The following is a 54,710-nucleotide window of genomic DNA, read 5'->3' on the forward strand; positions in this document are numbered from 1 at the left end:
CCCCGGGGTGATGGCGGGGCCCCGGTCGAGAGGAGCCCAGGTGACAGCGTCGGCCGAGCAGGAGGCCGGGTTCGAGCCGGATCCGCGCCGGTGGCGGGCCCTGTGGGTCACGCTGGTGGCCGGCTTCATGAGCCTGCTGGACGTCTCGATCGTGGTGGTCGCCCTGCCCTCCGTCCAGCGCGGCCTGCACGCCTCGCCGGCGCAGGTGCAGTGGGTGGTGTCCGGATACGCCCTCGCCTTCGCTCTCGCCCTCGTCACCGCGGGCCGCCTCGGCGACGCGCTGAATCGCCGCCGTATCTTCCTGCTCGCCCTCAGCGGCTTCGTGCTCTTCAGCGCGGCCTGCGGGGCGGCCTCCAGCATCACGCTGCTGATCGCGGCCCGGCTCGCCCAGGGCCTGGCCGCCGGGTTCATGGCGCCCCAGAACTCCGCGCTCATCCAGCAGATGTTCCGCGGTGCCGAACGCGGTCGCGCCTTCGGCTTCTTCGGCGCCACCGTCGGCATCTCCTCCGCCGTCGGCCCGCTCGTAGGCGGCATGATCCTCGCCCTGGCCGACGGCGCCCAGGGCTGGCGGTGGATCTTCTACGTCAATGTCCCCGTCGGCATCCTGGCCGTCCTGCTCGGCCGCCGTCTGCTGCCCCGCACCAGGCGCTCCGGCCGGGGACATGTGGACCTTCCCGGGGTCCTGCTCCTCGGCCTCGGTGTCCTCGCGCTCATGTTTCCACTGGTCCAGGCGGGCTCCGGCGGCATCGGCCGGCTGTGGTGGCTGTTCCCCGCCGGCGCCGCGCTCCTCGTCGTCTTCGCCCTGTGGCAGCGCCGCCTCGTGGCCCGCGGTACCCAGCCCCTGCTCGATCCGCGTCTGTTCACGACCGTCCGCGGCTACGCCGTCGGTGCCGGCGTCGGCACGCTCTACTTCGTCGGCTTCAGCGGCGTCTGGCTGGTCTTCGCGCTCTTCTACCAGGACGGCCTGGGCTTCTCCCCGCTCCGCTCCGGCCTCGCCGTGACGCCTTTCGCCCTCGGCTCGGCCTGCGCGGCCGCGATCGCCGGGCGGCTGGTGGACCGGCTCGGTCGCATCCTCACCGTGGGTGGCCTCGCGGCTGTGATCGTCGGCCTGGGCGGCACCGCGCTGCTGCTCCGCCTCGTGCCCCTCGGCATCGCGCCCTGGGCCGCCGCCCCGCTGCTGTTCCTCGGCGGTGCCGGAAGCGGCTGTGTGATCTCCCCGAACATCACCATGACCCTGCGCGACGTGCCCGTGCACATGGCGGGTGCGGCGGGCGGCGCCCTGCAGACCGGACAGCGGCTCGGCGCCGCCGTGGGCACCGCCGCCCTGCCCGGCCTCTTCTATCTGGTGCTCGGCGGGAGCGACGACTACCGGGGCGCCCTCGTCGTCGCGCTGGGCGCCGGACTCGTCGGCATGGCGGCGTCGCTGGCCCTGGCGACGTTCGACTGGCGGCGCGACCGGCGGGCCCGGCAGGCGCACGGGACCTGCCCGGAGGATGTCGCCAACTGCCCCGTGCACGCCCGGCAGACCTGAGGCGCACACGGCCGGGCCTCACGTGGTCTGTGGTTGCGCTTCCCGCGGCGCGTCGTCACCCAGTTCACCGCGCAGGGCGGCGATGGCGAAGGCCGTCATGGACGCCAGGACGATCAGCGCGAGCGGCCCCCAGATGGCGGGTATCGCCCACATCGGCCAGTCGTTCGCCGTCTGGGCCCAGAGCGTCAGGATCGCCGTGGCGCCCAGGCCGACCCCGTGCCACCGCACCACCATCGCCGCTCGCGCGTGCCGCCGGTCGCCTCGCCTGAGCAACGGCCACAGCGCTCCCACGAGGGCCGGCAGACCGAACGAGAGACAGGCCAGCGCGCCGCCCAGCCGGTCCTCGGGCCACCCCACGGGACCGTCGGACGTCTGCTGCCGCAGGCCGTCGCCGTTCCGTACCTCGACGACCTGTCCGTGCCAGATCAGACCGGTGACCTTGTCGCCCGGCTCCAGCTCGGACACCACGGGACCGGCGCGCAGGAACCCCACCCGCCACGCCTTGCCGGACGGCATCACCAGCTCGGCCTCCGGAGACTCGTTCCGCTCCCCGCGGTGGGTGTCGGCGCTGCGCACGGTGAACTCCTGCTCCCACACACACCCCGACGCCCGCACCGGAACAGCGGCGCACTCGGGCGCCGCACGGAACTCCCGCTCCCGCTCCAGCGCTCCCCGGACCTGCGAGGCCGAAGCCACTCCGAAGACGAGCGCCAGCAGAGCGAGCAGCAGCCAGAGAACGGACCGTATCGCTCCGTGTACCGACGACCCCACCGTTCCTCATCCCCTCCCGTATCGGAACCGGAGAGCATTGGAACACGCCTCAGGTGCCGGAGTGGACGCGCTTGCCTTCGACGAAGGTCTCCAGCACCCGGGTCGCGGCGATCTCCTCGGGCGGGCCCGCGAACGGGTCGCGGTCGAGGACCACGAGGTCGGCCGACTTCCCGGCGGTGATGCTGCCGGTGACGTCGTCGAGGTGGTTCACGTAGGCGCTGCCCGCCGTGTACGCGGCGATGGCCGTGCCCAGATCCAGGCGCTGCTCCGGCAGGAAGGCCGGGGTGCCCCCGGGTGCGTCGGGCGAGACCCGGTTGACGGCGACATGGATGGCCTGGAGCGGATCCGGGCTGCTGACCGGCCAGTCGCTGCCCGCGGCGAGGGTCGCGCCGGCGCGCAGCAGATCACCGAAGGGGTACTGCCACGCGCCGCGCTCCGCGCCCAGGAAGGGCAGCGTGAGTTCGTCCATCTGCGGTTCGTGCGCGGCCCACAGCATCTGCAGGTTGGCGCTCGCGCCCAGGGCGCGGAAACGCGACAGGTCGTCGGGATGGACGACCTGGAGGTGCGCCAGGTGGTGCCGCGTGTCGCGATGACCGCCCGCCGCCCGTGCGGCCTCCACCGCGTCGAGCGCCTCACGCACCGCGCGGTCGCCGAGCGCGTGGAAGTGGACCTGGAAGCCGAGCGCGTCCAGCTCCGTGACGTACTTCCGCAGTTCGTCCGGCTCCACGAAGCTGATCCCGCTGTTGTCCGAGGAGCAGCCGCAGCCGGTCAGATACGGGTCGAGCATCGCGGCGGTGTGGTTCTCGGCGATGCCGTCCTGCATGATCTTCACCGTGCCGGCGCGGAACCGGTCCCGGCTCAACTCGTCCCGCGACGCGGCCAGTTCGGCGATCTGCTCGGCGCCGCGCTCGCGGTCCCACCACAGCGCGCCGACGACCCGGGCGGTCAGCAGGCCACGGTCGAGGGCCGCCTGGTAGGCGGGCGCCGGGTCGGTCATGTTGGCGTACGTGCCGATGATGGCGTCCTGCCAGGCGGTGACGCCGTGGGAGTGCAGCACGGCCTGGGCGCGCAGCAGAGCGGCGAGCTTCTCCTCGGGCGTGGGGTCCGGCAGCAGCCGGCCCACCAGGTGGGTCGCGCCCTCCTGGAGCATCCCGGTGGGGTTGCCTCCGGCGTCGCGCTCGATGCGGCCGTCGGCGGGGTCGGGCGTACGGGCGTCGATGCCCGCGCGCTCCAGGGCCCGGCTGTTGGCCCAGGCGCCGTGGTGGTCGCGGTTGGGGAGGAAGACGGGGCGGTCCGGGACGATCGCGTCGAGGGCGGCGGCGGTCGGGGAACCGCCCGGGAACGCCTCCAGGGACCAGCCGCCACCGGTGATCCACTCGGCGTCCGGGTGCTCGTCCGCGTACGCCCTGATCCTGCGCAGGTACTCGGCCGGGTCGACCGTGTCACCGAGATGGCACTGGCCGAGCTCGATGCCCGCGCCCAGCGGATGGACGTGCGCGTCCTGGAAGCCCGGCAGCAGCAGCTTCCCGGCAAGGTCGACGACCTCGGTGCGCGGCCCGATCAGCTCGCGTACCTCGTCGTGGCCGACCGCGGCGAACCGCCCGCCGCGCACGGCCACGGTGGTGGCGCGGCTGCGGGCGGGATCGACGGTGTGCACGGGGCCGCCCGTGAAGACGAGGTCGGCCGGTCCCGTGGCGTGGGGGTGCGACATGAGGGTGAACTCCATGGGGGTGGGTTCAGACCGCCGTGCGGTCCATCGGGAGGGTGAGGGCATCGGCGTCGGTGCCGTGCCCCGTCGTGAAGTACGGCGAGCGCCGGACGTACTTGGCCACGGCCGCCATGCCCAGTCCGGCGAGCACGATCGCGGCGGGCAGCGAGAACATGAACCAGCCGTTGTCCGGGCTCAGTTCGAAGTGATCGCTCATGGTCAGGTACGAGTATCCGAGGTAGCCGCCGAGGCCCAGCAGTGCCAGCCCGGCCACGGCGGGCACACCGACGGCGAGCAGCGCCTCGCGCGGTCCCTCGTTCCTCGCGGAGCGGAAGCGCACGGCGCACGCGAGCGCGGTGAGGCCGTAGTAGAGGGCGACGATGAGGCCGATGGCGTTGACGGCGGCCAGCAGCATGTCGCTCAGCTTGGGGATCGCGAAGGCGGCCAGGGCGATCACGGCGGCGACGGACATCACGACGGCCGTACCGACGGCGGGGGTGCCGTACCGCGGGTGGATGCGGGTCCACAGCGGCCCCATCGTGCGGTCGCGGCCCATGGCGAGCAGTCCGCGTGCCGTGGGAATCAGGGTGGCCTGCACGGAGGCGACGGCGGAGAACATCAAAGCGACCAGGGGCAGGGTGGCCCAGGGCTCGGCGGCCAGCTTCGCCCCGAGGTAGGGCAGGGCCTGGGGGCCGTTGCGGACGAGTTCCGTCAGGCTCATCTCCCGCTGGAAGGCGACCGAGGCGAAGAGGAACAGGCCGAGCATGGCGAACAGGGCGATGAGACCGCCGCGGGCCGAGTCGCCCGGGCGCCTGGTCTCCTCGGTGACGCTGAAGGCCGCGTCCCAGCCCCAGAAGAAGAACACCGCGAGAACCATGCCCTGCGCGAAGCTGGTGCCGCTGGAGATCTCGAAGGGGTTGAACCAGGACAGCGAGAAGGCGTGGTCGCCGGTGACCAGGGCCCAGCCGCAGAAGCCCAGCAGCACCGCGTACTCGAAGACCAGCAGGGCGAACTGGAACCGGGTCGCGCCCCGGACGCCGGTGACGGCCAGGGCCGTGAGGGCGAGCAGGATCACCAGGCCGACCGCCGTACAGACACCGGTGGACGTCGGGTCGAGTGCGATGCCGGCGAGGCTGGTCAGGCCGGCCTTGTTGGCGAAGAGCAGGACGACCGAGCCCATGATCGCGCTGGTGTAGGCGCAGAAGATGACCGAGCCGACCAGCGTCACCCAGCCGGTCAGGAAGCCGGGCCAGGGGCCCAGGGATCTGCCGACCCACGTGTAGCCGTTGCCGCAGTTGGGTTCCGAGCGGTTGAGACGGGCGTAGGCGGTGGCGATGCCGAGCACCGGCAGGAACGCCAGGAGCAGCAGCGCCGGGGCCTGGAGGCCGACGACCGTGGCGATCGTGCCCATGCCGATGGCGATGCTGGTGGTGGCCGCGGTGCTGGACGCGGCGATGGCGACGCCGTCGACCACGCCGAGGGAACGGCGCAGCGCGGGGCGAGGGGGCGGAGGGGCGGACGACATGAAGGGCTCCTCGGGGGACAGGGTGGGAAGAGCCGCGCGGGACTGTGATGGAACAACCGGCGTCCACATTCGGTCAACCCTGTTGACGTAAGGCGGCCGAGGGCCGTTCACTGCGGTGCACAGTCGCGCGGCGAGAGGAGCCCCGGTCATGTCCACTCGTGTCCCGCAGGAGCGTCGGCGCCGGCGGCCGACCCGTTCGGGGGTCCTGCTGTCGGAGGACCTGATCGTGGAGACCGCCCTGCGCCTGATCGGGGAGCACGGCCCCGAGGCGCTGAGCGTGCGCCGGCTCGGCGCGGCACTGGGCTGCGACCCGAGCGCTCTGTACCGCTACTTCGACGGCACCGACGACCTGGTGCTCGCCATCGCCGACCGGATCATCGGCGACGCGATGGCCGGCTTCGTCCCCGGGGAGGACTGGGTGGCCTCGCTGCGCGAGATGGCGACGAGGGTCCGTGCGGGATACCTCGCCCATCCCCGGGCGGCCGCCATGGCCGCACACCGGGTGACCCGGCGCCGGAACGAGATCCACGCCGTGGACACGGGGATCGGTCTGCTGCTGGACGCGGGCTTCGCACCGGCCGACGCGGCCCGTCTCTATCTGGCCTTCATCGACACCGTGCTCAGCCACGCCGCCACCGAGGCCGCGTTCCACGCCCTCCCGCGACAGCAGCGAGACGCCGACCACCGGGCATGGCGGGACGTCTACCAGGACCTGGACCCGGGGACCTACCCGTCCCTCACCGCGGTCCGCACCGCGCTGCCCGGAATGGCGAACAGCTCCTTCGAACAGGCGGTGGACCTCCTCCTGGAGGCCCTGACGGCCCGGGCCCCTGCACGGCGGCCCTCCGGCCGCTGACCCGTCACGTCCGGCATCCCGTGCCGCGGCTCGGCCGGGACGTCTTCGCGGGGCTCACAGCTCCAGCGCGATGGAGCCCACGGCTTCCCGTGAGGCGAGACGTGCGTAGCCGGCCTCGAAGTCGGCGAGGGCGTACGTGCTGTCGATCACGGGTCGCAGGCGTCCCTCGGCTGCCAGACGGCCGATGCTGTCGAGACCCCTGGCGATCTCGTCGTCGGAGTCACCGTGCACGCCGTAACCGGTGACGACGCGTTCGCCGGCGAGGAGGTCCATGATCTCGACCGTGGCCTGCCTTCCGCCGGTGAAGCCGAGGGAGACGACCGTGCCGTGCCGGCGAACGGAGCGGATCAGTTCGCCGAGGCGCGGGCCGCCCACGGGGTCCAAGGCGATGTCGACGCCCCGGCCGTCGGTGAGTTCGGCGACGGCCTCGTCGAGATTCCCCGCGGAGTCGATGACCGCCGACGCACCGGCCTCGGCGGCCCGACGGGCCTTCCGCGCGGACGAGACCAGAGCGATGGGCCGCGCCCCGAGCGCACGGGCCGTCTGCATCACGGCGTGGCCCACCCCGCCGGTCGCCCCGGACACCAGAGCCGTCTGCCCGTTCCGCACCCTCGCGGCCTTGGTGAGGGCCAGGTAGGCGGTCAGGTAGTTGACCGTGAGGGCCGATCCCTCCGCCCAGTCGAGGGTGTCGGGCAGCGGGAGCAGACGATCGTCCCTGACCAGGGCCCACTCCTGGAAGAGCCCGTCCACGGTGATGCCGAGATCGGAATGGCCGTAGACGGCCACCCGGGTACCGGCGGGGAAACGATCACTCTCCTCGACGACTCCCGCGCCCTCGTTGCCCAGGACGAGCGGCGCCTTCGGGAAACCGAAGTCGCCTGTCCGGACCGTGTTGGAGAGCTGGTTGATCGTCGCGGCGCGCATCCTGACGAGCGTGAAACCCTCGCGTGGAACCGGTTTCGGGCGTTCTTCCACGCCCATCCGGGGCGGGTTGCCGAATCGTCGCGTCACGATCGCCTTCATGATGATCCTCCGGGGAGTCGGGTACGGATGTCCGGTGAGCGGCGGCCGCTCACCGGGCGGCGGTGGCGGACTCGACGGCGTCGGGGACCGGCGTCGTCGTGCCCTGGTCGCGGCGGGTGAGGAGCCGGTCCAGCAGCGTGCTCGCGACGGCCGTCAGGGCGAAGGCCGCCCCGACCCAGCCGATACCGGCCAGTCCGGGGCCCGCGTCGATGACCAGCCCGGACACCCAGGGCGCGACGGCGATGCCCACGTTGAACGCGGCGATGTTCACCGCGCCGCCCAGCGTCCTGGTCTCGCCCAGGATCCCGAACACCCTGGCGTTCACCGCCGGGTTGGTCACGAAGCCACCGGCGGCGAGGAGCATCGCGAGCGGGATCACCACCGAGGCGGTGTCCGCGCTCAGCGCGATGCCCGCGGCCACGACCGCGACGGTGCCCATACCGGTCAGCAGGACGCCGAACGGCGCCAGGTCGGCCCTGCGACCGCCCACGGTCAGACCTCCCAGCGCCCCCACCCCGTAGAGCCCCAGCACCACCGGCACGAGCCCCTCACAGACGCCCGTGACGTCCTGGAGGAGGGCCCCGAGGTAGGAGAAGACGGCGATGGTGGCGGAGACGGTCAGCGCGGTGGTGGCGTAGGCGACCCACAGCCGGGGCACGGCCAGGGAGCGCAGTTCGGTACGCAATGCCGGACGCGGTGTCCCGGGGTCGTGCCCGCCGGGCAGGCCGAGCAGCAGCGCGATCCCGGACAGCGCGGTCAGCAGGGCGACCGCCCAGAACGCGGCCTGCCAGCCGGTGTGCTGGGCCAGCAGCGTGCCGGCCGGGACACCGATGATCATGGACAGGCTCAGCCCGGACACGACCACCGACATCGCCCTGCCGCGCCGGTCCGCGGCGACGAGGGAGACCGCCGCGACCGAGGCCAGCGCCCAGAACCCGGCGTACGCCATGCCCGTGACCGCGCGCATGACCAGCTGGAACGCGAAGTGCGGCACGAGCGCGGCGGCCACGTGCCCGGCGACGAACACCGTCTGGAAACCGGCCAGAGCGGCACGACGGGGCAGCTTGAGGGTGGCCAGCGCCAGCAGCGGCGCTCCGACGACCATACCGACGGCGAACGCCGAGACCAGCAGCCCCGCCTCGGACAGCGAGACGTCCAGATCACCGGCGACGCAGGGCAGCAGCCCGGAGAGCATGAACTCCGAGGTGCCCTGCGCGAACGTGCCGAACCCGAGGACGTAGACGATGAAAGGCATGGTGGGGCGCGCTCCGTTGGGACCAGGTGGACAGTGCCGAGGCGAGGGTGTGCCCGGTCCGTCAGGACCGGCGTGCCTTTCCAGGCTCACGCCACCGCACGCCCGCCCGGACCGCACGGCTGGCCCAGCCGAGCCTGGGTCCGGCTGGGCCACCCTGGACGAGGCGAGCGGCCCACGCCGGGCGAATACTGGAGGGATGCAGCAGAACGCCGAACTGGGAGACTTCCTGCGCAGCAGCCGGGCGCGGCTGAGCCCGGACGACGCGGGCCTGCCCCCGGGCGCGGGCGTGCGCAGGGTTCCGGGGCTGCGCCGTGAGGAGGTCGCGCACCTGGCCGGTGTGAGCACGGACTACTACACCCGCCTCGAACAGGGCCGCCACCCCAATGTCTCCGAGGCCGTGCTGGACGCCGTCGCACGTGCCCTGCGACTGGACGACGACGAACGCGGCCACCTCTACGACCTCGCACGGCCCCCGGCGACCCGGGCCCGGCGCCGCCGCCCGGAGCGCGTGCAGCGCGTGCGCCCCGAGGTCCATCAGATGCTGGACCTCCTCAACGGCGTCTCACCGGCCTTCGTCGCCAACCACCGCCAGGACGTGCTGGCCGCCAACCAGCTGGCCCGCGCCCTGATCACGGACTGGGACGCGCTGCCGTACCGGGAACGCAACTTCGCCCGCTTCGTCCTCCTCGACCCGCGCGCCCGCGAGCTGTACATCAACTGGGACCAGGTCGCGGAGATCGTCGTGGCCGATCTGCGCCTGGAGGCTGGACGCCACCCCGACGACGCCCGGCTCAACGAACTCATTGGCGAAGCCGTCGTCAAGATGCCGGAGTTCAGCTCCTGGTGGGACAGCCACCGAGTGGCCCAGTGCGTCTACGGCACGCAGCACTTCCAGCACCCCGTGGTCGGCGAGTTCACCCTGCACCACGAGACCCTGGCCTTCCCCGCCGACCCGGGCCAGACCGTGTGCGTCTACACCGCCGAACCCGGCTCCGCCTCCGCTCAGGCCCTCGCGCTCCTCGCCAGCTGGAGCGCCCCCGACGCCCAGCGCAGCGACGGCACGTCAGCCACCTCCCGGACAGGAGACCCATGAGCCACGCCACCACCCCTGCCGACGCCTCACACCGCCGCACCGGCGATCACCTGCGTCTCGTCTGGCCCCAGTGGCAGGGCGCCGGTGCGGCCGTCGTCGGGGAACTCGCCCCCGAGTTCCCGCTCGGCACCGCCCGTCGCGGCTACGCGGTCGGCACCGCGGTCCTCGAAGCGGTCCTGCCCCCGCACGAGGGCCCCACCGCGGCCGCCCCGGTCACCATGACCGACGAAGGTCTCGCGGAACGCGACGGTGTCGAGGCCAAGTCGGCCGTCGTCGGGCAGCTCGCGAGTGCGCTGCAGGTCATCCGCCGCCACGACCCGGCGCGCATCACCACGCTCGGCGGTGAGTGCGCCGTGAGCGTGGCCCCGTTCTCCGCACTCGCCCGCCGCTATGGCGACGACCTGGCCGTCATCTGGATCGACTCGCACCCCGACATCGGCACACCGGACAGTGAGTACCACGGCTACCACGCGATGGCCGTCGCCGCCCTCACGGGCCACGGCGACCCCGACGTCCAGAAGCTGCTGCCGGCGACCGTCTCCCCGGACCGCGTCGCCCTCGTCGGACTGCACGAGTGGACCGACGACGACTTCCCCAACGTCGCCGAGTGGGGGATCCGGTCGTTCGGCCCGGACGAGCTCCGCGCCTCGACCCGGCCGGTCCTCGACTGGCTGGCGGCCACCGGCTGTTCACGCGTCGCCGTCCACTTCGACGTCGACACCGTCGACAGCGACGAGGTCGGACTGGGACTCGGGTTCGTACCCGGTGGGCTCAGCGGCGGCGAGGTGGGGCGCGTCGTCGCCGACATCGACCGGGCCACGGACGTCGTCGGGCTCACTATCGCCGAGTTCATCCCCCGTCAGGTCATGCACCTCCAGCGGATTTTGAACGACTTCCCCCTGCTGCACGGCAGGTGAGAAACGCCCCTGCCCTCACACCATCTCGGCCTGCCCCGGGTCGTCGTCCAGGAAGCCGCCCGACTGGTGCTGCCACAGCTTCGCATAGGCCCCGTCGGCCGCGAGCAGCTCCTGGTGGGTGCCCTGCTCGACGATCCTGCCCCGGTCGAGCACGACGAGCTGGTCCATGGTGGCGACCGTGCTCAGCCGGTGCGCCACCACGAGCGCCGTCCGACCCTCCATGAGCCGCCACAGCGCCTCCTGGACGAGCAGCTCGCTCTCGGAGTCCAGGGCGCTGGTCGCCTCGTCGAGCAGCAGGATCGGCGCGTCCCGCAGGATCGCCCGGGCGAGGGCGACACGCTGGCGCTGACCACCGGACAGCTTGATGCCGCGCTCGCCCACCATCGTGTCGAAGCCGTCGGGCAGGCCGTCGGCGAACTCGGTGACATGGGCCGCCTCCGCCGCCCGGCGGATCTCGGCGTCGGTGGCGTCCGGCCGGGCGAACGCGATGTTGTCGCGCAGGGTGCGGTGGAACATCGCCGGGTCCTGCGGCACATAGGCGATCCGGCTGCGCAGATCGGCCTGGCGCAGCCGGCTGATGTCCTGACCGCCGATCAGGATGCGGCCCGCGTCGATGTCGGTCATCCGCAGCAGCAGCCGGGTGAGGGAGGTCTTGCCGCCGCCGGACCGGCCGACCAGGCCGAGTTTCGTCCCGCTCGGCACGGCCAGGTCCAGCCCGTCGAACAAGGGTCGGCCGCCACGGTGTGCGAAAGTCACCTTCTCGAAGCGGACGTCGGCCGCCCGGGACCGCAGCGGCTCCGGCGTCGGCGGGTCGAGCACGGTCGGCGGCGTCAGCAGCAGCTCGGTGAACTGCGCCGCCTCCGTCATCGAGCTCTCCAGCCGACGGTAGATCTGGTTGAACTCGAACATGATCCGGGTCGCGTTGCCGTAGTACGCGAAGGCGACCACGATCGCCTCCACACCGTGCGCGCCCCCGGCGAGGGTGACCGCGAGCAGCAGGCCCATCGCGTTGGTGAGCACGGACATCGGCGCGACCAGCGTGTCGATGCGCAGGTTGCCGTAGTCCCACGACCGCACGGTGAGCCGGCGCGACACCGCGACCCGGGAACGGTGCTCGGCCGCCTCGCTCTCCTCCGCGGCGAACGCCCGTACGGTGTCCATGTTCATCAGGCTGTCGGCGACATGGCCCGACACCCGGGCGATCGCCTCCTCACGCTGGTCGACGATCCGCTGGCGGCGCCGGATGAGCGGCACGACCAGCACCGCCGTGAGCGCGATCGTCACCAGCAGACCGACGACGAGCAGCGGTTCGTAGCGCCACAGCACCACAGCGCCGAACGCCAGCGGCACGAAGCTTCCCACGACCTGGAACGTCACCGTGTCCACGAACTGCTCGAACCGCGAGGCGAAGCTCAGGACCCGCTTGGTCAGCGAACCGGCGAAGTTGTCGTGGAAGAACGCGGCGTCCTTGGCGAACAACTCGTCCATCCCGAGCACGTACAGATGCTCGATGCCGAGGCTTTCGAGGCGGAAGAGGCAGTGCAGGGCGACGCGCCACAGTGCCTCCGCGAGCAGCAGGACACCGGCGAAGCCGAGGACGTACGGCAGCGCCGAGTCGACCGTGACGTCCTTGTCACCGGCGAGGTCGCCGACGAGCTTGGCGACGATCAGCGGCGCCACGTAGTTGATTCCGATGTTGCCCAGCGCCATGAGCACCATCGCGGGCACCGTCAGCCGGCGCAGCCGGGCCAACTCCCGTCCGTAGTAGCGAAGTGCGAGTAGGACCGAGCGCTTGCCCGGCTGAACCCTGCGAGAATCAGGCGTTTCCATTCCACCCCTGTGTCGTCCTGTGGCCGCCCGGCACGCGCTGACGCGGGCAGGGGCCATCGCCGCAACGAATGTGTGGATTTCGGTCGAGTCCGGCAGTGTCCCGCGACGGCGACCGCGGCGTCCAAGCCTTTTCCGGCCGGGCGGTGGTGCGCGGGGGAGCGCCAAGGGGTGCGGCGCGGCAGGTCGCGCGGTTCCTACCCGCCCCTCAAGGCCGCTTCAGTGTCCGGCGGACGACGTACGGCAGGATGCCGCCGTGGCGGAGGTAGGTCAGCTCCTGGCGGGAGAAGATCCGCAGTCGCAGGACCGTCTGCTCCACGTCCTCGCCGTCACCGAGGTCGGGCCGGGCCAGCGCGCTCGCGTCCCGCGTGAGGAAGAAGCCGCGGTTGGGGACGCGGTCGAGGATGCCGACCTCGGTGAGGAAGAGCATCGCCTTGCGCACCGGAGTGCGCGAGACCTCCAGCGCGTCCGCCGCCCACTGCTCGGTGACGTGCGCGCCTTCGGCCAGGCCGCTGCGACGGAACAGATCCACCAGGCGGGTGGCCATGGCGGTGGTCAGGTTCGGCCGTGACATCAGCCCCTGCGCTTCGTGCGTGGTCGGACGGAACGCCTCATCCTATGAACCCGGTCGCAGGGGGCCGACCGTCGGAAGCTCAGAGGCCCGTACGGGTGAACGTCACATGCGTGACTCCGCCGGGCGAGGAGGTGGCCTCGACGTCGTAGTCCTTCTCGGCGTCCTCCAGCCCGTCCCAGAGGCGTACGCCGCGGCCGAGCAGGATCGGGACCACCGTGATGTGCAGGTGGTCGATGAGCCCGGCGGCGAGGAAGTCGCGGACCACGGTGGGGCCCCCGCCGATGCGTACGTCCTGACCGCCCGCTGCCTCGCGGGCCGTCTTGAGCGCCTCTGCGGGCGAGGTGTCGAGGAAGTGGAACGTCGTGCCTCCCTCCATCTCGATCGACGGGCGCGGGTGATGGGTGAGGATGAACGTCGGTGTGTGGAACGGCGGGTTCGGCCCCCACCACCCCTTCCACTCCGGGTCGTCGTGCCATCCGGGGTATCCGAACTTCCCCGCGCCCATGATCTCGGCGCCGATCCCGGGCGTGTGCTGCCGTGCCAAGGCGTCGTCGAGGCCGCGGGTCCCGCCGGACTGGCGAGTCATCTCATGCCAGAACCGGGTGGCGAACATCCACTCGTGGAGCCTTTCGCCGGCATGGCCGAACGGGGCCTCACGGCTCAGCCCCTCACCGGTGCCGAAGCCGTCGAGCGAGATGGAGAAGTTGTGCACGCGAGCGAGTGACATGGCCGGCCGATCCCTTCCTTCTCGAAACGTCCCTGTGCCCAATGTTCCAGGTCCCGGCGACCACCGCAGAGCTAGTCCCCGATCGCGGCGCGGACGAGCGACTGCAATTGCTCGGCGGTGTGGTCCAGCGGCTGTGTGCTGCGCTTGGCGCGGCACATGGCCACGGTCCCCTCGACCGCCGCGACGATCAGCGTCGCGAGCTGTGCGGCCTGCTCGGACCCGGCTCCGTGCTCGCGCAGCGAGGCGGCCAGCAGGCCCTCCCATTCCTCGAACACCTCGGCGGCGGCCGCCAGGGCGGTGGGCGTCTCGTCGGCGGGAGGCTCCTCGATGGCGACGGCGAGGACCGGGCAGCCCGCCCGGAAGTCGCTGCCCACGACGATCTGGCGCCACAGGGCGAGGAAGGCCCGAAGTCCGGCGACCGGGCCCGCCTCCAGCTCCTTGCGCAGGCTGCGAGCGGCCCAGGCGCCCGTGTGGCGCACGGCCTCGGTCGCCAACTGCTGCTTGCCCTCGGGGAAGTAGTGGTACGTCGAGCCGAGCGGCGCCCTGGCGTGCTTGGCCGTCTCACGGATGCTCGTCGCGTTCAGGCCGCGCCGGCTGATCATGTCGGCCGCACCGGCCACGATCCGCTCGCGCGCCGTCGGGCTGGGCTTGGTCACGTACGCGGTCTCCTTCCGACCCCACTGGCTATAACGACCGTCATAGTCTAGCGTGACCGTCGTCTATAACGACTGTCATAGTCCTTGGAGGGGTACACCCATGCCGATGATCCGGCTCACGGCTCCCGCCGGCGCCCTGACCGAAGAAGGCCGCCGGTCCGTCCAGCGCGACCTCGTCGGCGTGCTGCTGCGCTGGGAGGGCGCACCCGACACGCCGTTCTTCCGCGCCCAGGCGTGGAGCTACCTCGCCGAACTGCCCGAAGGCGCCCAGACCACCGCCGAGGACGACGCGCCGCGCTTCCTGGTGGAGGTCACCGTCCCACAGGGCGCCCTGTCCGAGCGCCGCAAGGCCGGACTGGTCGAGGAGGCCACGCGGACCGTCCTGGACGCCGCCGGACTCACCCCGGACGACGCCCTGCGGGTGTGGGTGCTGGTGCACGAGCAGCCCGAGGGCACCTGGGGCGCGGGCGGCTCCGTCATCCGCTACGCCGACCTCGTCGCCCTGGCGAAGGGGCAGAGCGCCGATGCGTGAACTGACCTATGTCGCCAAGCGCACCGTCGAGTGGCGCGAGGCCCCCGACCCCAAGGTCGAGTCCGGCCGGGAGGCGATCGTCGCCCCGGTGGCGGCGACGCCCTGTGACGTGGACTCCTCGATCCTCGCCGGTCATGGCTTCATCGAGCCGCCCTTCGCCCTCGGCCACGAGTGCGTCGCCCGCGTCGTGGAGACGGGCGACGCCGTCACCTCCGTAGCGCCGGGTGACCTGGTCGTCGTCCCCTGGTCCATCAACTGCGGTACCTGCGACCGCTGCCGGGCCGGGCTGACCGCGCACTGCGGCGACGTCCCGTACATGGCGATGTACGGCGCACCGATCGGCGGCAGCTGGGGCGGGCTCTTCTCCGACCTGGTCCGCGTGCCCTACGCCGACGCCATGCTCGTCGCGCTGCCCACCGGCCTCGACCCGGTCGCCATGGCCTCCGCCAGCGACAACTGGTCCCTGGCCTGGCGCCTGGTCGCCCCCCACCTCAAGGCCCGTCCCGCAGCGCGGGTCCTCGTCGTCGCCCGCGGCAGCATCGGCCTGTACGTGTGCGACATCGCCCGCGCGCTCGGCGCCACCGACGTGCTCTACGTCGACCCCGACCCCGGACACCGCACCCTGGCCCGCACCTTCGGCGCCGCCACCGCCGAGGCACTCGAACCGGTCCCGCAGAGCTACGACATCGCCGTGGAGGCCACCGGCCGCGTCGACCAGCTCGCCCTGGCTCTCAAGTGCCTGACACCGGAAGGGATCTGCGAGAGCGCGGGCAACCACTTCCGCCCCGGCGAGCTGCCCCTGCTCGACATGTACCTCACCGGCGTCACCCTGCGTATCGCCCGCGACAGCGTGCGCGCCCACATCCCCGACGCCCTCGCCCTCGCCGCCTCCGGCAGGGTCGCGCCCGAGAAGGTGGTCTCCCACGTGATCGACTGGGAGGACTTGCCCGCCGCGCTGCCGGAGAAGCACCTCAAGCCCGTCTTCGTCAGGGCCGACGCCGCGGAGCCGCCGGGCGGGTCATGACATGGGGCCGCTGTCCGGGCGCAGGGTGAAGACCTGGTCGAGGCCCACGAGTGTGAGGACACGCATCAGGTTCGCCGGTACGCCCGCCAGGACGATGCCGGCATCGGCGGCCAGGGCGTGCTGGCGGGCGGCGAGCAGGGCGGTGATGCCGGAGGAGTCGCAGTACTCGAGGCCGGAGAGGTCGAGGACCAGGCACTGCCCGGCTGTCAGCGGGAGCAGGCCGACCTGGCGGCGGAGTTCGGGGGCCTGGGCGTAGTCCAGGTCGCCGGCCATGTGCAGTACGGGTCCGGTCTCGGCGTCGCGGTGGTGGATGGTCAGCGTCTTCATGTGGGGAAACTCGTCGCGGGGCGGCTGGGGGAGGAGTCGGCCGGGACGCCGAGGGCGAGCAGGGCGGTGTCGTCGTCGAGCCCGTCGCCGAAGCTGTCCAGCAGCCCGGTGAGTGCGGTGATCACCCCGCCCGGGGCGGCGGGAGCGAGGTCGGCGCCGAACGCGCGCAGGGCACCCTCGCCGTACAGGTCGTCGCGGCCGGGGCCGGTGCGGGCCTCGGTGAGACCGTCGGTGTACAGCACGATCGTGTCGCCGGCGGCCAGGACGGTCTCCGCGGTGCCGATCGGTGCGTCGGGCAGGACACCGATGAGCAGGCCGCCGGGGGTGGGCAGGAACTCGGCGCGGCCGTCGGACCGCAGGACGAGCGCCGGTGGATGACCGCCGGAGGCGAGCCGCACGATCGTGGGACCGTGGTCCCCGCCGGGCTCGACGATCCCGAAGACGCAGGTGCAGTAACGGGGATCGCCGTCGCCCGTGTACCGATCGTGCAGGACGGCGTTCAGCGTGGTCAGGGCCGCGGCCGGCTCCGGGTCGTGATGGGCGGCGGCCCGGAGGGTGTAGCGGGTCAGCGAGGTGAGGGAGGCGGCCTCGGGACCCTTGCCGCACACGTCGCCGAGGAAGAACGCCCACCGGTCGCCGGCCACGGGGAACAGGTCGTAGAAGTCGCCGCCGAGCTGGTCCGGGGCGGCCGTGTGGTAGTGGACGGCCGTCGAGACACCCGGTACGGCGGGCAGTGAGTCCGGCACGAGGGAGCGCTGCAGGACGGCGAGCGCGTCGGCCAGCCGGGCCCGGTCGGTCTCGGCCTGCCGCCGGGCCTCGTCCGCCTCGGCGTGGGCCCGCTCCGCTTCCTTGCGCCGGCGCAGGAGCTCCGTCTCGTAGGAGCGGCGGTCGGAAGCGTCGAAGACGGTGACCCTGATCAGCAGGGGTTCGCCCCCGGTGCCGTACTTGACCACGGCCGAGACCAGCACCGGCAGCCGGCCACCGCCCTGGCGCCTCAGGTCCAGGGCGATACCGCGCAGCTCGCCCTGCATGCGCAGCAGCGGCGCGAAGTGCGTCTCGTGGTACATCTTCCCGCCGATGGTGAGCAGATCCGCGAAGCGCTTGCGGCCCACCACGGCCTCGCGCTCCAGGCCCAGCCAGTCCAGCAGTGTGGCGTTGATCTTGGCGATGGTGCCGTCCATCATCGTGGACAGGTAGCCGCACGGTGCCGACTCGTACAGGTCTTCCGCGCTGTCCTCCAGCAGCGCGGTGAACGCCGCGTCCGTGCCTGCCCCGTCCCCGGCAGGCTCCGGCGCGTCGTTCGCACAACACATCACTTCAGGGACTCCAGGAAGCCGAGGATCGCCGCGGCGGTGGCCTCCGGCGCGCTCAGCTGCGGGCAGTGCCCGGTGGCGTCGAGGGTGACCAGGCGGGAGGAGGCGATCGCCGTGTGCACATAGGCGCCGACCTCACGGGGTGCGATGGCGTCCTGCTCGCACTCCAGCACGAGGGTCGGCACCAACACGCCCTCGAGGTCCTCGCGGCTGTCGGTCAGGAAGGTCGTACGGGCGAAGACCCGCGCGATGTCGGGGTCGGTGGCGCAGAAGCTGTTCGTCAGTTCCTGGCCCAGCTCCGGACGCTCCGGGTTGCCCATGATCACCGGGGCCATCGCGGACGACCAGCCCAGATAGTTCGCCTCCAGGGAGTCCAGCAGCTCGTCGATGTCCTCGGTGCTGAACCCGCCGCGGTATCCCTCGTCGTCGATGTAGCGGGGCGAGGGCGTCACCATCACGAGCGCCCCGATCCGCTCCGGCGCGGCCTGTGCCGCCAGCACCCCGACCATGGCGCTGACCGAGTGCCCCACGAACACCGCCTGCCGGAGGTCCAGCTCCTCGCAGACGTCGACGACATCGGCCGCGTAGCCGTGCAGCGAGGAGTACCGCTCCTCGCTCCAGGCCGACAGATCCGACCCGCCGGAACCCACGTAGTCGAAGAGCACCACCCGGTACCGCTCCGCCAGCGCCGGCACCACCAGGCGCCACATGTTCTGGTCACAGCCGAACCCATGTGCCAGGACCAGCACCGGCGCGTCGTCGCGGCCGATGACGTTCACGTTGTTCCTGCGGCGGACGTCCATGCCGCCATGCTCCCACCTCGGCCGGTACGGTTCGACGGCGGGCCGGGCAGCGGAGGGTCGGCATCGCGGGGCGAGGAAGGCCGCTCCGCCGCAGCTCAGCCCCCCGAGCTCTCCCGCACGACGAGCCGGTGCCCGGCCACATGGTCGCCCGGCGGCGCGGTGTCCGGGGCGTCGATCCGGGCCAGCAGCTGGGCGACGGCGGCCCTGGCGATCTCCCGCTTGTCCGGAGCGACGGTCGTGAGGGTGGGGACACTGAAACGGGACGCCTCGATGTCGTCGAAGCCGACCACGTCGAGATCGCCCGGCACGGAGCGGCCCAGCTCGTGCAGGGCCCGCAGCGCGCCCAGGGCGAGATGGTCGTTCAGGCACAGCAGCGCGTCCGGGCGGGAGCCGCTTTCCATCAGCACGGCGGCGGCCCGCGCGCCGTCCTGCCAGTGATAGGCGTCCACCCGCACCACCAGGCCGGGCTCGAAGGGCAGGCCCGCCGCTTCGAGGGCCTCGCGGTAGCCGTCGGTGCGCAGCCGGTCGGTGCCCTGGAGGCCGTGCAGGGCACCGCCGACCACCGCGATGCGCCGGCGGCCCCGGAACAGGAGATGCTCGGTGGCCTCGCGCGCCGCGCGCACGTTGTCGATGCCGACATGGCCGGTGCCGCCCTCGGCGGAGCGCTCGCCGAGCAGGACCACGGGCAGTCGCCGGTCGCGGACGGTGAGATCACGCGGCTGGAGCGAGAGCGGACTCAGGATGACGCCGTCGGAGAACTGCGCGTCGAACCCGTGCAGCGCCGCCAGCTCCCGCTCGCGCACCGCCCCGGTCTGGTGCAGCAGAACGGTGTGCCCGCGCCGGTCCGCCTCGGCCATGACGTGCTTGGCCAGCTCGGCGAAGTAGGCGACGTCCAGCTCCGGGAGCGCCAGGGTGATCATGCCGGTGCGGCCCTGACGCAGCTGCCGCCCGGCGATGTTGACGCGGTAGCCCAGGGCCTCGATGGCCTCCTGGACGGCGGCGCGGGTCCGCTCCGACACATGCTCGAAGTTGTTGATCACGTTGGAGACGGTCTTGGGGGAGACTCCGGCGTACTCCGCCACGTCCTTGATCCTGGGTCTGGCCGCCACGCTGTCCCGTCCTTCCGACTGCCGAGATCGTACCCACTGCGCGCACGTGCCGTCCGACGGGTTTACATCGATGTAAACCCATGGTGCCATGGGCACCGACCGGCACACATGACCCAAGGAGCCCCATGGACGTGCCCCGCCCCGAACACCCGAGGCCACAGTTCGTCCGGGACGCCTGGCTGAACCTCAACGGCGCGTGGCAGTTCGAGATCGACCGGTCGGACACCGGCCTGGAACGCGGACTGGCGACGCGCGAACTCACCGGCACGATCGTCGTCCCCTTCTGCCCCGAGTCGGAGCTCTCCGGTGTCGGGGACACGGACTTCATGGAAGCGGTCTGGTACCGGCGGACCGTGACCGTGCCCGCTGACTGGGCCGGTTCCCGGGTGCTGCTGCACTTCGGAGCCGTGGACCACGGCACCACCGTCTGGGCCGGCGGCCGTGAAGTCGCCCGGCACCGCGGCGGCTTCACGCCGTTCACCGCCGACCTCGGCGAAGTCGCCGTCCCCGGCGAGGAACTGACCATCGTCGTCCGGGCCCGGGACAGCCGCCACGGCGTCCAGGCGCGCGGCAAGCAGGCGACCTGGTACGCCAACTCCCACTGCCACTACACCCGCACGACCGGAATCTGGCAGACCGTGTGGCTGGAGCCGGTCCCGCGCGCCGTCGCCCTCCGCAGACCCCGCATCACGCCCGACCTCGCCTCCGGCTCCTTCTTCCTGGAACTCCCGCTTTCCGCCACCGCGCCCGGCCACCGCGTCCGTGCCACGCTCGCCGACGGCCACGGGGACGTCGTCGCCGCCGAGGCGCGCGCCGACCTCGACCTGTGCCCCCGGCTCGTCCTGCCCGTGCCCGCCGACCGGCTGCGCGTCTGGTCACCGCGGGACCCGCACCTGTACGACCTGACCCTGGAGGTCCTCGACCCGTCCGGCACGGTCGTCGACGCGGCACGCTCCTACGCCGGCCTGCGTTCGCTCGCAGTCCACGGCAAGCGGCTGCTGCTGAACGGCGAGCCCGTCTTCCAGCGGCTCGTCCTCGACCAGGGCTACTACCCGGACGGCCTGATGACCGCCCCGACCGACGCCGACCTCGTCCGGGACATCGAACTGGGCCTGCGCGCCGGCTTCAACGGCGCCCGGCTGCACCAGAAGGTCTTCGAGGAGCGCTACCTCCACCACGCCGACCGGCTCGGCTACCTGGTCTGGGGCGAGTTCGGCGACTGGGGCTGCGAGACCGGAGTACGCGACGACAACCAGCGCCCCGACGCCTCCTACGTCACCCAGTGGCTGGAGGTCCTGGAGCGCGACCACTCCCATCCCTCGATCGTCGGCTGGTGCTCGCTGAACGAGACGTACCAGCCGCTGCACGACCGCATCACCCGGCTCGACGACGTCACCCGGGCGATGTTCCTGGCCACCAAGCAGGCCGATCCCACCCGCCCGGTGATCGACGCGTCCGGCTACGCCCATCGGGTGCCGGAGACCGACGTCTACGACTCGCACTGCTACGAGCAGGACCCCGACGTCTTCGCCAGGACGATGGAGGGCCTGGCGCGGGACCGCCCGTACGTCAACCAGGCGCCGGACGGGCGGCCTTGGTCGGTGCCGTACCGCGGACAGCCGTACTTCTGCAGTGAGTTCGGCGGCATCTGGTGGGACCCGGACGCGGTGGCCGGCTCGGCGGGGGACGACCAGGACGCCTCCTGGGGTTACGGGCAACGACCGTGCGACGCCGAGGAGTTCGTGGCCCGCTTCACCGGCCTGACCGGGGTGCTGCTCGACGACCCGGACATGTTCGGCTACTGCTACACCCAGCTCACCGACGTCTTCCAGGAACGCAACGGCGTCTACCGCTTCGACCGCTCCGAGAAGGTCGACACCAGGCTCCTGCGCGACGCCCAGACCCGCCCGGCCGCTTTCGAGGACGCGCCACGCCGTCCATGACCCCACGACCCGCGCCCTCGACCGCGCGGATTCGGGTCAGCCCAGGTAGAGCGGGATTCTCGAGGCCAGCTCGCCGAGTTCGGCCCGCTCCGCCTCCGTGGGCGCCCGCCTCCCGGTGCCCACCAGTAGCGCGTCCCGGTCGTGGAACGACGCGGGGAACGCGCTTCCCGCGATCCGCTCCAGCAGTTCGCGGGAGCCGGTCAGCCCCTCCGCCGGCGGCTGCGCCGCGTCCGGGAGGTGCGCGATCAGGTCGAGGTGGTGCAGCGTCCACTCCAGGACGTACACCGAGAGGTAGTCCGCCACGGTGAGGACCTCGTCGCGGGTGCCGACCCGGCCTGCCGGGTCGGCGAGCAGGGCGGCGCGGCCGGCGGCGGAGCCGACGTCGTCCAGGTGGAACGCGAGCAGGTGCGGATCCTCGTACGCGGCCGCGAGGCGGACGGTCAGCGCGTCGAGCGGGTCGTCACCGGCCGGTGGCGTGTCGGCGATCTCCCAGTAGGTCACCGCGTCACGGGTCGGCTCCCGGTCGGAGGGGGTGACGAGGGTGATCAGGACGTCCTGGGCGTCGATGACGAGATGGCACACCAAATCCCGCACCAGCCAGCCGGTACAGCCGGACGGCCGGGCGAAGTCCTCGTCGGCCAGGTCCGCGACCGCCGCGCGCAATGCCGTCCAGGAGCGTGAGAAGAGATCCACCTCGGCAACGTAGTGCCGGGCCGCGAGGACGGACAAGCGCATTTCGGGCGGGCGGTGCGAGCAGAAGCCCTTCTCCTTGAACCGCTCGATCGGCTCGGGTGTCTGCCAGATGCGCGACAGCAACTTCCAGACGTTCTTCTCGGTGAGGTCCGGGTCGCCCAGGTCATGGGCATCCGCAACGCCCTCGCCTACCGGGCGACACCCTCAGCCGCGCCGCCTCCGCCCACCGGATCCTGGACACCGGCGCGGGCCCGCTGATCGCCGTGCGCCTCAACATCCTCACCCGCAAGACCCTGGGCGGCCTCCAGACCGACCTCTCCGGCCGCGTCCTGAACGCCTCGGGCAAACCGATCTCCGGCCTGTACGCGGCCGGTGAGGTCGCCGGCTTCGGCGGGGGCGGCGTCCACGGCTACCGCTCGCTCGAAGGCACCTTCCTGGGCGGCTGCCTGTTCTCGGGACGAGTGGCGGGCCGGGCGGCGGCGGCCGCGACAGCGAGCTGACATGACGGTCGCGGCTGACGCGACCGGCACGGTCGGCGTCCGCCGCGGATGACCGCGGCCTGGGTCGGCGCGAGTGGCCGGCCGCGGCCGCATCCGGACCGGCGGTGGGTGCCGTCCCACGGGCGTGAACCTTCCCCGTCGGGGGCGGGCCGCGGCCTCGGCCCGCCGCCGACCGGTCCGTCAGCGACCCTCAGCCGCCGCTCACCGGCCGCCCCGCCGCCAGCGCGGCCAGTTCGTCCGGGGTGCGCGGGCCGGGCGCAGAGTCGTTCAACAACCCCTGGGCACGCAGCAGTTCGGCGGCTGCGGCACCCCAGGGCAACCGCAGTCCCGCCTGCCGGAGGAGATCGGTCCGGGCCAGTGCCGTGGGCGCGGGGGCGAGGTGCACGCCGTCCGGGGTGAGGAGCGCCGCGTCGTCGGCCCAGCGCAGGGCGAGATCGACGTCGTGCGTGGCCATCACCACCGTGGTGCCGTTCGCGCGCAGCCCGTCGAGTGTGCTGAGGAGCCGTTCCTGGCCGTCGGGGTCGAGTCCGGCCGTCGGCTCGTCGAGGACCAGCACACGGGGCCGCATGGCGACCGCGCCCGCGATGGCGGTCCGCTTGCGCTGCCCGTAGGAGAGCAGATGGGTGGGCCGGTCGGCCAGGGCGGTGATGTCCAGGGCGGCGAGCGCCTCCGCCACCCGCGCCCGTACCTCCGGATCGGCCAGGCCCAGGTTCAGCGGCCCGAACGACACGTCCTGCTCGACGGACGCCGCGAACAACTGGTCGTCCGGGTCCTGCACCACGAGCTGGACGGTCGTCCGCAGCCGGGTCAGGCCCTTGCGGTCGTACGTCACCGGCTGCCCGTCGACCGTCAACCGCCCCTCGTGCGGCCGCAGTCCGCCGCTGAGCAGCCGCATCAGCGTGGTCTTGCCGCTGCCGTTGCGGCCGAGCAGCGCGAGCGCCCGCCCCTCGCGGATGTCGAAGTCGAGGCCGCTGAGCACGGCCGGGCCGTCCTCGTAGGCGAAGGACGCGCCCCGCAGGGCGACGAGGGCGGGCTCGCTCATGCCGGCGGCCTTTCCAGTACGAAGGTGAGGACGGCCAGCGCCGCGAGGAGCGCGCAGCTGGCGACCGTGAAGCGGACGGATACGCGGGCCTCGGGCACCAGGACACGCAGGGTCCCGTCGTAGCCGCGCCCGGCGAGACCGGCCTGGAGGCGGGCCGCCCGGTCGAAGGCCCGGACGAACGCGGTGGCGCCGAGGCCGCCCAGCGAACGCCAGGCGGCGGCCCGCGTGGTGTGCCCGAGCCGGGCTGCCTGCGCGTCGCGGATCCGGCGCACGGAGTCCAGCAGCAGAAAGCTCATGCGGTACGTCACGAGCGCGACATCGACGACGGGCGCCGGGACGCCGGCCCGGACCAGACGCGGCAGCAGGTCGGACATGGGCGTGGTGAAGGCGAACAGCAGCACCCCCAGGGAGGCCGCCGAGGTGCGCAGCAGCAGCTCCCCGGCCCGCAGGGGCCCGTCGTCCGCGAGGGAGACGAAGCCTTCCGGCCCGCCGACCTGGACGAGCAGGGTGACCGCGCCGGTCACGCAGAAGCCCAGCGGCACCCGGTAGGCCCGCCACAGCCGGCGGCCCGGCACACCGGCCGGTCCCAGCAGCAGGGCCACCGCCGTCACGAGCACCAGCGCCGCACCCGGCCAGGGCGGCAGCGAGATGGCCAGCACGGTGAGTCCGAGACCGAGCACGGCCTTGTCCACGGGATGGCGGCGGCGCCAGCGACTGCTGTGCGCCGCCGCGTCGATCGGCAGCACGCGGCTCAGGCCCTCTCGGCCGTGGACTCCTCGGCGTCCCGCTCCCGCGCCTGTTGCTCCCCCTGCCGCCGGCCCCGGCGCAGACCGAAGTAGTAGGCGAGGACACCGGCGCCGAGCGCGGCCTGGAGGGCGAACAGCGCCGACTCGATCTCACCCGACGGCGGCTCGTACAGCGGCGAGAACCAGGGCTTGTAGTCCGGGTCGATCTCGGTGATCGCCGTCTCCGCCTGGGCGTCGGCGCCCGTGAACGGCTCCTCCTTGTGGTCGCCGAGGCCGAGCGCGAGCGGCAGTACGGCGAGCGCGGCCACGGCGAGCAGCAGCAGGAGGTTGATCTTCGTGCTCTTCTTCATCGGGTCGCCGCCTCGGTCTCGGTCACGGACTGCTTCTTGGCGAGGAGCACACCCAGCCGGGTCAGTTCGCCCTTGCTGGACTGCACCAGCAGCCGCATCACAAGGACCGTCAGCAGCCCCTCGCTCACCGCGAGCGGTATCTGGGTGACGGCGAAGATGGTGCCGAACTTGCCGAGCGCGCCCACGAACCCGCTGCCCGGGTCGGGGAAGGCCAGTGCCAGCTGCACGCTGGTGACGCAGTAGGTGGACAGGTCGGCGAAGAACGCCCCGAAGAAGACCGCGACCATCAGCGGCACGTCGTACCGCCGCAGCAGTTTGTACACGGCGTATCCGGCCCAGGGCCCGACGATCGCCATGGAGAAGACGTTGGCGCCGAGCGTGGTGAGGCCGCCGTGGGCGAGCAGGAGTGCCTGGAAGAGCAGGGTGATGGTGCCCAGCACCGCCATGATGGGCGGCCGGAACAGGATGGCTCCCAGGCCCGTTCCGGTGGGGTGGGAGCAACTGCCGGTGACCGACGGAAGCTTCAGGGCGGACAGGACGAACGTGAAGGCACCGGAGGCACCGAGGAGCAGGGTGCTCTCCGGGTGCTCGCGCACCTCACGGGTGAGCGACCGGACCCCGTGGACGACGAACGGTGCCGACGCGACGCCCCAGGCGACCGCGTGCGCGGGTGGCAGGAAACCCTCGGCTATGTGCATGGCTCAGCAGACCCTCTCCAGCACCTCGTGGATGGTTGACGTGCCTTGGCCGGTCTCCTGGCTGACGGGTACCACCGCCCGTACTCCGCCTTCCCGGGTCACAAGGACCCAGTGGCTGCCCGTGAGGGCCGGAGCCGGACTTCCCGATTCACAGTGGCGAGGGCCGCACCGGCATCACACCGGATTTCCCGTTCACCAAGGCGTGGTGACAGTAATGCCGGGATAAGGACGATGACAAGCCACCCGAGGGGGCGCGCGAGGGGGCGCCCGCTCGCACACCGGCGCAGGGCCGCTCAGTCGTCGCCGCCGTCGTCATCGTCGTCCCCGTCCTCCCAGGTCTGACGGGGCTTCTCCTGCTGGGGTTTGTCCGCCTTTTGCGCTGGGTCGGCCGTCTCCTGCGCCGGAGTCGTGGGGCTGGGCGTCGTTGCGACGGGGGCAGGGGGAGGGGGCGCGGTGGTGGACGGGGTGATATCGGCCACTGTGCCGGTGGCCGGAGCGCCGGCGCCCGGAGCCGTGTCCTTGGCAGGGTCGGAGGAAAGGGGCGAGGCGGAGTCCGCGGACGGTGTGGCGGCGGGGCTGCTCGCGGAGGGGGACGCGTCGGGCTCCGTGCCCTCCGTCGCGGTGTTGTCGGGCGAGAACCACAGCATGCCGGCGAGCATCGCGGCGGCGAAGAGCGCCGCGGCGGCGATCGTCGCGGCCGCCCTGCGGCGGTGGTCGGGGCCGCCCCGGGGCGCGGCGCGGCGCGAACGGCCGGTCCGGGGTGAGCGGCCGGTGCGCAGCCCCGGGGCGCCGGGCAGCGCGTAGGCGGCCGGGTTGCGGGTCTCGGCGGCCGAATACGGCCTCCGAGTGGCGGACGTCACGGGGGGCGCGGCCTCCGGCAGCGGCTCGGGCAGCCCTCGCCAGGCGCCCCCGGCGAACCACTCGGCGGTCTGCTGGGCGGTGGGCCGGTCCTCGGGCTGCTTGGCGAGCAGGCCGAGCAGGTAGTTCTCGAAGGCCGGCGGGAGTCCGGCGACACCGAGCTCGCGAGGCGGAACGGGCGCGGAGTCGAGGTGCTGGTGGAGGAGCGCGACAGCGGTGTCCGCCTGGAACGGCGGCCGCCCGCTGAGGAGTTGGTAGAGCAGACACCCCAGGGAGTACATGTCGGAGGCGGGACCCGCGGGCTGGCCCAGGGCGCGTTCGGGCGCCAGGTAGAGGCCGGTGCCGACGATCTGGCCGGTGGCGGTGAGCGCGGCGCCGGGGTCGTCGAGGAAGCGGGCGATGCCGAAGTCGCCGATCTTCAGGGTGCCGTGGGCGTCCAGCAGGAGGTTGGCGGGCTTGATGTCGCGGTGGACGATGCCCTGCGCGTGTGCGGCGGCCAGCCCGGCGGCGGCCTGCGCGGCGAGATCCGCCACCCGTTCGGCGGGAAGCGCGCCGGAGGCGGCCAGCACCCCGGCGAGGCTGTCGCCGTCGACCAGTTCCATCACCAGGTACAGCCGGTTGTCGTACTCGCCGAAGTCCCAGACACCCACCAGATGGGGGTGGTTGAGACGCCCGGCGGTCTGGGCCTCCAGACGGAACCGGGAGGCCGCCGTGACATCGGTGTCCTGGGGCAGCAGCAGCTTGACGGCCACCGCTCTGGCGAGCGTCTCGTCGTACGCGCGCCAGACCTCTCCCATTCCACCGCGCCCGATCTCAACATCCAGCCGGTAGCGGCCCGCTAGCAGCACTCGTCCTCGTCTCATGCGTGGGGGAAGGTACGTCGCCGCAGGCCGAACTCCCCGTTTTGACGCGGGGGTTGGTGGGAGACATCGCAGCCGACCCAGGATACTGGCGCCGCGTGACCACTGATCTCCGCGGCGGTGTCGAGGGACGGTGCCGTCCCGGAAATCCGGGAGCGGAGACGTCGCCCGGCGGGGTGATGGCGCGGTGCACGCGGTTGCCGGGCTGCCGCCCGCCGGGTCAGGCCGTCTCGTCCGTCTCCGGCCGCTCCTCCCGGCGCGGCAGCAGAGCCACCGTCAGGGCCGGTACGGCCGCGAGGACCAGCCAGGGCACGGCGGGCGGGAGGCCGAGGTCGAGCAGGGAGCCGGTGGCCGCGCTGCCGGCCAGGACGATCAGGCCGGACACGGAGGACAGCGCGCCCATGTAGAGGCCGATCCGGCCCTCCTCGGCGAGGTCGGGCACCCAGGCGCGGGCGGCGGGCACGACCAGCATCTGTCCCACGGTGAGCAGTACGACGAAGCCCGCGGCGGGCAGCAGCCCGGCGACTCCCGTCCAGCCGGCGGGGCGCGCCGCGGCCACCACCGTGAAACCGGCCGCGATCAGCAGCAGTCCGGCGGTCATGGAGCGGCGCAGGTCCAGCCGGTCGCCCGCCCAGCGGGTCACCGGCAGCTGGGTGAAGACCACCAGCACCGAGGACAGGGCGAACAGCCAGGACAGCGGCGCCTGGGAGCCCGTCGCGCGCCGCACCTCGTCCGGCAGGGCCAGATACAGCTGGTTGTAGGCGAGCAGGTACGAGCCGTACGCGCCGCACAGGGCCAGGAAGCGGCGGTTGCGCAGCAGCACGCGCGCCCCGCCCCGCTCCCGGGTGCGGACCCGGCCCGGGATGTGCTGCGGCATCAGCCACAGATGCCCGGCCAGGACGAGCACGAAGACCGCCGCACCGGCGAGGCACGCGGTGCGGAAGTCGACGGCGAGCAGCAACCCGCCGAGCAGCGGCCCGACGAAGGCCCCGGCCTGGCCCGCGACGCTGAACAGGGCCAGGAGCCGGGTGCGCGAGCCGCGTCCCTCCTCCTCCCAGACCACCGCCTGGCGGGCCACCTCGGACTCCACGGCGGGAGAGAACAGCGCGGCGGCGAAACCGATCACCAGCACCGCGCCGATCACGGCCGCGCTCGCCTCCGCGTACCCGAGCCACGCGAACCCGGCGATCCGCAGCGCACAGCCGGCCAGCACGACGGGCCGCACCCCGAACCGGTCGACGAGCCAGCCGCCGACCACGAACAGCCCCTGCTGGCTGAAGGTACGCAGCCCGAGCACGAACCCGACCAGCCAGCCCGCCATGCCGATCGCGGTACCGAGGTGCTCGGCGAGGAACGGCAGGACGGCGTAGAAACCGATGTTGAAGGCGAGCTGGGTCAGGATCAGCAGCCGCAGCAGCGGCGACAGCTGCTTCCAGAGCCGCCAGGTGCTCTCGCGCGGGTTCCTGGGCGCACGGGCGGACCGGCGGGCCGGCACGCGGGAGACGGGGTCGGTCATCGTTCTTCTGTCGCTGAGGTGGACACGGGGGCCGGGAGGGCGCCGGGGCTGTTGTTCCGCTGCCGCTGCGGGGGCATGACCCGCTCCCCGGACGGCCCGGCCGGTTCCTCGGGCCGCCTGCGCCGCCGCGGCAGCCGTACGCCGCCCGCGGCCGTCACCGCGAGCGCCCCGAGCAGGGCGAGTACGGCGGCGGGGAAGAGGACGGCCCAGGGGGCGCGTTCGGCGTACGGCTGGTTCTCGGCGAGCAGCAGGCCCCACTCGGGGGACGGCGGCTGGGCACCCAGGCCGAGGAAGCCGAGGGCGGCGAGGCTCAGCGCGACGCCGGGCAGCCGGAGCAGGGCGTGCCGGGCCACCGGCGACAGCACGGCGGGCAGCAGCTCGTGCCGGAGCAGATACCAGCGGCCGGCGCCCAGTGCGCGGGTCGCGGCCAGGTGTGTGGTCGCGCGCTCCTGCCGCAGCAGCGAGGAGGTGTGCGCGGCCAGCGGGGACCAGGCCACGACGCCCACGGCGAACGCGGGAGTCCAGGGCCCGCTGCCCGCGACCCCGGCGACGAGGAGCCCCGCCAGAACGGGCGGCACGGCGCTGACGGTGTCGACCAGCGGCCCGGACAATCTGGGCAGCAGCCCCAGCAGCAGCCCCACGACGAGAGCGGCGGCGCTCACCGCGAGGGCGATGCCGAGGGTGGTCAGCGCGCCGTGGGAGACCCGGGCGAGGACGTCCCGGCCGAGCGCGTCCGTCCCGAACGGATGCGCCGGGGAGGGGGCCCGCAGCTTGGCGAGGGTGTCCAGGGCGAGCGCGTCGCGGGGCAGGCCGAACCCGATGACGGCGGCGAGCAGCGCACCGTAGAGCAACGGCAGGGCGCGGGGCGCGGGCCGGCCGGGACGGTGCAGGGAGTGCAGGGCACCGTCGCGCAACGCGGGCCCGATGAGCAGCCGGGCCGCCAGCCGGGCGAGGGCCCCGGCGACGGCCGCGACCAGGACGAGGGCGAGGGTGCCGGTCTGCAGGACGGGCAGGTCCTGGGCGAGGGCGGCCTGGAGGGTGAGCCGGCCCAGTCCCGGGATGTCGAAGATCTGCTCGACTGCGACCGAGCCGCCGGTCAGGCCGACCACGAACAGGCCCAGATTGGGCAGCAGTCCGGGAACGCAGCGGCGCACCGCCTGCCGCGCCACGGACTTCGGCGGGACACCGCGTGCCGCGGCGGCCAGCGCCCACGGCTCGGCGAAGGCGCCGGGCAGCAGGTCGTCCAGCATCCGTCCGAGGATCGCCCCGGCGGGCAGACCGAGGGCCAGCGACGGCAGCACCATCCACTGCGGCCCGTACCAGCCCAGAGCGGGCAGCCAGCCCAGCTGGACGCCGATCACCGAGGCCAGCACGGAGGCGACGAGGAACTCGGGCAGCGCGGCCAGCACCGCCGAGGCCGTGCCGCCCGGGCCGCGTGCGGCGAGCCGCCCCCGCGAGCCGAGCCGGAGTGTGCGGGCGCACACCGCCGCCACCGTGCCCGCCGCGACCACGAGAGCCCCGGACATCAGCAGCAGCGAGGCGCCGAGCGACTGCACGACAGCAGGCAGCACCTGGCCGCCGGACACCCACGACGTGCCCGCGTCCCCGTGCGGCAGCCCGCCCAGCCAGCGGCCGAGCAGCATCAGCGGGCCGTCGTCCAGGCCGAATTGGTCGCGGATGGCGCGCAGTGTCCCGGGCGTCGGGTCGCGGTCGGCCGAGCGGGCCTTGAGCACCGTCAGCGCCGGATCGGTGCGCGACAGCCATGGCAGCAGGCCGATCGCGCCCACCAGGGCGGCCATGAGCACGGCCCGCCACAGCAGCGTCGGGGCGCCGCCCCGTGCGAGGGCGCGCAGGGCGGCGATGCCCTTGGTCAGGGGTGCGTGCGAGGTGTTCAGTGTCGTCCCCGTGGTGCTCAGGCGAAGGGAATCTCGAAGTGCACCACGCCGCTGCCGCCGCCGGGCACTTCCTCCCGCTCGTCGCACACCACCTTGCCCAGCGACCGCCACAGGCCCATCGCACCGGGCGAGTGCGGATACGTGTGCAGATAGACGGACCGGTAACCTCCGTCGGCCCGGGCGAAGTCGACCAGGCCTGCCACCAGCCGCCGGGCCAGTCCGCGCCGCCGGTGCGCGGGGCCGACGTACAGCCGCCGCAGCTGTGCGGTCTCGCCCGAGGGGTACCGCTCGGCAAGCCAGCGCGGGTTCGGCGGATGCGCCGGCCCGCGCGCGTCCAGTGCCCCCGTGGCCGCCACCGTCCCGTCCCGCTCGTCCACGGCCACGAGGAGGGTGTGCCGCGGCGGTTCGACGTAGAAGGGCACCGGGTCGATGATGTCGGCGTGCCAGCTCGGCACATAGCCGGTGTCGAAGTCGCGGTACACGGCGTCCAGCATCACCACCCGCGCCCCGTCGATGTCCGCAGGCGTGGCTTCCCTGATGCTGTAGTCGTGCATTTGCGCATCATATGCAGAACACATGAACGCTCATTCGGGGGCCGCTGATGTGATGCCGGGGGCCGCGGATGTGATGTGGCTCAGCACGCACCGCCAGCGCCCGTCCCGGTTCACGAACACGTCCGTCGTCCACTCGTCGGCGTCGTGGCGCTCGCCCCGGTAGTGGGCCGTGTTGGTGACCCGTCCGGTGACCACGGCCGTGTCGCCGTAGACGCGGACCCTGGGCCGGGTCCTGAGGTCCATCGCGGAGTGGGTGAGCTCCCCGGACTCCACGAGGGAGAGGAACCTCTCCTTCGGGTCGATCCCCGACTCGGAGACGATCACCCACTCGTCCGCCATGAAGCCCGCGATGCGTGCGGGGTCGTTGGCGACGATCGCCGCCGCCCAGTCCCGCGCCAGTTGGGTGAGCGCGCGGACGGTGTCCTCGCCGGGTTCCTGAGCCGCCGTGCCGGGACCTTGGTTCATGTCGCGACCGTAACGCGTCAAGGACGCGATCCGGGGTGTTCAGCAGTCCGGGTGACCTCGCGCGTCCCGGGCGCCGCCGAGGGAAAAGGATGCGGTCGTCGTTCCCCGGCCGTCCGCCCGTCGACCGAAAGTGATCGCCCGTGTCCCTGACCGCTCCCGCCCACTCCGCCGTCGGCACCGCGCTGCAGTCCCAGAGCCCGGTCGACATCCGTCCGCAGGCCACCGACGTCTCGGCCCTGCCACCCCTGCGCCTGCGCCATCCGGCCCGGCTCACCATGCGTCTGCGCTTCGAACGTCCGAAGCGGCACCGGCCCGACTGCGTCCGGGCCGAGGAGGGCTCGGTGAAGGCCGAGCCGCCGGGCGGACAGGACTGCCTGATGAGCCTCGGCGACGCGACGTACCACCTGGAGGACATCCACTGGCACACGCCGTCCGAGCACACCGTCGGCGGGGTGGCGTTCCCGGTGGAACAGCACCTGAAGTACGCACGGACGATCGGGGAGAGTGACGGGGACGGGACCTCGGCCGCGGCCGGTGCGAAGGAGTACGCGGTACTCGCCGTGTTCATCCACCCGGGCGACGCCAATGGCTCCCTGGACCGGCTGCTGGAATCCGCCCGCCGCAGCGAAGACCCCTGGGACGTCCGCGACGTGGAGATCGACACCCTGCTGCCGCCCTGCACCGAGTCCTACCGCTACCTCGGCTCCACCACGACCTGCCCCTACACCACCGGCGTGCGCTGGACGGTCCTGACCCATCCGGTGCAGGCGTCCGCCGCCGCGCTGGAGCACTACCGGATCCTCTTCCCCGAGGGCAACGCCCGCGAGGTGCAGCCGCTCGGGAAGCGGCGGATCGCCGGGGACATCCATCGCTGGTGGTGACTCCGCCCCCGGCACCAGGGCCGGCCGCAGTACCCGGTCACCGGGCGGCGGGGCGGTTCAGCCCTGGGCCGGGGTGAGCACCACGAAGTCCGCGTTCGCCGGGTCGAGGCAGACGGCCAGACGGCCGACGCCCTCCGCGTCCTCGGGACCCATCTGTACGCTGCCGCCGTTCTCCCTGACCTTGGCCACCGCGGCGTCGCAGTCGTCGACGGCGAAGACCGGGTGCCAGTACGGCCGCCCGCCCGCCAGCGACAGGTCCGGCTTGCCGACTTCCATGAGCCCGCCGTGCATCCGCTCCTCGGGCAGTCCGGCGGGGGTGATGAGGGTGTAGGTGCCCCCGCCGCCCGGCAGCGGCATGTCACTGAAGCGCCAGTCGAAGAGTCCGCCGTAGAACTCCTTCGCGGCCGCCGCGTCGCTCGTGTACAGCTCGGTCCAGGACAGCGAGCCCGGCTCGTCGACCAGATCGAGGCCCTTGGTCGTCCCCGGCTGCCAGACGGCGAACTGGCCTCCCTGCGGGTCGGTGTACTGCGCCATCCGGCCCCATTCCTCGAGGTCCATCGGCGCGACGCGCACGGAGCCGCCCGACTGCTCCACGGCCTTCGTCGTGGCGTCCGCGTCGGCGACGCTGAAGTAGAGCATCCAGGCCGAGCGCGCGCCCTCCTCGGTCAGCTTGCCGAGCCCGGCGACGATCTTGCCGTCCTTCCGGAACATCCCGCCCTCGAAGTCCTCGCTCTCGCCCATGGACTCGAAGTCCCACCCGAGCACGGCGCCGTAGAAGGAAGCGGCGGTCCGGACGTCCGGAGCGCCGAGGTCGAGCCAACAGGGGGAACCGGGGGCGAACTCGGTGGTGATCATGGCGATGCTTCCCTTCCGCAGGTCCTGTGTGCCCAGCGTGACACCGGGCACTGACAAGCGCCCGTCGGCCGCTCTCCGTCGGGGGACCTCCGGTCGGGGGGCCTGGTGGTGCCCGGTGATGCCCGGCGGTGGTCTTCGGCTGCGGTCTTCGGCGGATGGCCGGGCCGTGGAATCATCGGGTTCGTCGACCGCCCGGGCGGTCGCGGACTCTGTGCGGTGAGGGTGGTGGGCGGGCGTGGTGGTCGGCTGGGAGTGGGACGACACGTTGTTCTCGGGGACCGCCGCGTACTACGAGCGGGGACGGCTGCCGTACGCCCCCGGGCTGGCGGACGCGCTCGCCGAGGAACTGCTGCTCGACGGGGAGGGGCGTCTCCTCGACGTGGGCTGCGGGCCCGGAACCATCGCCCTGAGTCTCGCGCATCTGTTCGGCGAGATCGTCGGGTTGGACCCCGACAGCGGGATGATCGCCGAGGCCGGGCGCGGGGCCGCCGGCCGTGGAGTGGGCGCCAGGACCCGGTGGGTGCGGGCGCGGGCCGAGGATCTGCCCGCGGGGCTCGGCACGTTCGCCGTCGCCACCTTCGGCCAGTCCTTCCACTGGATGGACCGCGACCTGGTGGCCGCGACCGTCCGGGACATGCTCCTGCCCGGCGGGGCGCTGGTGCACATCGCGGACCTGAAGACGGAGCCCAGGACCGTCGACGGCATGCCACACCCGGCGGTCCCCTACGCGGGGGTGGACGAACTGGTGAAGCGGTACCTGGGGCCCGTGCGACGAGCGGGCCGCGGAGTGCTGGCGCAGGGGACACCGGGCCAGGAGGACGAGGTCTTCGTCCGGGCGGGCTTCTCCGGCCCCCGGCGTCTCGTCGTGCCCGGCGGGCAGGTGCTGGAGCGGACCTTCGACGATGTCGTCGCCTGGGTGTTCTCCATGTCGTTCTCGGCCCCGCACCTCTTCGAAGGGCGCAGGGACGACTTCGAGGCGGACCTGCGGCTGCTGCTGCGGGAGGCCTCGCCCTCGGGCCGGTTCTCCGAACGGGCCCCGAGCACGGAGGTCTTCGTGTGGCGGAAGGGCCCGGCCGGCTGATCAGGAAGCCGTGTCAGTGGACGGACATACCGCCGTCGACGTAGACCGACTGTCCGGTGACGTAGGCGGACGCCGGGCTCGCCAGGAAGACGGCCGCGCCCGCGAAGTCCTCGGCCAGGCCGTTCCGCCCGATCAAGGTGCGGGTGGCGAGGGCGGCCACCTTCTCCGGATCCGACGACAGGCGCTCGTTGAGCGGTGTCATGACGAAGCCCGGCACCAGGACGTTGCAGGTGACGCCGCGCGGCGACCACGCCTCGGCCTGGGAGCGCGCCAGCGCCTCCAGTCCGCCCTTCGAGGCGCCGTACGCGCCGCTCTGCACGAACGCCCGGTGCGCCTGCTGCGAGCTGATGTGCAGGATCCGCCCGAACCCGCGCTCCGCCATGCCCGGGCCGAAGCGCTGCCCCAGCAGGAAGGGCGCCTCCAGGTTGACGGCCATCGTGAGGTCCCAGACGTCCTCGGTGAGTTCGTCCATCGGCGGGCGCAGATTGATCCCGGCGCTGTTGACGAGAATGTCGGGCTCCCCGAACGCCTCGACCGCCCGCTCGGCGGCCGTCCGCACACCCTCACGCGTGCTCAGGTCGGCGCTGACCCACGCGGCGCGGCAGCCCTGAGCCGTCAGCTCCTCGACCGTCGCGGTGAGCCCGGCCTCTCCCCGGGCCACGACCACCACGCCGGCACCGGCACGGGCGAGGGCGCCGGTGATGGCGCGACCGATGCCGGAACTGCCGCCGGTGACCACCGCGACGCGGCCGGTCAAGGAGAACAACTCGGAGAGATACGCCTGCGTTGACCGGTCGGCCTGTGTCGTCATGACCCGACACTCTAGGCGGATCGATCACCGGGGGTGTCGGCGGGACAGGACGACAGCCCGGTCCGCCCATGCCTCCTCCGGAACACGCGGCTGACGCATACTGGCACTTTGTGGACCACACACGTCATCACCCGGCACGGCACCCGCGCGGGGCGGCGTCCTGGGGGACCGCCGTGAAGGCGACCCTGCACTGTCTGACGGGCTGTGCGATCGGCGAGATCCTCGGCATGGTCATCGGTACCGCGCTGGCGTGGGGCGACGTGCCCACCATGGTTCTGGCGATCGGGCTCGCCTTCCTCTTCGGCTACTCGTTCACCTTGTTCGCGGTCGTGCGGGCCGGCCTCGGCCTCAAGGCCGCGATCAAGGTCGCGCTGGCCGCGGACACGGTCTCGATCGCGGTGATGGAACTGGTCGACAACGCGATCATCGCGCTCACCCCGGGTGCGATGGAGGCCCAGCTCTCGGACGGACTGTTCTGGTCCGCGCTGCTGGGCGGTTTCGCTGTGGCCTTCCTCATCACGACACCGGTCAACAAGTGGATGATCGGCCGGGGCAAGGGCCATGCCGTCGTCCACCAGCACCACTGACGCGATGTCACCGGTCGGCCGACGCAAGGGAACCACGCGACGCCACGGGCCGTTGCCCCCTGCATGACGCATACCGTGTCGACTTCCTGAGCGGGCCGCGCCGTCGCCGCCGGGTACGGCGCAGGGGAGTCACCCGGGGCCGGTGAGCAGGCGTACCTGCCCGGCGGGGAGTTTCGGCCACCAGTGGTGGTAGCGGCGGTAGAGCTCGGTGTCGCGGTCGGTCAGGAGGCTTGTCAAGGAGGCGGCTTCCTGTGCGAGGCCGTCCCAGGTGGTGGGCGGCAGGTCGTGGAACGCCGTGGCCTCGATGCCCTCGCCGGTCGCGCGCCACACGCCGGCGACCCGGCCGTCGACCAGCAGGGTGGGCAGTACGTCACCGTTCACGCGGATCACCAGTCGGCGATAGTCCGGGGGGATCACGCGGCTGCGGTCGGCGTGGGCCAGCAGGACGCTGTCCCACATGGCCATGAGGCGCGGTGGCGCCGGAGTGTCAGCCGGTGGGCGCGGGGCGTCCGGTACGTCGTACAGGACCGTCCCGTCCGGTCCGCGGAGCTGTTCCACCGTGTCGGAGAGGGCCAGCAGCGTCCGCCGTATCGGCTGGCGCGGCAGCATGGCGAACTGCGCCACGTCCGCCACCGACGCCGGCCCGAAGCCCCGCAGATAGCGCAGGACGAGCTGCTCGAGTGCCTCAGCCGTCGACTCCCGGCCCGTCGGCGCGGGACCGGACCGCGCCGCCACGAACGACGCCCGGGTGCCGAACGACCAGGGTCCGCCGGTCGGGAGGTGGAGCAGCGGCGCATACCCCTTGAGCCCCCACCACGCGCCGGCCTTCTTGTCCGCGCCGACCCGCTCCTCCAGCCATGCCTGGAGTTCCGCGGCCGTACGCGGCCGGTCGGCGAAGTCCAGCAGCTCCGGGACGAGTGCCTCGCCGTCGGCCGGTGTGAGCCCCGCGGCGGCGAAACGGTAGCCGAGCCGCGACGCGTACAGCGTCTGCTGCATCGCCTCACGGAACACCTGGTAGTCGTCCGCGTGGACCGCGTGCAGCGTGATGCGCATCAGGGTCGCCTTGACCACGGCGCGCCGCGCGAAGGCGTCGTCCAGCTCGGCCGGGGAGAAGCCGGCCAGCCGGTTCCACAGCGCCACATACGGCGAAGCGGCGTGCTGCGCCTGGAGCGCCACCACACGCCGCACGGCCTCCCCGGCCTCCATCACCTCCCTGCCCAGCAGCAACTGACGGCCGAGGGTCGCCCGGTTGAGCTCCTGCGCGGTGATGTCCACGCCGGGGATTCTGCCGTGGCCCGGCCGGAGGCATCGATTCCCGGACAGTGGCCTGGATCACATGTCGCCAATTGAGTGCCGGGGCCGGGCGATGTCCGTACCCATGGGTGCAGGAGCGGGGCCGGATGCGAAGATGAGGCGCCATGACAGCTGGGTGGTGTGCTCGCACGACACGGGCCGCGGTGTTCGCGGCCGTCTGTGTCGTGCTCGCCGCCCTGGGGCACGTCATGATGTCCGGCGACCACGTCCCCCTGTCGGCCCTGGGTGCCGGCTGGGCCGTGACGGGTGTGGCGGGCTGGTGCCTGGCGGGCCGCGAGCGCGGACTCCGGCTGGTCGTCGCCGTCGCCGTGGTCGTCCAGACCGGACTTCACTCGGCGTTCTCGCTCGTACCGTCACCGGCCGCCGGGGCGCCCGGTGGTACGGACTCCATGGACATGGCCTCCACGGGTCATGGCACGGGAGCCATGGGTCACGGCATGGGATCCATGGGGCATGACATGGGCTCCATGTCCCCTCACATGGGGCATACGGGGCACGCCCCGGGCGGTGACTCGTCCCTCGGCATGCTCGCCGCCCACCTGCTGGCCGCGCTGCTGTGCGGACTGTGGCTGGGCCACGGCGAACGGGCCGTCTTCCGTCTGCTGCGCGCCGTGGGGAGCAGGCTGGCCGCGCCGCTGCGGCTCCTGTGCGCCCTGCCCACGCCGCCGCCCCCGCCCGTGCGTGTCCGGCGCCGTCGGCCCTCGGACCGCGCGCCGCGCCTTCTCCTTCTCGTCCACGCGATCACCTCTCGAGGACCACCCGCGGGGGCCGCTGCCGCCTGACGGCAGCCGGCAGTCCCGGGGCGGCATTCCGCGCGCCCCGGTCTCGGTCCCGCGTCCGTACGTCACGCCTTACGGACGCGGCCGTATCCCCGCTCACCGGGTCGTACGCGCTTTCGCGTGGTCCCGGAATTCCGAGAAGGACACCAGGTGATCCCTCCTGCCCTGCCCCTTTCGCACGAGAGAAATCCGTCGTCCGACGAGTCGATAACCGCCTGGGCGCTGGCCGCGCGCGGCGGCGACTCCGCGGCCGTCGACCACTTCGTGCGCGCCCTGCACCGTGACGTCATCCGCTACGTCGCCCATCTGTGCGCCGATCCGCAGGCCGTGGACGATCTGGCGCAGGACACGTTCCTGCGGGCGCTCGGCAGTCTGCACCGGTTCGAGGGCCGTTCCTCGGCGCGTGTCTGGCTGCTGGCCATCGCCCGGCGTGCGGTGGCGGACAGCCTTCGCTGCTCCGCTGTGCGCCCCCGCCCGGCCGATCTGCCGGACTGGGAGCTGGCGGTCGAACTCGCCCAGCCGCGCGGTCTGCCCGGCTTCGACGACGGCGTGGCACTGCGCGAGCTGATGGACGCGCTGCCTCAGGAGCGGCGCGAGGCGTTCGTCCTCACGCAGCTGCTCGGTCTGCCGTACGCGGAGGCCGCCGCGCTGAGCGACTGCCCGGTGGGCACGGTCCGCTCCCGGGTGGCACGTGCGCGGGCGACGCTCATGGCCCTGCTGGACGAGGCCGAGGAACCGGCGGCACCCGCCCTCGCCGCTGCCTGACACTCCTAGGCGTCGTCGTCCAGGAAGTGGAACCCGGGCCTGGGATGCATCAGGAAGTCGTGATGCGAGATGTTCCAGGCGTAGGCGCCCGCCAGGGAGAACACCACCCGGTCCCCGGCCCTGAGCTCCGGCACCGCTACCCGGCGGGCCAGCACGTCCTTCGGTGTGCACAGCTGCCCCGCGAGTGTCACGGGCCCGTTCCTCGCCGCCGGGCGCGGCCAGGGGTGCGGCCAGGTGTCCACGGGCAGCACGGAGCAGGGCTGGTCGTGTCCCTTCGTCGCCGGGGTGCGCAGATGGTGTGTGCCACCCCGGACGACGGCGAACTCCTCGCCGTGGCTGTGCTTCACGTCCAGCACCTCCGTGGCGTACCAGCCGCAGTACGCGGTGAGCGCCCGCCCCGGCTCGATCCGCAGCGTCAGCCCCGGATGCGCCGCGGTGAGCCGGGCCAGCCCTTCACCGTACGCGGCCCAGTCGAAGCGGCGCTCCGGGTCGGCGTAGTCGACGCTCATGCCGCCCCCGACGTTGACCTCCGCTATCGGCACACCGAGCCCCGTGGCCCATCCGGTCACGCTCTCCGCGATGCCCACCAGCTCCGCCGCCTCCAGGCCGCTCGCCAAGTGGGCGTGTACGCCCCGCAGTTCGAGCTGTGGGTACGTGCCGTCGGTGAGCGTCAGGATCACGGACTCGGCCCGCGCCGGGTCCAGGCCGAAGGGGGTCGGCCGTCCGCCCATCGCCAGCGAGCTCCTCGCGAGCGAGCCGACTGGAACCGGCAGGTTGACGCGCGGCAGCACCGCGACACGCCGCCGGGGTGCGACGCGGCGGGCCAGCCCGGCCAGCACGCGCAGTTCGTGCTCGCTCTCGACGTGGAAGCGCTCGACGCCCAGCTCCAGAGCGGCCGTCACCTCGTCGGGCGTCTTGCCGGGCCCGCCGAAGGCCAGCGGCCGGCCTGGCGCCGCCTTGGCCACATGGGCGAGTTCACCGCCCGACGCGACCTCGTATCCGTCGACGCAGGGCTCCAGCGCGGCCAGGATCTCCGGCTCCGGGTTGGCCTTGGCCGCGTAGTACAGCTCGACCCGCCCGGGCAGCGCGGCCCGGATCCCGGCGGCGTGTGTGCGCAGAGCCACCAAGTCGTAGAGGTAGGCCGGCAGTTCCGTGGACGGCAGTGACAGGGCACGGTCGTTCACCGCGGAGGTGGGGCGGGTCATCGGGTGCTCCTCTTCGCCTCGTGCAGCACCTCTTCGCCCAGCGGCGACGGGAGCCGGACGTATCCGGCCCGGCGGTCGGCCTTGCGCTCCCAGCGCGTGAGCAGGTTCGTCTTGGCGGGCAGCGGCACCCCGGCGAGCAGGGCGGCCAGGCGGGGCGGGCAGCCGTGCCGGTCGGCGTAGGCGCGCAGCGTCTCCCGCACACGTGCCCACAGTGCCGCCTCCGTCTCCGGATGCAGGTCGGCGAGGGCCGCGAGCATCTCTGCCACGTGGTTGACGAGCAGGCAGTACACGACCCGGTCCCAGCCGCGCCGCGCGTCGTACGTCATCGGCCCGGCCACCTCCGGCTCCAGCGCGGCCAGCGTCTGAGTGTGCTGCTCGGGCACCAGCTTGGCGCCCTCCAGGTCCCGGAAGAGGACCTGGGCGGGCCGGCCGGCGTCGTCGACGCAGAGCAGCACGTTCTGCAGATGCGGCTCCAGGACCAGGCCGTGGTCGAAATAGGCGGCGAGGACGGGCGGCAGGAGGAGATCCAGATAGGCCGACCACCAGTCGAGCGCCGTGGACGCGTCCGCCCCGGCGAGGAGCCGGGAGACCTGGGCTGCACTCGTCGGGTACTCGTCGGCGACGGCGGCCGCGAGCAGGGGAGTGGTGCCGGGGGCGAGCCGCCGGGACAGGCCCTCGCGGACGATGACGCCGAAGCCCTCCAGCAGCTCGCGGTCCGGCACGCCGTCGGGCCCGGGCAGGGCGAGGCTGCGGTAGGCGGGCTCACGGAGCACGGCACCGCCGGGGAAGCGCCCGGCGAGGTCGGACAGGGCCGGGGCCAGCGCCCGGGTGAGGGCGACCGCCCCGGTCAGCTCGTAACTGCTGTTCTTGCGCAGGCAGTTGGTGATGCGTACGTTCAGGCTGAACTTCAGGAACGTCTCCCCGTCGTACAGCGTGCGCACGGACGCGGTGGCCGCGAAGGGACGGCCGCCCGGCCCCAGGTCGAGCACGTCGCCGCGCTCCAGGGCGGCGCGCAGCAGCGGGTGCTCCCGGAGCGTCTCGTACTGCCAGGGGTGGGCGGGCAGCAGCCGGAAGCCGTCCGGGACATCCGGGCGCTGCCGGTCCAGGGCGGCGATGGCCCACGGTTCGGCGCTCTCCTGCGCGATCAGGTGCTCCCGCACGGCGAGGTGCCGCAGCGGGAAGGAGGCACCCGCCTCGGGGGCGTACGCGGCCCAGGAACGCGGGTCGCCGGTGCGGGCCTTGGGCGTGGGGTGGAAGCGGTGCCCGAAGAGCAGGGACTGCTCGGAGGCGAGGTAGGCGGCCAGCGGGTCGCCCGGAGGCTCCGGCACCTCCGGCAGGCCGGTGAGCGCGCCCTCGACGGCCGCGTGGCTGGAGGCGACCTGCGCCAGGAACTCCTCGTTGCGCACCCCGGTGCGCAGCGACAGCTCGTCACGGGTGTACTCGGCCAGCCGCCGCCAGTCCACGTCCGCCCAGCCGCCGTCCCGCTCCTCGCGCACCGGGCCGGCGAACCGGTGCGCGCCGAGCAGCGACGTACGGCGCAGGGTGACACTCAGCAGCACCCCGCGGCGGGGCAGCCGCAGCAGCAGACGGCCGTCGGTGACGACGGTCTGCCGCTCCGGCCCGGACACCTCGCGCAGCAGACAGTTCAGCAGGGTGTGAGCCACCACGTCGTCGGCGGTGGGCAGGGCGACCGGCGCGGTGGTGGCGCCGGGAGATTCGGTCATCGAGGGCATGGCAGGCTCCAGCGGTTGCGCGAGTGTGGGGGAGGGGCGGGGCGAGTACGGGCGACGACAAAACCGGAGGTCCGGCCCCGGGTTCTCATGGCGTACTCCGGGACGTCAGCAGGTAGTTGGGCCCGGTCGTGTAGTGCTTGTTGATGTCGGCGGCGCCCGAACGCTCCTTGCTGAGCAGCGTCCCGGCCGTGACCATCGCCTTCACCGGCAGCTCCGGGGCGTCCAGGACCCGGGCGCGCAGGACGTCCCCCGCCTCGCCGCCGAGCCGCTCCACGGCCTCGGCCAGCCGTCGGCGCACCAGCCGCAGCAGCACGGGCAGCGGGGCGCGGCCGTGCCGGGCCAGCCCGAACGCGTAGGCGCCCGCGCACAGATGGACCGTGATGGTGGCGAAGAGGTCGGCCACCGGCCCGTCCTCCGTGCCGAGGACCCGGGGGTCGTCGAAGTCCCACCCGCCGGGCATCCGGGCGCACAGCCGCCCCACGTTGACCCGCGGCCCGTCGTTGTCCTTGAACAGCAGCCGGAGACCGCCCGGCCGAAGCACCAGGGAGATGTTCTGCTGGTGCGACTCCAGCGCGACGCCGTACCCGAACAGCGTGGCCTGCCAGTCGAACAGCAGGGTCAGACAGGCGTCCAGCAGGGCGATCGGGTCACCGCCGTAGAAGCGGTCGGCGAGATGGTCGACGACCAGCCGCCCGTCGGGCGCCTCGGCGAGGAGCGCCGCCATCGGCACGACGACCGAGTCCCCGAGACCGGCCGGGTAGCGGCGGCACAACACGGCCAGGAGTTCGTGCCCCGCGTGGGCGTACGTGGTCTCGTCGGCGTGCAGGATCGTGTCGCGGAACCGGGGCTCGCGAGCGATGACCTCTTGGATCAGCCGTTGCCCCACGGCCCCGTCGAGAAGCGTGCCGGGCTTGACGGACCGCTTGTTGCGCAGCCCCAACGACGAGGTGACGAGGGGCAGTTTGAGGTGCAGCGCCGGGTCCGCCACCGTCGCCACCGTCCGCATGGACAGGGTCGGTACGACGTCGAGACAGCCCCGTTCGGCCAGTACCGCCCGCCCGCGCAGGCCGGTGGCCCGTAAGGCCGCGTCGAGCGCCGGGCCGACGGTCAGCGGGTGCACCGGCAGGGCGAGGTGAGTGCGCTCCAGTCCGGCCAGACCGAGCCGCGCGGGCGTGGGCCACGGCTCGGGCAGCGTGCCGGTCAGCAGGACCGCGTCCCGGGGCACGGCGAGCCAGCGCAGCGGGAAGCGCGGATGGAACTCAGGTGCGTACGACCGCAGTTGCTCCTCGTCCAGCCCGGCCCGGCCGCGTGCCGTCGGGTACACCGGATGGTCCAGCCGGGCGGCGAGCGCGTCGAACGCCGTTCCGTCGCCGAGGCCGGTCCAACGAGCCGGCTCGGCACCGTGACGGCCGGTCAGCCGCCCGGCGACGGCATCGTGGGTGTCCGCGTGCAGCCGTGAGGTGGCCAGCGTCTGCCGGCACTCCTCGGCGAAGGCGTCGAAGCCGGCCCGGTCCTCGGGCTCGGCGAGCGCGCGCAGCGCGTCCAGCACCTCTTCGTACGACGCCAGCTCGGCGCCGTCCGACGCGCGCAGGAGGAGCGGCAGCCGGGCGGCGTACTCGCACTGGAAGCCGTCCTCGGCGACCGGCAGCAGCAGGGCGTCACGACCTGCGGTGAGCCGCAGCCATGGCCCGTCCGGCCGGTGGACCAGAGTGCTCCGGGTGCGCAGTCCGACGACGTCCTCGCGCAGCAGGGCGCTCAGCACCCGGGTGAGCAGTTCGGCCGCGCAGCTGTCCGGCACGGATGGCAGTACGGTCACGCCCGGATCTCCCAGCGGAGGCCGGCCAGGAAATCGGCGGCCACGCGGTCCACGGTCTCCTGGTCGGTGCCGGTGGCCCGCAGGACGCCGAGGTAGTCCCGGTTGGTGCCGTACAACTCGTGCCGCTCACCCACCGCGCGCAGCGGACGGTACGTCAGGCACACCCCGTCGACGGTGAGCTCGGCGGCGGCCGGGGCGCCGGTCAGGGTCCCGGCGCGGTCGGCGCACGGGTACTCCAGGACGGCGGCGCGATCGCGGCGGATTCCCGGATCGGCCGGGAGCGGTTCGCCCAGGTGGGTGCGGAGGATGTGCTCGAACAGCGGGATCCCGAGGAGCCGTTCGAGCAGCAGATCGCACTGGTCGCCGATGGCCCGGTAGTTGACCTCGATGATCCGCGCCCGCCCCTCGTGCACCACGAACTCGGTGTGACAGGCGCCGAACCCGACGCCGAGCGCGTCCAGTTGGGCGAGCACCTGCGCGACGACCGGCTCGGGGTGCGCGGGGACGAAGGTGAGGCGCTGCTCGACGAAGCGCGGGGGCGGCGACAGCTCGGTGCGGAAGCCGCCCAGGACGTGGCGGACCTTGCCGTCGCCCAGGGTCTCCAGGGTGCACAGCTCGCCGGGGAGGTACTCCTCGACGACCAGGGTGGTGCCCGGCCGGCGCTCAAGGATCTCCTTGGCGCGGATCACCAGGTCCTCGGGGCCGTCCACGAGCAGGACGTCCTCGCTGGCCACGCCCTCACGGGGCTTGACGACACATGGGTAGGGCGCGTCCGGCGGGGCAGCCGGTTCGGTGAGTTCGGCCGACCAGGCGGCGTCGGCCCCGGCGGCGGCCAGGCGGCGGCGCATCTCCGCCTTGTCCTTGCAGCGCAGGGTGGCCCGCCAGTCCTTGCCGGGCAGGCCGAAGTAGGCGGCGGCCAGGGCGGCCTGGGTCTGGAGGTGGTCGCTGTTGGTGAAGACGGCACCAGGGCCGGCGTGGACCGAGATCCGCGACACGACGGCCCGGAAGTCCCGCACGTCACACTCCAGGACCTCGACGTCCGGGCGGGTTCTCCGGTGGGCGTCGGGCTGGTCGGTGAGGACGGTGACGTCCAGGCCCAGCCGGGCGGCGGCGGGCAGGAAGCCCTCGGTGACGGAGTCCGTCGGATTGAGGGCGAGCAGGTACAGGCGCATGGCGGTCTTCCATCGGTGGGTCGGGAGCACGTCCGACGATCTTGTACCTTAGGTTAGCCTTACCTATCCAATCGCGGGTTGCAACCGCCCGTAGGAGTGATCGATGCGCACTGTCCTGGAGTCACCGCCGACCCTCGCCTCCGTCCTCGGCACCGCCTACCGGCGGTTGACCGGCATCTGCGAGGCGCTGACCGTCGAGGTCGCGGACCCCCGGACGGCCGACGGCCAACAGGCGCTCACCGCAGCCGAACTGACGTCGGATCAGTCAGTACTCGACGCCTTCCTGGACGCCGAGGCCACGCGCATCCACACCCGCTACGCCCAGACCCCCCGCCCCCACGTCACCGCATCGCGCGCCCTGCACGACTACGCCTGGTCGATCGCCCTCCTGATGAGCGGCGTCTGGTACCTGGAACGCCGGGTGCCGCGCATCCGGCTTCAGTCAGTGCGCCTGGACCTCGCGGCCGGCGCGTACACGATCACACCCGAGCCGCGCGTCGCCTGCCTGCCCGGCGACCCCGTCGCCGCCCTGCCCGGCGCGGTGACCGTCGCGGGAGAGGAGGCCCTGCGTGCCGAGCTGCGCGCCGCGGTCGCCGACCACATGCGCCCGCTGCTCACCGCCCTCGGCCCCGCCGTGCGCCGCGGACCGCGCGCCCTGTGGGGCATGGTCGGCGACGACCTCGTCTCCGGGATCTGGTACCTGGGCCGGACCCTCGGCCGCGAGGAGGACGCCGTACGCGCGGCGACCGCCCTGCTCCCCGAACCCGTCAGCCCGTACCCCTCGGGAGCGGACTTCCGCCTGCTGACCGGCACCGACGGCCGCCGTCACACGACCCGCACCCGCGCCGGCTGCTGCCTCTACTACGCCATCCGGCCCGACGAAGCCTGCGGCACCTGCCCCCGCACCTGCGACACGGAACGACTGCGCCGACTGGAGGAGTGACGAACCGTCAGCCTCCGGCCTCCACCTTGCGCCAGAACGCCTCGACCCGCGCGTTGAACACCTCCGGCACCTCCTGGAACGGCTGATGAGCCTCCCCGGGCAGGATCTCGAACTCGGCGTCCGGGATGCCGTCGGCGACCGCGCGGCCGAGGCGGGGCGGTGTGGCGAGGTCGATCTCGCCCGAGAGGACCAGCGTCGGTGCCGTGATGCCGTCGAGGCGGTCGGCCGTGTCATGGCGGCCGAACCCCGCGAGCTGGCGCCGGAAGGCTTCCGTGGACTGCGGATGCCCGAAGGCCAGCACCTCGTCGATGAACCGGTCGACCGTGCCGTCGGCGTGGGCGCGCGGCGTGTAGACCCACAGGTAGAACGCCTCGAGCATGGCCCGCTCGCTCGGGGCCCGCTCCACCATCCAGTCCCAGAAGCGCGTCATGGCACGGAAGTAGGGGTCCGGGCGGGCCGCCGTACTCATCAGGACCAGGCTGCGGACCAGGCCCGGATGCCGCAACGCCAGCTCCTGGGCGATGAAGCTGCCTCCCGAGAAACCGGTCACATGGGCGGCCGGTATCTCCAGCGCCCGCAGCAGTGCCGCGGCGTCGTCGGCCATCCCAGGCACGGTGAGCGGCCCTTCGGGCAGCGGCGTACGACCGACTCCACGGTTGTCGAAGGCGGTGAGCCGGTAGCGGTCCGCGAGCCCGTCGAGCTGCGCCTCCCACGCCTCGGCGGGGTCCCCGAGCCCCGAGATGAGCAGGACGTCGGGTCCCTGGCCCCGTCGCTCGACCCAGAGATCCACACCGTCAGCGTTGATCATTTGTCCCATGGCCGCCTCCCGTGGCGGGACCCGTGTCGTCACCCTTGCGCCGGCGCGATGTTCTGGTTGGCGTGGAACAGGTTGTCCGGGTCGTAGGTCCGCTTGACCCGCGCGAGCCTGTCGTAGTGGTCGCGGTAGGTCGCGCGGACTCGCTCCTGGCCCTCGCCCGCCCCCATGAAGTTCACGTACGAGCCGCCCATGGAGTACGGGTGCAGCTCCTCCTGGTAGTCGACGCACCACTGCCTGATGGCCCCGGCGTTGACCGGGTCGGGGTCCACACCGGCGAAGACGCCGGACCAGACCGCGTCCCGGTAGCTCCACGCGGTGTCGTCCGGGCCGACCCGGTGGGCCGCCCCGTCGACGGGGTAGAGGTGCATCAGCGAGAGCTGGGTGGGGTTGTTCTCGCCGTACTTGAGGTGGACGTCCAGGGCGGCGTCCGGGATGTGGTCGAAGAAGTCGCCGCGCCAGTACCACTGGTAGCCGGTCGGGATCAGTTCGTCGAACATGCTCTGCAGCCCGACGTAGGGCATCGGGGTCGTGAACTGGAAGGCCGGCGGTCCGGCCTCGTTCACCACGGAGAGCGTCTCGTCGAGCCCGTCCAGGTCGCCGGTGAGGCACCACACGATGCCGCACACCTTCCGCCGGTGGAGCTCCTCCGGGAAGGGCGGGCCGGGCGGGACGACGAAGACGTTGAAGAAGCCGTACACGTCCTCGGGCGCCTGCGGGAGGAACTCGCGGTACCACGCCAGCGCCTCGCGGGTGTGATCCACCGGCCAGACGGTCACCCCGACCCCGACCGTGTCCACCGGGTGCAGCCGGTAGGTGAGGGAGGTCGCGATGCCGAAGTTGCCGCCGCCTCCCCGCAGGGCCCAGAACAGGTCCGGGTGTTCGTCCGCGCTCGCGGTGACGTAGCCGCCGTCCGCCAGCACGACATCGGCGGCGATCAGGTTGTCCGCGGTCAGGCCGTACTTGCGGGTGAGATAGCCGTGTCCGCCGCCGAGGGTCAGGCCCCCGACCCCTGTCATGGAGATGATGCCCGTGGGGGTGGCCAGGCCGAACGCGTGGGTGGCGTGGTCCAGGTCGCCGAGCTGAGCGCCGCCGCCGGCCTGCGCGGTCTTCGTCGCCGGGTCGACACGCACCCCGCGCATCGGTGAGAGGTCGATGGTCACACCGTCGTCCACCAGGCACAGGCCCGGGCCGCTGTGCCCGCCGCCCCGCACGGCGAGTTCCAGGCCGTGATCGCGGACGTAGGCGACCGCGGCCATGACGTCCGCGGCGTCCGCGCACCGCACGATGGCGGCGGGGCGTTTGTCGATCATCGCGTTGTAGATCTTGCGGGCCTGGTCGTACTCGGCGTCCCGTGGGCCTATGACCGGTCCTCGCAGCGTGGTCCGCATGTCTTCCAGGGTGGCGCTGTTCATGACGATCTCCTCGGAACGCCTGACCGTGCTGACATCACCAGCGTCCCGCCGACCGCGCGGCGATGCATGTCCACAGGGCCCGCACCCCCTGTGGCATGCGCTTACCCACCAGTGGCCGCTGCGCTCCGCGCTCGACGCCGGAGTACGGGTCTGCGTCCTGGAGCGGCCGCTGCCGGGCCTCGACCCGTACGAGATCACCGAAGTGCGGGTGGATCTCACCGTGTTCGACGGGCGGGTGGTCTTCGTACGCTGAGCCGCCTACCGGCCACCCGGCACACCGCGTAGAGGCCGAACGAGATCGTCGTGACGTAGGGGCTGATGGGGATGCTGCTGCCCAGGGCGAGCAGGATGCCGCCCTCGATCGAGGCCACGGCGAACAGCACGCTCAGCACGGGCAGCAGCACCGGCGACGCGGTGACGCGGGCGGCGGCAGCGGCCGGGGTGACGACCAGCGTCAGCACCAGCAGCGCGCCGACCACCTGCACCGACAGGGCGACAGCGAGGCCGAGCACCAGCATGAACGCGAAGGACAGTGCCCGCACCGGCACCCCGCGCGCCTCCGCCACATCCGGATCGGTGCTGGCGAAGGCGAGTGGACGCCACATGACCGCCAGAGCGGCCAGCACCAGCACGGACGTGCCGAGCAGCCACGACATCTGCGGGGTGTCCACGGCGACGATCTGCCCGGTGAGCAGGCCGAACTTGTTGGCCGCCCGGCCCTGGTAGAGGGCCAGGAAGAGCACGCCCAGGCCCAGCCCGAACGGCATGATGATGCCGATCACCGAGTTGCGGTCGCGGGCCCGCGACCCCAGCACCCCGATGACGCCGGCCGCCAGGAGCGAGCCGGCGATCGACCCCGCCACGATGTTCACGCCCAGCAACAGCGCCGCCGAGGCGCCCGCGAAGGACAGTTCGCTGATGCCGTGCACCGCGAACGGCAGGTCCCGCATCAGCACGAACACCCCGGCCAGCCCGCCCACGAGCCCCAGCGCCACGCCCGCGACGAGGGAGTTGCGGACCAGGACGAGGAGTTCGCCGTAGTCGGTGAAGTCGAAGATCTGGTGCCAGATCCCGGCGGCGAGCGTCATGTGCGCACTCCGTCCGTCTCGTCCGACGGCTCGGGATGGTGCGCCGGTGCGGCCGGTTCGTCGGGCGCGCCCACGACCACCACCCGGCCGCGCACCCGTACGACGTCGACCTGTGTGCCGTACAGCCGGGACAGCGACTCGGAGGTCAGCACCTCGTCCGGGGTTCCGGCGCGGTGGCCGCCGGGGGCCAGGTACAGCACCCGGTCGACCAGCCCCAGCACCGGGTTGATCTCGTGCGTCACGAAGACCACCGCCGTGCCGTGGGAGCGGCGCCGGGCGTCGATCAGTTCGGTGACGGCCCGCTGGTGATTCAGGTCGAGCGACAGCAGTGGCTCGTCGCACAGCAGGATCCGCGGGTCGGTGGCCAGGGCCTGCCCGATGCGGACGCGTTGCCGTTCGCCGCCGGACAGCATCCCGAGCGGCACATCGGCGTAGGCCGCCGCCCCGACCGCCTCGAGGATCCCGTCGACCCGGCGCCGGACCCCGCCGGTGCGCAGCCGTGGCCCGAAGCGGTGCCCGTCGACGCCGAACCGTACGAGGTCCCGGGCGCGCAGCATGGCCTGCGCGGACAGCGCGGCCTGCTGCGGGACGTAGCCGACGTCCCGGGCGGCGTCGCGGGCGGGGCGGCCGAGGACGGTCAACGTCCCGGCGGACAGCGGCCGGCGGCCCAGCAGCGCCCTTACGAGACTGGTCTTGCCCGCACCGTTCGGCCCCAGCACGGCCAGGAACTCCCCGGCCCGTACGTCGAGATCGAGGCCGCTCCACACCTCGCGGGTTCCGTACGAAAGGGCCGCGCCGCGCAGACTGATGACAGGAACGCCGTCCTGCCGGGGTGTCGGGTTCACTTGGCCAGTGCGTTCGCGAGCGCGTCGACGTTGGCGGTCATCCAGCCGAGGTAGTTCTCGCCCTTGGGCAGGGTCTCGGTGACGGGCACGACGGGGATGCCGGCCGCCTTGGCCGCCGCCTCGGTCCTCTGGGTCTGCGGGCCGGTGGTCTGCTCGTTGTAGACGAGGGCTTCGACCTTCCTGCCGCTGAACAGCGCCAGGTTCTCCCGGAGGATCCGCGGGGAGACGTCGTCACCCTCTTCGATCGCCTCGCTGAACTCCGCGGGCGTCCGGTCGACCAGGCCGCTCGCCTCGGTCATGTACAGCGGCACGGGCTCGGTGATCGCCACGCCCGCGCCGCCGTGCTCCTTCCTGATCCGGGCTTCCTTCGCCTCCAGCGGCCTGAGCCCGGCCTTGAAGGCGGCGGACTTCTTCTCGAAGACGACCGCGTCGGCCGGGTCGGCCTTGCTGAGCGCGGCGGCTATGCGGTCGGCGACCTTGGCGACGGTGGGGAAGTCGTACCAGACGTGCTCGTTGAGCTCGCCGCCCTTCGGCGCGGTCTTGCCGGAGACCTTCACCGCGTCGATCACCTGGGCGGAGTCGTTGTGGCCGCCCTTCAGCATGCGGCCGACGAAATCGTCGTAGCCGCCGCCGTTCTCCACGACGACCTCGGCCTTGGACAGGGCCAGCTGGTTCTGGGGGTCGGCCTCGTAGGAGTGCGGGTCCTGGTCGGGGTCGCTGATGATCGAGGTGACGTCGACTCTGTCGCCGCCCACGCGCCGAACGATGTCGCCGTAGACGTCGGTGGAGGCGACCACCGCGACACGGGCCGGTGTGCTCTTGCCGCCGGCGGAGTCCGACGAGCTGCCGCAGCCCGCGAGAAGGGCCAGTGACGCGCTGATCAGCAGCGCCAGGTGGCGGGACGTGGACAGGGGCATGGCTCCTCCATGACGGACGTGCACAGGGGTACTTGGCAGCGCCACGCTAGATGGGAATGAATGTCAAGAGCGGGTTCTGGCCGAAGTCATGTGAAAACCATTGCCAACTGTTGAAGCGGTGAGGGTCTGGACTGGAAATCCAAGCATTGGACGCGTAGTCTAAATCCATGCGAGAGGCTCTGACCGCGGAACGGGATGCGATCCTCGCCGCGCTGACACCGGTCGTCGAAGGAATCGCCGCGACCTTCGGGCCGGTCTGCGAGGTCGTGCTGCACGACTACCGGAACCCGGAGAAGTCGGTGGTCGCCGTCGCCGGATCGGTGACCGGGCGGACGGTGGGCGGTGCGATGAGCGAGATCGGCATGCGCGTCCTCGCCCGGGGCGACGAGGCGGCCGACGAGCTGAACTACGTGACCCGCACCCGGAACGGGACGCTGGTGAAGTCCTCCACGATGGTGCTGCGGGACTCCACGGCCACCGTGTTCGGCGCGCTCTGCGTCAACGTGGACGTCAGTGCCGTCAGCCAGGTCCACGGCCTGCTCGGCGCGCTCGCCGGAATCCGCCCCGAGCCGGCGGAGCTGCCGACCACCACCTTCGGCAACGACATCGACGCCGTGGTCGACGCCCTCGTCGACGTCCACCAGTCGAAGCAGCGGGGGAGCTGGGCGGAGCTGGACCGCGCGGAGCGCCTGGAGCTGTTCGGCGGGCTGGACACGCGCGGTGTCTTCGCCGTGCGCGGCGCGGTCGAGCAGGTCGCCGCCCGGCTCGGCATCTCCCGCGCCTCCGCCTACAACTACCTCTCCCAGGCCCGGGCCGCCCACGACACTTCCACCGGAGGATCCGCGTGACGACCACCACCCCACCGGTCACCCTCGACGACGTCCGGGACGCCGCCGCCCGGCTCAAGGGCGTCGCCCACCGCACCCCGGTGCTGCGCTCCCGCACCCTCGACGCGCTCGCCGGTGCCGAGGTCCACCTCAAGTGCGAGAACCTCCAGCGCGTCGGAGCCTTCAAGTTCCGCGGCGCCTACAACGCCGCCTCCCGCCTCACCCCCGAGCAGCTGTCGCGGGGCATCGCCGCCTACTCCTCCGGCAATCACGCCCAGGCCGTCGCCCTGGCCGCCCGTGAGCTCGGCACCACCGCGGTGATCGTCATGCCGGAGGACGCCCCGCCGTCCAAGCGGGCGGCCGCCGCCGGATACGGCGCCGAGATCGTCACCTACGACCGCTACACCGGCGACCGCGTGGCCATCGCCGAGGCCCTGGCCGCCGAGCGGGGGCTCACCCTCATCCCGCCGTACGAGCATCCGCACGTCATGGCCGGCCAGGGTACGGCCGCGCTCGAACTCCTCGAAGAAGCAGGGGAGTTGGGGGCGATCGTGGCACCGGTCGGGGGTGGCGGGCTCATGGCCGGGAGCGCCACGGTGGCCAAGGGGCTGCACCCGGACATCCGGATGATCGGCGTCGAACCGGAGGCCGGGGACGACACCAAGCGCTCGCTGGAGGCCGGACGGCGCATCAGCATCCCGGTGCCGCACACCATCGCCGACGGACAGGCCCTGCACACACCGGGCGAACTCACCTTCTCCGTCAACCGGCGGCTCGTCGACGAGATCGCGCTGGTGACCGACGACGAGATCCGGGGCGCGATGCGGTTCGCCTTCGAACGTCTGAAGATCGTCCTCGAGCCCAGTGGCGCCACCCCGCTCGCCGCCCTGCTGGCCGGCCGCGCGGACCGTCTCCCGCACCGCGTCGGCGTCATCCTCTCCGGCGGCAACATCGACGCCGGGCGCTTCGCCGCGCTCTGCGGAAACGAGGTCTGAGCGGGCGTCCTTCTGCTGGCGGCCCCGGATGGACGGGCGGACGATTGAGGGGTAGGAGGCCGGCCGCCGACGGCGGTGTCCAGGGCCGCCGGGGAGACCGGCCCCCGGCCGCGGTGCTTCGCGGCCGGAAGGGAGCGCGTCATGTTGGAAGTGAAGACGCTCGACAAGCCGGACGAGCGGCGTGATTTTCCCCGTGGGCACCTCGAAGCCGTCCACATGACGGATCTCGACTTCGCTGTGGCGACCTTCGAGCCCGGCTGGCGCTGGACGGAGTCCGTGGCCCAGCTCGCCGGTACCGAGACCTGTCAGATGCACCACAACTGCTTCATGCTCCAGGGCCGGATGCACATCCTCATGGACGACGGCGGCGAGAGCGAGGTCGGTCCAGGCGACGTCTTCGTGTGCACGCCGGGCCACGACGCCTGGGTGGTGGGTGACGAGCAGGTCGTGGTCTACGACTTCCAGGGGCAGACAGCGAGGGAGTACGCGAAGCCGGCGTAGCGCCCCCAGCCCTGAGGAAACCGATCGGTTTACATCCCCTCCGGGGGGGGCGATCGGTTTCCCGTGTGGAGTCACCGGCGGCAGCCGAGGCATCGGCCGGGCGCTGTTCGAGGCCCTGTACGAGCAGGGTGCGAAGAAGGTGTATGCCACCGCCCGGGGCCGGCGGCCGACCCCGCCGCTCTCTACCCGCAGCTCGCCGTCGTCTGATCACGCCCTTGGTCACACCGGCAGCAGCCGCGCCACCAGGGCGCTGAGCTGTCCGGTATTGCGGCATTCGTGCATCTCGACCAGCTCGGCGTAGACCGGCGCGACGGAATCGCCCGTGCCCCACAGGGACCGCTGCTCGGGGTTCAGCCAGTAGACACGGCGCGCCCGTTCGGCGATCCGCCGTACGGCGGGCAGATTCGGGTCGCTCCGGTTCGTCCGGGCGTCCCCGAGGACGAACACGGTCGTGCGCGGACCGACCACGTCGCCGTGGATCTCCGCGAACTCGCCCAGCGCCGTGCCGTAGTCGCTGCTGTCGTGCCATCCGGTGAGGGCGGCCTCCGCCCCGATGCGGGCGCTGAGCCCCTCCGGGTCCGCGGTGCCGTGCCGCAGGAGCGCGGTCACCTCGTCGATCCGGTTGACGAAGGCGAACACCCGCACCTTGCTGAACTGGTCGTGCAGCGCCTGGACCAGCAGCATCGTGAAGTCCGAGAAGCCGGACACCGACCCCGACACATCGCACAGCAGCACCAGTTCGGGGCGGGCCGGGCGGCGCCGGCGCAGCACCGGTTTCATCGGCACCCCGCCCGTCGACAGCGAACCGCGCAGGGTTCGCCGCAGGTCGATCGTGCCCCGGGAGGCGCGGCGGCGCCGGGCCGCGAGCCGGGTCGCGAGCTTGCGGGCGAGCGGCTGAACCGCCCTGCGCAGCTCCGCCAGCCGGGCCTTCCCGGCGAACAGGAAGTCGACCTGCTCGGCGGTCGGGGCCACCGCCCGCCGGGCGATCTCGTCCCGGTCGCGCCGCTCGGCCACCCGGCGCCGCGCCTCCGTGGCCACCAACGCGCGGAAACCGTCGATGCGTCGCCGGATCTCGTCCTCCAGCAGCCGGTCGGCGAACCCCGAACTGCCGCCCTGCCCCCGCACGTTGTCGCGGACCCGAGCGAGCAGGGTCCCCGGGCGCAGCCGTTCGAGCGCCTGGTACGACGACCAGCCGTCCGACTCCGGCGAGGAGCCGTAACCCCCGAAACCGTCGACCGCCTCGATCGCCAGCCGGCCCAGCATCGCCTGGTCGTCGGCGGCGAGCGCGGCTGCCAGCCGGTCGCGCAGGTCGTCCCGTCCGGCGGCCTTCCGCTCCGGGCCGCCGACGCCCCGCGGGAAGTACAGGTCGAAGACCGGGTCGAACACCTGCCGTTGCCCGGCGCCGTGCAGCAGCGTCGCCGCCAGCCCCTCGCGCAGCAGCTCCCGGTCGGCGAGGCCGAGCGCCACGATCGCCTGCCCCGCGTCGACCGTCTCGCCGGTGCCGATCCGGATGCCGTGCGCGCGCAACGCCCCGACCAGGGACGTCAGCCGCTCCGCGACACCCGGGCCCGTCGGGGTGGTGGTCACAGCGTGTCCAGGTCGAGCTTGGCGCTCGCCTTGAGGACGTCCTCCTGATGCTTGAGGAGCACACCCAGGGTGGCCCGCACGACCGTCT

54 protein-coding genes, 1 pseudogene and 1 riboswitch (1 of these 56 running past the window's edge) are annotated in these 54,710 nt (G+C 72.7%); of the genes and pseudogenes, 18 read left to right on the forward strand and 37 right to left on the reverse strand.

The window, feature by feature from the left end:
- The first annotated feature begins 10 nt into the window (after positions 1-10).
- Positions 11-1,531: an MFS transporter gene (locus AC07DF_RS08255; RefSeq protein WP_478969454.1), complete on the forward strand. Its 1,521-nt coding sequence runs from the start codon at positions 11-13 to the stop codon at positions 1,529-1,531.
- An 18-nt stretch (positions 1,532-1,549) separates the two neighbouring features.
- Here AC07DF_RS08255 and AC07DF_RS08260 read toward each other — a convergent pair whose 3' ends face one another.
- Genes AC07DF_RS08260 through AC07DF_RS08270 form a run of 3 tightly spaced genes read right to left on the reverse strand, consistent with a single transcriptional unit; the run spans position 1,550 to position 5,535 of the window.
- A complete protein-coding gene (locus tag AC07DF_RS08260) occupies positions 1,550-2,302 on the reverse strand; it encodes a hypothetical protein (RefSeq protein WP_478968162.1) in 753 nt (250 codons plus the stop codon).
- Positions 2,303-2,351: 49 nt separating this feature from the next.
- On the reverse strand, positions 2,352-4,013 hold the full coding sequence (locus tag AC07DF_RS08265; protein WP_478968164.1) for an amidohydrolase: 1,662 nt from the start codon (positions 4,011-4,013) through the stop codon (positions 2,352-2,354).
- Positions 4,014-4,038: 25 nt separating this feature from the next.
- On the reverse strand, positions 4,039-5,535 hold the full coding sequence (locus tag AC07DF_RS08270) for an APC family permease (protein ID WP_478968166.1): 1,497 nt from the start codon (positions 5,533-5,535) through the stop codon (positions 4,039-4,041).
- Between the two features lie 148 nt (positions 5,536-5,683).
- Between AC07DF_RS08270 and AC07DF_RS08275 the strand changes: the two genes are divergently transcribed.
- Positions 5,684-6,391, forward strand: a complete 708-nt coding sequence (locus AC07DF_RS08275; RefSeq protein WP_478968168.1) for a TetR/AcrR family transcriptional regulator — start codon at positions 5,684-5,686, stop codon at positions 6,389-6,391.
- A gap of 54 nt (positions 6,392-6,445) precedes the next feature.
- Here the strand turns inward: AC07DF_RS08275 and AC07DF_RS08280 are convergent, their stop codons facing one another.
- On the reverse strand, positions 6,446-7,414 hold the full coding sequence (locus AC07DF_RS08280; RefSeq protein ID WP_478968169.1) for a quinone oxidoreductase family protein: 969 nt from the start codon (positions 7,412-7,414) through the stop codon (positions 6,446-6,448).
- Positions 7,415-7,463: 49 nt separating this feature from the next.
- Positions 7,464-8,669, reverse strand: coding sequence for a Cmx/CmrA family chloramphenicol efflux MFS transporter (locus AC07DF_RS08285; RefSeq protein WP_478968170.1), 1,206 nt, complete (start codon positions 8,667-8,669; stop codon positions 7,464-7,466).
- 196 nt (positions 8,670-8,865) lie between these two features.
- Between AC07DF_RS08285 and AC07DF_RS08290 the strand changes: the two genes are divergently transcribed.
- Positions 8,866-9,762 (forward strand): helix-turn-helix transcriptional regulator, encoded by an 897-nt coding sequence (locus tag AC07DF_RS08290; RefSeq protein WP_478968171.1) that lies wholly within the window; start codon positions 8,866-8,868, stop codon positions 9,760-9,762.
- Entirely contained in the window at positions 9,759-10,679 is a 921-nt protein-coding gene (locus AC07DF_RS08295; RefSeq protein WP_478968172.1) for an arginase family protein, read from the forward strand. The genes AC07DF_RS08290 and AC07DF_RS08295 overlap by 4 nt, the downstream gene beginning before the upstream one ends.
- A 15-nt stretch (positions 10,680-10,694) precedes the next feature.
- On the opposite strand, the gene AC07DF_RS08300 is transcribed toward AC07DF_RS08295, so the two are convergent.
- The 4 genes from AC07DF_RS08300 to AC07DF_RS08315 form a co-directional block, all read right to left on the reverse strand.
- Positions 10,695-12,509 carry an ABC transporter ATP-binding protein gene (locus tag AC07DF_RS08300; RefSeq protein ID WP_478968173.1) on the reverse strand — a complete coding sequence of 605 codons (1,815 nt, stop codon included), beginning with the start codon at positions 12,507-12,509 and terminating at the stop codon, positions 10,695-10,697.
- 205 nt (positions 12,510-12,714) lie between these two features.
- The gene (locus AC07DF_RS08305; RefSeq protein ID WP_478968174.1) at positions 12,715-13,080 is read right to left on the reverse strand and encodes a GntR family transcriptional regulator; all 366 of its coding nucleotides are present in this window, start codon (positions 13,078-13,080) and stop codon (positions 12,715-12,717) included.
- Positions 13,081-13,159: 79 nt separating this feature from the next.
- Positions 13,160-13,807 carry a dihydrofolate reductase family protein gene (locus tag AC07DF_RS08310; protein WP_478968176.1) on the reverse strand — a complete coding sequence of 216 codons (648 nt, stop codon included), beginning with the start codon at positions 13,805-13,807 and terminating at the stop codon, positions 13,160-13,162.
- A gap of 71 nt (positions 13,808-13,878) precedes the next feature.
- Positions 13,879-14,463, reverse strand: a complete 585-nt coding sequence (locus AC07DF_RS08315) for a TetR/AcrR family transcriptional regulator (protein WP_478968178.1) — start codon at positions 14,461-14,463, stop codon at positions 13,879-13,881.
- 100 nt (positions 14,464-14,563) lie between these two features.
- Here AC07DF_RS08315 and AC07DF_RS08320 point away from each other — a divergent pair, with 100 nt between their 5' ends.
- A complete protein-coding gene (locus AC07DF_RS08320) occupies positions 14,564-14,995 on the forward strand; it encodes a tautomerase family protein (protein ID WP_478968181.1) in 432 nt (143 codons plus the stop codon).
- Complete coding sequence (locus tag AC07DF_RS08325) at positions 14,988-16,019, forward strand: zinc-dependent alcohol dehydrogenase (protein ID WP_478968183.1); 1,032 nt, start codon at positions 14,988-14,990, stop codon at positions 16,017-16,019. Before AC07DF_RS08320 ends, AC07DF_RS08325 begins: the two co-directional genes overlap by 8 nt.
- Here the strand turns inward: AC07DF_RS08325 and AC07DF_RS08330 are convergent.
- From AC07DF_RS08330 to AC07DF_RS08345, 4 genes are all read right to left on the reverse strand, one after another.
- On the reverse strand, positions 16,014-16,346 hold the full coding sequence (locus tag AC07DF_RS08330) for an STAS domain-containing protein (protein ID WP_478968185.1): 333 nt from the start codon (positions 16,344-16,346) through the stop codon (positions 16,014-16,016). The genes AC07DF_RS08325 and AC07DF_RS08330 overlap by 6 nt on opposite strands.
- The gene (locus AC07DF_RS08335) at positions 16,343-17,659 is read right to left on the reverse strand and encodes a PP2C family protein-serine/threonine phosphatase (protein ID WP_478968187.1); all 1,317 of its coding nucleotides are present in this window, start codon (positions 17,657-17,659) and stop codon (positions 16,343-16,345) included. Before AC07DF_RS08335 ends, AC07DF_RS08330 begins: the two co-directional genes overlap by 4 nt.
- The gene (locus AC07DF_RS08340; protein ID WP_478968190.1) at positions 17,659-18,462 is read right to left on the reverse strand and encodes an alpha/beta fold hydrolase; all 804 of its coding nucleotides are present in this window, start codon (positions 18,460-18,462) and stop codon (positions 17,659-17,661) included. The genes AC07DF_RS08335 and AC07DF_RS08340 overlap by 1 nt, the downstream gene beginning before the upstream one ends.
- A 95-nt stretch (positions 18,463-18,557) precedes the next feature.
- Positions 18,558-19,571 carry a LacI family DNA-binding transcriptional regulator gene (locus AC07DF_RS08345; protein WP_478968192.1) on the reverse strand — a complete coding sequence of 338 codons (1,014 nt, stop codon included), beginning with the start codon at positions 19,569-19,571 and terminating at the stop codon, positions 18,558-18,560.
- A 125-nt stretch (positions 19,572-19,696) separates the two neighbouring features.
- Between AC07DF_RS08345 and AC07DF_RS08350 the strand changes: the two genes are divergently transcribed.
- On the forward strand, positions 19,697-21,514 hold the full coding sequence (locus tag AC07DF_RS08350; RefSeq protein ID WP_478968193.1) for a glycoside hydrolase family 2 protein: 1,818 nt from the start codon (positions 19,697-19,699) through the stop codon (positions 21,512-21,514).
- 36 nt (positions 21,515-21,550) lie between these two features.
- Here the strand turns inward: AC07DF_RS08350 and AC07DF_RS08355 are convergent, their stop codons facing one another.
- Positions 21,551-22,207, reverse strand: coding sequence for a maleylpyruvate isomerase N-terminal domain-containing protein (locus tag AC07DF_RS08355; RefSeq protein WP_478969456.1), 657 nt, complete (start codon positions 22,205-22,207; stop codon positions 21,551-21,553).
- Positions 22,208-22,366: 159 nt separating this feature from the next.
- Between AC07DF_RS08355 and AC07DF_RS08360 the strand changes: the two are divergent.
- Positions 22,367-22,707 (forward strand): annotated as a pseudogene (locus AC07DF_RS08360) (FAD-binding protein); the annotation flags it as partial.
- Positions 22,708-22,897: 190 nt separating this feature from the next.
- Here the strand turns inward: AC07DF_RS08360 and AC07DF_RS08365 are convergent.
- The 9 genes from AC07DF_RS08365 to AC07DF_RS08405 form a co-directional block, all read right to left on the reverse strand.
- Entirely contained in the window at positions 22,898-23,749 is an 852-nt protein-coding gene (locus tag AC07DF_RS08365) for an energy-coupling factor ABC transporter ATP-binding protein (RefSeq protein ID WP_478968194.1), read from the reverse strand.
- Positions 23,746-24,495, reverse strand: a complete 750-nt coding sequence (cbiQ, locus tag AC07DF_RS08370; RefSeq protein ID WP_478968196.1) for a cobalt ECF transporter T component CbiQ — start codon at positions 24,493-24,495, stop codon at positions 23,746-23,748. The genes AC07DF_RS08365 and cbiQ overlap by 4 nt, the downstream gene beginning before the upstream one ends.
- A 5-nt stretch (positions 24,496-24,500) precedes the next feature.
- Positions 24,501-24,845, reverse strand: a complete 345-nt coding sequence (locus AC07DF_RS08375; RefSeq protein WP_478968199.1) for an energy-coupling factor ABC transporter substrate-binding protein — start codon at positions 24,843-24,845, stop codon at positions 24,501-24,503.
- Positions 24,842-25,543 (reverse strand): energy-coupling factor ABC transporter permease, encoded by a 702-nt coding sequence (locus tag AC07DF_RS08380; RefSeq protein ID WP_261684219.1) that lies wholly within the window; start codon positions 25,541-25,543, stop codon positions 24,842-24,844. Before AC07DF_RS08380 ends, AC07DF_RS08375 begins: the two co-directional genes overlap by 4 nt.
- 30 nt (positions 25,544-25,573) lie before the next feature.
- A riboswitch (cobalamin riboswitch) is annotated at positions 25,574-25,758 on the reverse strand.
- A 78-nt stretch (positions 25,759-25,836) separates the two neighbouring features.
- Positions 25,837-27,264, reverse strand: coding sequence for a serine/threonine-protein kinase (locus AC07DF_RS08385; RefSeq protein WP_478968202.1), 1,428 nt, complete (start codon positions 27,262-27,264; stop codon positions 25,837-25,839).
- Positions 27,265-27,481: 217 nt separating this feature from the next.
- Positions 27,482-28,777 carry an MDR family MFS transporter gene (locus AC07DF_RS08390; protein WP_478968203.1) on the reverse strand — a complete coding sequence of 432 codons (1,296 nt, stop codon included), beginning with the start codon at positions 28,775-28,777 and terminating at the stop codon, positions 27,482-27,484.
- A complete protein-coding gene (locus AC07DF_RS08395) occupies positions 28,774-30,576 on the reverse strand; it encodes an ABC transporter permease subunit (RefSeq protein ID WP_478969458.1) in 1,803 nt (600 codons plus the stop codon). Before AC07DF_RS08395 ends, AC07DF_RS08390 begins: the two co-directional genes overlap by 4 nt.
- 113 nt (positions 30,577-30,689) lie before the next feature.
- On the reverse strand, positions 30,690-31,226 hold the full coding sequence (locus tag AC07DF_RS08400) for a GNAT family N-acetyltransferase (RefSeq protein ID WP_478968205.1): 537 nt from the start codon (positions 31,224-31,226) through the stop codon (positions 30,690-30,692).
- 30 nt (positions 31,227-31,256) lie between these two features.
- The gene (locus tag AC07DF_RS08405; RefSeq protein WP_478968207.1) at positions 31,257-31,691 is read right to left on the reverse strand and encodes a nuclear transport factor 2 family protein; all 435 of its coding nucleotides are present in this window, start codon (positions 31,689-31,691) and stop codon (positions 31,257-31,259) included.
- A 140-nt stretch (positions 31,692-31,831) separates the two neighbouring features.
- Here AC07DF_RS08405 and AC07DF_RS08410 point away from each other — a divergent pair, with 140 nt between their 5' ends.
- Entirely contained in the window at positions 31,832-32,572 is a 741-nt protein-coding gene (locus tag AC07DF_RS08410; RefSeq protein ID WP_478968209.1) for a carbonic anhydrase family protein, read from the forward strand.
- Between the two features lie 57 nt (positions 32,573-32,629).
- Here AC07DF_RS08410 and AC07DF_RS08415 read toward each other — a convergent pair whose 3' ends face one another.
- Positions 32,630-33,427 carry a VOC family protein gene (locus AC07DF_RS08415; protein WP_478968211.1) on the reverse strand — a complete coding sequence of 266 codons (798 nt, stop codon included), beginning with the start codon at positions 33,425-33,427 and terminating at the stop codon, positions 32,630-32,632.
- A 235-nt stretch (positions 33,428-33,662) separates the two neighbouring features.
- Between AC07DF_RS08415 and AC07DF_RS08420 the strand changes: the two genes are divergently transcribed.
- Entirely contained in the window at positions 33,663-34,508 is an 846-nt protein-coding gene (locus tag AC07DF_RS08420) for a class I SAM-dependent methyltransferase (protein ID WP_478968213.1), read from the forward strand.
- Between the two features lie 13 nt (positions 34,509-34,521).
- Here AC07DF_RS08420 and AC07DF_RS08425 read toward each other — a convergent pair whose 3' ends face one another.
- The gene (locus AC07DF_RS08425) at positions 34,522-35,319 is read right to left on the reverse strand and encodes an SDR family NAD(P)-dependent oxidoreductase (protein WP_478968215.1); all 798 of its coding nucleotides are present in this window, start codon (positions 35,317-35,319) and stop codon (positions 34,522-34,524) included.
- Between the two features lie 110 nt (positions 35,320-35,429).
- On the opposite strand from AC07DF_RS08425, the gene AC07DF_RS08430 reads away from it, so the two are divergent.
- Positions 35,430-35,906 (forward strand): DUF4396 domain-containing protein, encoded by a 477-nt coding sequence (locus tag AC07DF_RS08430; protein ID WP_478968217.1) that lies wholly within the window; start codon positions 35,430-35,432, stop codon positions 35,904-35,906.
- 129 nt (positions 35,907-36,035) lie between these two features.
- Here AC07DF_RS08430 and AC07DF_RS08435 read toward each other — a convergent pair whose 3' ends face one another.
- Entirely contained in the window at positions 36,036-37,181 is a 1,146-nt protein-coding gene (locus AC07DF_RS08435; protein ID WP_478968219.1) for a winged helix DNA-binding domain-containing protein, read from the reverse strand.
- A 143-nt stretch (positions 37,182-37,324) separates the two neighbouring features.
- Here AC07DF_RS08435 and AC07DF_RS08440 point away from each other — a divergent pair, with 143 nt between their 5' ends.
- On the forward strand, positions 37,325-38,002 hold the full coding sequence (locus tag AC07DF_RS08440; RefSeq protein ID WP_478968220.1) for a hypothetical protein: 678 nt from the start codon (positions 37,325-37,327) through the stop codon (positions 38,000-38,002).
- Between the two features lie 147 nt (positions 38,003-38,149).
- Positions 38,150-38,764, forward strand: a complete 615-nt coding sequence (locus tag AC07DF_RS08445; RefSeq protein WP_478968222.1) for a sigma-70 family RNA polymerase sigma factor — start codon at positions 38,150-38,152, stop codon at positions 38,762-38,764.
- Positions 38,765-38,769: 5 nt separating this feature from the next.
- Here AC07DF_RS08445 and AC07DF_RS08450 read toward each other — a convergent pair whose 3' ends face one another.
- The 4 genes from AC07DF_RS08450 to AC07DF_RS08465 form a co-directional block, all read right to left on the reverse strand.
- Positions 38,770-39,969: a type III PLP-dependent enzyme gene (locus AC07DF_RS08450; protein ID WP_478968224.1), complete on the reverse strand. Its 1,200-nt coding sequence runs from the start codon at positions 39,967-39,969 to the stop codon at positions 38,770-38,772.
- Positions 39,966-41,702 carry an IucA/IucC family protein gene (locus tag AC07DF_RS08455; RefSeq protein WP_478968227.1) on the reverse strand — a complete coding sequence of 579 codons (1,737 nt, stop codon included), beginning with the start codon at positions 41,700-41,702 and terminating at the stop codon, positions 39,966-39,968. The genes AC07DF_RS08450 and AC07DF_RS08455 overlap by 4 nt, the downstream gene beginning before the upstream one ends.
- Before the next feature lie 85 nt (positions 41,703-41,787).
- Entirely contained in the window at positions 41,788-43,518 is a 1,731-nt protein-coding gene (locus AC07DF_RS08460) for an IucA/IucC family protein (RefSeq protein WP_478968229.1), read from the reverse strand.
- Complete coding sequence (locus AC07DF_RS08465; RefSeq protein WP_478968231.1) at positions 43,515-44,690, reverse strand: ATP-grasp domain-containing protein; 1,176 nt, start codon at positions 44,688-44,690, stop codon at positions 43,515-43,517. The genes AC07DF_RS08460 and AC07DF_RS08465 overlap by 4 nt, the downstream gene beginning before the upstream one ends.
- 103 nt (positions 44,691-44,793) lie before the next feature.
- On the opposite strand from AC07DF_RS08465, the gene AC07DF_RS08470 reads away from it, so the two are divergent.
- Positions 44,794-45,633, forward strand: coding sequence for a (2Fe-2S)-binding protein (locus tag AC07DF_RS08470; protein WP_478968233.1), 840 nt, complete (start codon positions 44,794-44,796; stop codon positions 45,631-45,633).
- 7 nt (positions 45,634-45,640) lie between these two features.
- On the opposite strand, the gene AC07DF_RS08475 is transcribed toward AC07DF_RS08470, so the two are convergent.
- Together AC07DF_RS08475 and AC07DF_RS08480 are read right to left on the reverse strand one after the other, a co-directional pair.
- On the reverse strand, positions 45,641-46,450 hold the full coding sequence (locus AC07DF_RS08475) for an alpha/beta fold hydrolase (protein WP_478968235.1): 810 nt from the start codon (positions 46,448-46,450) through the stop codon (positions 45,641-45,643).
- Positions 46,451-46,479: 29 nt separating this feature from the next.
- Positions 46,480-47,862, reverse strand: coding sequence for an FAD-binding oxidoreductase (locus AC07DF_RS08480; RefSeq protein WP_478968237.1), 1,383 nt, complete (start codon positions 47,860-47,862; stop codon positions 46,480-46,482).
- Between AC07DF_RS08480 and AC07DF_RS08485 the strand changes: the two genes are divergently transcribed.
- The gene (locus AC07DF_RS08485; RefSeq protein WP_478968239.1) at positions 47,837-48,115 is read left to right on the forward strand and encodes a hypothetical protein; all 279 of its coding nucleotides are present in this window, start codon (positions 47,837-47,839) and stop codon (positions 48,113-48,115) included. The genes AC07DF_RS08480 and AC07DF_RS08485 overlap by 26 nt on opposite strands.
- On the opposite strand, the gene AC07DF_RS08490 is transcribed toward AC07DF_RS08485, so the two are convergent.
- Genes AC07DF_RS08490 through AC07DF_RS08500 form a run of 3 tightly spaced genes read right to left on the reverse strand, consistent with a single transcriptional unit; the run spans position 48,078 to position 50,712 of the window.
- Entirely contained in the window at positions 48,078-48,950 is an 873-nt protein-coding gene (locus AC07DF_RS08490; protein ID WP_478968241.1) for a metal ABC transporter permease, read from the reverse strand. The genes AC07DF_RS08485 and AC07DF_RS08490 overlap by 38 nt on opposite strands.
- Complete coding sequence (locus tag AC07DF_RS08495; protein WP_478968243.1) at positions 48,947-49,795, reverse strand: metal ABC transporter ATP-binding protein; 849 nt, start codon at positions 49,793-49,795, stop codon at positions 48,947-48,949. Before AC07DF_RS08495 ends, AC07DF_RS08490 begins: the two co-directional genes overlap by 4 nt.
- Positions 49,792-50,712 carry a metal ABC transporter solute-binding protein, Zn/Mn family gene (locus AC07DF_RS08500; RefSeq protein ID WP_478968245.1) on the reverse strand — a complete coding sequence of 307 codons (921 nt, stop codon included), beginning with the start codon at positions 50,710-50,712 and terminating at the stop codon, positions 49,792-49,794. The genes AC07DF_RS08495 and AC07DF_RS08500 overlap by 4 nt, the downstream gene beginning before the upstream one ends.
- Positions 50,713-50,879: 167 nt before the next feature.
- Here AC07DF_RS08500 and AC07DF_RS08505 point away from each other — a divergent pair, with 167 nt between their 5' ends.
- The 3 genes from AC07DF_RS08505 to AC07DF_RS08515 all read left to right on the forward strand — a co-directional run bounded on the left by AC07DF_RS08505 (position 50,880) and on the right by AC07DF_RS08515 (position 53,035).
- Complete coding sequence (locus AC07DF_RS08505) at positions 50,880-51,560, forward strand: helix-turn-helix transcriptional regulator (protein WP_478968247.1); 681 nt, start codon at positions 50,880-50,882, stop codon at positions 51,558-51,560.
- On the forward strand, positions 51,557-52,534 hold the full coding sequence (locus tag AC07DF_RS08510; protein ID WP_478968249.1) for a pyridoxal-phosphate dependent enzyme: 978 nt from the start codon (positions 51,557-51,559) through the stop codon (positions 52,532-52,534). Before AC07DF_RS08505 ends, AC07DF_RS08510 begins: the two co-directional genes overlap by 4 nt.
- Before the next feature lie 141 nt (positions 52,535-52,675).
- Positions 52,676-53,035, forward strand: a complete 360-nt coding sequence (locus AC07DF_RS08515) for a cupin domain-containing protein (protein WP_478968251.1) — start codon at positions 52,676-52,678, stop codon at positions 53,033-53,035.
- Positions 53,036-53,254: 219 nt separating this feature from the next.
- Here the strand turns inward: AC07DF_RS08515 and AC07DF_RS08520 are convergent, their stop codons facing one another.
- Together AC07DF_RS08520 and AC07DF_RS08525 are read right to left on the reverse strand one after the other, a co-directional pair.
- Complete coding sequence (locus AC07DF_RS08520) at positions 53,255-54,622, reverse strand: vWA domain-containing protein (protein WP_478968254.1); 1,368 nt, start codon at positions 54,620-54,622, stop codon at positions 53,255-53,257.
- Positions 54,619-54,710, reverse strand: the end of a protein-coding gene (locus AC07DF_RS08525; protein WP_478969460.1) for an AAA family ATPase. It continues 766 nt past the right edge of the window; only the last 92 of its 858 coding nucleotides appear in the window; its start codon lies beyond the right edge, outside the window; its stop codon occupies positions 54,619-54,621. Before AC07DF_RS08525 ends, AC07DF_RS08520 begins: the two co-directional genes overlap by 4 nt.

Source organism: Streptomyces sp. NPDC044719 (assembly GCF_056433405.1).

Bases quoted from the DNA above. Each gene is read 5' to 3' on its own strand.
- AC07DF_RS08255 (WP_478969454.1), top strand. From the start codon at position 11: ATGGCGGGGCCCCGGTCGAGAGGAGCCCAGGTGACAGCGTCGGCCGAG.
- AC07DF_RS08265 (WP_478968164.1), bottom strand. From the start codon at position 4,013: ATGTCGCACCCCCACGCCACGGGACCGGCCGACCTCGTCTTCACGGGC.
- AC07DF_RS08270 (WP_478968166.1), bottom strand. From the start codon at position 5,535: ATGTCGTCCGCCCCTCCGCCCCCTCGCCCCGCGCTGCGCCGTTCCCTC.
- AC07DF_RS08275 (WP_478968168.1), top strand. From the start codon at position 5,684: ATGTCCACTCGTGTCCCGCAGGAGCGTCGGCGCCGGCGGCCGACCCGT.
- AC07DF_RS08280 (WP_478968169.1), bottom strand. From the start codon at position 7,414: ATGAAGGCGATCGTGACGCGACGATTCGGCAACCCGCCCCGGATGGGC.
- AC07DF_RS08285 (WP_478968170.1), bottom strand. From the start codon at position 8,669: ATGCCTTTCATCGTCTACGTCCTCGGGTTCGGCACGTTCGCGCAGGGC.
- AC07DF_RS08290 (WP_478968171.1), top strand. From the start codon at position 8,866: ATGCAGCAGAACGCCGAACTGGGAGACTTCCTGCGCAGCAGCCGGGCG.
- AC07DF_RS08295 (WP_478968172.1), top strand. From the start codon at position 9,759: ATGAGCCACGCCACCACCCCTGCCGACGCCTCACACCGCCGCACCGGC.
- AC07DF_RS08300 (WP_478968173.1), bottom strand. From the start codon at position 12,509: ATGGAAACGCCTGATTCTCGCAGGGTTCAGCCGGGCAAGCGCTCGGTC.
- AC07DF_RS08305 (WP_478968174.1), bottom strand. From the start codon at position 13,080: ATGTCACGGCCGAACCTGACCACCGCCATGGCCACCCGCCTGGTGGAT.
- AC07DF_RS08310 (WP_478968176.1), bottom strand. From the start codon at position 13,807: ATGTCACTCGCTCGCGTGCACAACTTCTCCATCTCGCTCGACGGCTTC.
- AC07DF_RS08320 (WP_478968181.1), top strand. From the start codon at position 14,564: ATGCCGATGATCCGGCTCACGGCTCCCGCCGGCGCCCTGACCGAAGAA.
- AC07DF_RS08325 (WP_478968183.1), top strand. From the start codon at position 14,988: ATGCGTGAACTGACCTATGTCGCCAAGCGCACCGTCGAGTGGCGCGAG.
- AC07DF_RS08330 (WP_478968185.1), bottom strand. From the start codon at position 16,346: ATGAAGACGCTGACCATCCACCACCGCGACGCCGAGACCGGACCCGTA.
- AC07DF_RS08335 (WP_478968187.1), bottom strand. From the start codon at position 17,659: ATGTGTTGTGCGAACGACGCGCCGGAGCCTGCCGGGGACGGGGCAGGC.
- AC07DF_RS08340 (WP_478968190.1), bottom strand. From the start codon at position 18,462: ATGGACGTCCGCCGCAGGAACAACGTGAACGTCATCGGCCGCGACGAC.
- AC07DF_RS08350 (WP_478968193.1), top strand. From the start codon at position 19,697: ATGGACGTGCCCCGCCCCGAACACCCGAGGCCACAGTTCGTCCGGGAC.
- AC07DF_RS08365 (WP_478968194.1), bottom strand. From the start codon at position 23,749: ATGAGCGAGCCCGCCCTCGTCGCCCTGCGGGGCGCGTCCTTCGCCTAC.
- AC07DF_RS08375 (WP_478968199.1), bottom strand. From the start codon at position 24,845: ATGAAGAAGAGCACGAAGATCAACCTCCTGCTGCTGCTCGCCGTGGCC.
- AC07DF_RS08380 (WP_261684219.1), bottom strand. From the start codon at position 25,543: ATGCACATAGCCGAGGGTTTCCTGCCACCCGCGCACGCGGTCGCCTGG.
- AC07DF_RS08385 (WP_478968202.1), bottom strand. From the start codon at position 27,264: ATGAGACGAGGACGAGTGCTGCTAGCGGGCCGCTACCGGCTGGATGTT.
- AC07DF_RS08390 (WP_478968203.1), bottom strand. From the start codon at position 28,777: ATGACCGACCCCGTCTCCCGCGTGCCGGCCCGCCGGTCCGCCCGTGCG.
- AC07DF_RS08395 (WP_478969458.1), bottom strand. From the start codon at position 30,576: ATGGCCGCCCTGGTGGGCGCGATCGGCCTGCTGCCATGGCTGTCGCGC.
- AC07DF_RS08400 (WP_478968205.1), bottom strand. From the start codon at position 31,226: ATGCACGACTACAGCATCAGGGAAGCCACGCCTGCGGACATCGACGGG.
- AC07DF_RS08405 (WP_478968207.1), bottom strand. From the start codon at position 31,691: ATGAACCAAGGTCCCGGCACGGCGGCTCAGGAACCCGGCGAGGACACC.
- AC07DF_RS08415 (WP_478968211.1), bottom strand. From the start codon at position 33,427: ATGATCACCACCGAGTTCGCCCCCGGTTCCCCCTGTTGGCTCGACCTC.
- AC07DF_RS08425 (WP_478968215.1), bottom strand. From the start codon at position 35,319: ATGACGACACAGGCCGACCGGTCAACGCAGGCGTATCTCTCCGAGTTG.
- AC07DF_RS08440 (WP_478968220.1), top strand. From the start codon at position 37,325: ATGACAGCTGGGTGGTGTGCTCGCACGACACGGGCCGCGGTGTTCGCG.
- AC07DF_RS08450 (WP_478968224.1), bottom strand. From the start codon at position 39,969: ATGACCCGCCCCACCTCCGCGGTGAACGACCGTGCCCTGTCACTGCCG.
- AC07DF_RS08455 (WP_478968227.1), bottom strand. From the start codon at position 41,702: ATGCCCTCGATGACCGAATCTCCCGGCGCCACCACCGCGCCGGTCGCC.
- AC07DF_RS08465 (WP_478968231.1), bottom strand. From the start codon at position 44,690: ATGCGCCTGTACCTGCTCGCCCTCAATCCGACGGACTCCGTCACCGAG.
- AC07DF_RS08470 (WP_478968233.1), top strand. From the start codon at position 44,794: ATGCGCACTGTCCTGGAGTCACCGCCGACCCTCGCCTCCGTCCTCGGC.
- AC07DF_RS08475 (WP_478968235.1), bottom strand. From the start codon at position 46,450: ATGGGACAAATGATCAACGCTGACGGTGTGGATCTCTGGGTCGAGCGA.
- AC07DF_RS08485 (WP_478968239.1), top strand. From the start codon at position 47,837: ATGTCTTCCAGGGTGGCGCTGTTCATGACGATCTCCTCGGAACGCCTG.
- AC07DF_RS08480 (WP_478968237.1), bottom strand. From the start codon at position 47,862: ATGAACAGCGCCACCCTGGAAGACATGCGGACCACGCTGCGAGGACCG.
- AC07DF_RS08490 (WP_478968241.1), bottom strand. From the start codon at position 48,950: ATGACGCTCGCCGCCGGGATCTGGCACCAGATCTTCGACTTCACCGAC.
- AC07DF_RS08500 (WP_478968245.1), bottom strand. From the start codon at position 50,712: ATGCCCCTGTCCACGTCCCGCCACCTGGCGCTGCTGATCAGCGCGTCA.
- AC07DF_RS08505 (WP_478968247.1), top strand. From the start codon at position 50,880: ATGCGAGAGGCTCTGACCGCGGAACGGGATGCGATCCTCGCCGCGCTG.
- AC07DF_RS08515 (WP_478968251.1), top strand. From the start codon at position 52,676: ATGTTGGAAGTGAAGACGCTCGACAAGCCGGACGAGCGGCGTGATTTT.